This is a genomic window from Klebsiella sp. K-3, from assembly GCF_051207495.1.
In the GTDB taxonomy this organism is placed as follows: Bacteria; Pseudomonadota; Gammaproteobacteria; order Enterobacterales; family Enterobacteriaceae; genus Klebsiella; species Klebsiella aerogenes.
Genome location: NZ_JBPNXF010000003.1, coordinates 1 through 56805 on the forward strand (window position 1 = coordinate 1; position 56805 = coordinate 56805).

Genomic DNA, 56805 nt, shown 5'->3' on the forward strand with positions numbered 1-56805 from the left:
AAGAATCCATGTCACTTTGAGTGCCCACACAGATTGTCTGATAAATTGTTAAAGAGCAGTTGCAACGCGGCTTTCAGCTCACCGTTGCGAGGTCCCGTATAATACGTTTTCCTCATTCAGAGTCAAGCGCTTATTTCGCTTTTCCCTGTCGGTTTTAAGCGTCGTATTTCACTGCTGAAACCCTGCTGACCAGGCGGCTTGTTTGCCGTTGTTCCGTGTCAGTGGAGGCGCATTATAGGGAGTAATTCTGAAGTGACAAGCATAAATTCAAAAAAACAATTCAAGCGCTCACTTTTCAACCAAACCATCGCTTGGACTTTAATTCTTGCCTGGTTTTTAAACAAAAACGAGCCCTGAGGGCCCGTTTTTGTCGTTTTGTGACTTACTGCACTGCCACGATACGGTCGTCTTTCACCACCAGCTCGACGGTTTTACCCGGAACCAGCTCGCCAGACAAGATTTGCTGGGCTAACGGGTTCTCTATCTGTTGCTGGATGGCACGTTTCAATGGACGCGCGCCGTATACCGGGTCATAGCCATTTTCGCTGAGCAGCTTCAGCGCCTCATCGGACATATGCACTTCATAGCCGCGTTCTTCCAGACGTTTATACAAACGCTGCAGTTGGATCTGCGCAATAGAAGCAATGTGTTTTTCACCCAACGGATGGAAGACCACCACTTCATCAATACGGTTGATAAACTCCGGACGGAAGCGCTGGCTAACCACGCCAAGCACCAGATCCTTCATATGACCGTAGTCCAGCTCGCCGAAACGTTCCTGAATCAGATCGGAACCGAGGTTAGAGGTCATGATGACAACCGTATTACGGAAGTCGACCGTTCTCCCCTGCCCGTCGGTCAGGCGACCATCGTCAAGCACCTGCAGCAGAATGTTAAATACATCCGGATGCGCTTTTTCCACTTCATCCAGCAGGATGACGGAATAAGGACGACGACGGACCGCTTCGGTCAGATACCCGCCCTCTTCGTAACCCACGTATCCCGGAGGCGCACCGACCAGACGCGAGACGGAGTGTTTCTCCATAAACTCGGACATATCGATACGCACCATCGCGTCGTCGCTGTCGAACATGAAGTTAGCCAGCGTTTTGCAAAGCTCGGTTTTACCCACCCCGGTCGGGCCGAGGAACAGGAACGAACCAATTGGCCGGTTCGGGTCAGACAACCCGGCGCGGCTACGGCGAATGGCGTTGGATACCGCTTCAACCGCCTCATCCTGGCCAATGACGCGATGATGTAGATCCTGCTCCATACGCAGCAATTTCTCACGCTCGCTTTCCATCATGCGCGCCACCGGAATGCCGGTCCAGCGCGCCAGCACTTCGGCAATCTCGGCATCGGTTACTTTGTTACGTAACAGGCGCATCGTTTTGCCTTCAGACTGGGTGGCTGCCGCCAGCTGTTTTTCCAGCTCCGGAATTTTACCGTATTGCAGTTCGGACATCCGCGCGAGGTCGCCAAGACGTCGTGCTTGTTCGATGGCAATTTTGGCTTGTTCCAGCTCAGCTTTAATAGTCTGCGTACCGGACAGCGATGCTTTTTCCGCTTTCCACTCTTCTTCCAGCACCGAATACTGACTTTCTTTGTCCGCCAGCTCTTCATTAAGCATATCGAGACGCTTCAGGCTCGCTTCATCCGCCTCTTTCTTCAGCGCCTGCTGTTCCAGCTTCAACTGGATGATACGGCGATCGAGACGGTCCAGCTCTTCCGGCTTCGAGTCTATCTGCATACGGATGCTGGAGGCCGCTTCATCGATAAGGTCGATGGCTTTGTCCGGCAACTGACGGTCAGCAATATAGCGATGCGACAGGGTCGCCGCCGCCACGATGGCCGGGTCAGTGATCTGCACGTGGTGGTGCAGTTCATAACGTTCTTTCAGACCGCGCAGAATCGCGATGGTATCTTCTACCGTCGGCTCGGCAACGAACACTTTCTGGAAACGACGTTCCAGCGCGGCGTCTTTTTCAATGTACTGGCGGTATTCATCAAGGGTGGTGGCGCCGACGCAGTGCAGTTCACCGCGCGCCAGGGCCGGCTTCAGCATGTTGCCGGCATCCATCGCGCCGTCGGCTTTACCCGCGCCGACCATGGTGTGCAGCTCATCGATAAACAGGATAACGTTGCCTTCCTGTTTCGCCAGATCGTTCAGCACGCCTTTCAGACGCTCTTCGAATTCACCGCGATATTTCGCCCCGGCCACCAGCGCGCCCATATCCAGCGCCAATACCCGACGGCCTTTCAGCCCTTCTGGTACTTCGCCGTTGACGATACGCTGCGCCAGTCCTTCGACGATTGCTGTTTTACCCACCCCAGGCTCACCAATCAGAACCGGGTTGTTTTTAGTACGGCGCTGAAGTACCTGGATGGTACGACGGATCTCTTCATCACGGCCGATCACCGGGTCCAGCTTGCCTTGTTCGGCCCGTTCGGTCAGATCGACGGTAAATTTTTTCAATGCCTGACGTTGGTCTTCGGCACCCTGATCGTTCACGCTTTCACCTCCGCGCATTTGTTCAATCGCCTGAGTCACATTGGCGGTTGTTGCTCCGGCAGATTTCAGCAGGTCGGTCAGCGTACCGCGTGATTCAAGCGCCGCCAGAACGAACAGTTCTGACGAAATAAAGTTATCCTTTCTCTTTTGCGCCAGCTTGTCGCAAAGATTGAGAATACGCACCAGATCCTGAGACGGCTGCACGTCGCCGCCGGTACCTTCTACCTGCGGTAAACGGCTCAGCGCCTGTTCGATTTGGCTACGTAACGCCACGGCGTTAACACCCGCCGAGGTTAATAAAGGATGTACCGATCCCCCTTCCTGATTCAGTAAGGCGCTCATTAGATGAAGTGGTTCGATGAATTGGTTGTCGTGCCCGAGTGCTAGCGACTGGGCATCGGCAAGAGCAAGCTGGAATTTATTAGTAAGACGATCCAGACGCATAACTCCTCCCATAAACAGGTCAAATTTGCTACTGGAGATTAAATGAGGTCATCCCTCAATTATTCAAGGTTAAAGACCTGAACTATGTGAAAAATAAGTTTGCCTTCTGGATCGTCTTGATTCTCTAGGTTATATCAGCCAAATGAAACTTGCCATACGACCTGTGGTCTTGTCGCGACGATAAGAGAAAAAATCATCCTTTTCACTTAGAGTGCAACGATCGCCGCCGAAAATCTGCTCAACGCCGACGTTAGCCAGACGCTGACGAGCCAATTGATAGATATTAGCAAAATATTTTTCACCGGCAGGACGGAAGGCGCTCTCCGCCTGGGCATCTTTGGCGATGAAAGCCTCGCGTACTTCCGCACCGACTTCAAACGCCTCTGGGCCAATTGCCGGACCAAGCCAGGCCAGAATATTTTCCGGTTTATCTTTAAAGCAGGCGACCGTTTCTTCCAGTACGCCTTCACATAAGCCGCGCCATCCGGCGTGCGCCGCCGCTACCTCGGTTCCGGCGCGGTTACAGAACAGCACCGGCAGGCAGTCCGCGGTCATCACCGCACAAACGGTACCCGGCCTATTACAGTATGACGCATCGGCGCGTTTTGACACGTACGGCCCGCCATCCAATTTTAGTACCGTGGTGCCATGCACCTGCTCCAGCCACACCGGATAAGAGGGTAATCCGCCAGCGGCAAACATCCGCCGGCGGTTTTCTTCGACATGCAGGAGATCGTCGCCGCAATGGGCGCCAAGGTTCAACGAGTCATACGGAGGCAGGCTCACGCCGCCCAAACGAGTAGAACTACAGGCCGCTACGCCTTTCGGCATAGGCCACTGCGGAACAATCAGCTTTGTCATAGCCAGTCAATATCGTCCTTATGGGCTTCAAAATCGGCGCGCATGGCGTCGATCAGTTCCACCATATCCTGCGGGATCGGCGCGTGCCATTCCATCTCAATGCCGGTTATTGGGTGATACAAACGCAGCATGGTCGCGTGCAATGCCTGGCGATCGAATTTGCGCAGCGCGTTGATGAACTCGTCCGATGCCCCTTTCGGCGGACGCGGGCGGCCGCCGTAAACCTGATCGCCCACCAGAGGATGGGTGATATGCGCCATATGGACGCGAATCTGGTGGGTACGGCCGGTTTCCAGACGCAGGCGCAAACGGGTGTGGATACGGAAATGCTCCATAATGCGGTAATGGGTCACCGCCGGTTTACCCATCGGGTGAACCGCCATATGCGTACGCTTGGTTGGGTGACGGCTGATTGGTTCTTCAACCGTACCGCCAGCGGTCATATGGCCGATGGCCACCGCTTCATACTCGCGGGTAATTTCGCGCAGCTGCAGCGACTCGACCAGACGCGTTTGCGCCGGAATAGTCTTCGCCACGACCATCAGGCCGGTGGTGTCTTTATCCAGACGGTGAACAATACCCGCGCGAGGGACATCGGCAATGGGCGGATAGTAATGCAGCAGCGCATTCAGCACAGTACCGTCAGGGTTGCCCGCACCGGGGTGCACAACCAAATCACGTGGTTTGTTGATGACCAGGATGTCGTCATCTTCATAGACGATATTGAGCGGAATATCCTGCGGTTCAAAACGCACGTCTTCCTCGATCTCAACATCGATAGAGACGGCTTCGCCGCCAAAAACCTTTTCTTTCGGCTTGTCGATGACGTTGCCGTTTACCAGCACGCGCTGGTCAAGGATCCATTCTTTTATCCGCGAACGTGAATAATCCGGGAACAATTCGGCCAAAGCCTGATCTAAGCGTTGACCGAGTTGATTTTCGGACACCGTTGCGGTGAGTTGTACTCGTTGTGCCATATACAGCTTCTTCGTTTAACGTTGGGTTTTACGGCTTTGCCGTTTAATATAGTGTGCTATTGTAGCTGGTCTTAATCGGGAGCAGGAACAGAGATTCTCCCGCATAAACATTTTGAGGAAGTCAAAACGTCATGACGCGCATGAAATACCTGGTGGCAGCAGCCACACTGAGCCTGGCTTTGGTGGGTTGCTCTGGCTCAAAGGAGGAGGTGCCTGATAATCCGCCGAATGAAATTTACGCGACCGCCCAGCAAAAGTTGCAGGACGGTAACTGGAAACAGGCAATAACGCAACTGGAAGCGTTGGATAATCGCTATCCATTTGGTCCTTACTCCCAACAGGTACAGCTGGACCTGATTTATGCGTATTACAAAAATGCCGATTTGCCGCTGGCTCAGGCCGCAATCGATCGTTTCGCTCGTCTGAATCCTACGCATCCAAACATTGACTACGTCATCTATATGCGCGGCCTGACTAACATGGCCCTTGATGACAGCGCCCTGCAGGGCTTCTTCGGCGTCGATCGTTCCGACCGCGACCCGCAGCACGCTCGCGACGCATTCAATGATTTCTCGAAGCTGGTTCGCGGTTATCCGAACAGCCAGTACGCCACTGACGCCTACAAGCGTCTGGTGTTCCTGAAAGACCGTCTGGCGAAGTATGAGCTATCGGTGGTGGATTATTACACCGACCGCGGCGCCTGGGTTGCCGTCGTGAACCGCGTTGACGGTATGCTGCGTAACTACCCGGATACGCAGGCCACTCGCGATGCGCTGCCGAAGATGGAAAACGCCTATCGTCAGATGCAAATGAACGCGCAGGCTGACAAAGTCGCCAAAATCATCGCCGCCAACGGCAAAAACACCTGAGGGTGATAGCAGAAAGCAAAACGGCAGCCCCTGGCTGCCGTTTTTTTATTCAATGAACACCAGCGCTGAAGCGGTTTAGCGCCGAGTTAACTCATCAAATATGGCCCCCTTTCTTCATTTCGACAAGTAAAATCTCATCCGTTCCTGTCCTGTCTCACAAAATGAATTCGTTGACAAAAAGTGACATTTAAATGTGATTTAGATCACACATTTTGACATTGGGCGAGGTATGCTGGGTTCACCAAGACGGGAAAGACAAGAGGTAAAATTTATGACAATGAACATTACCAGTAAACAAATGGAAATTACTCCGGCAATCCGCCAGCATGTCGCAGACCGTCTCGCCAAACTGGATAAGTGGCAAACTCATTTAATCAACCCGCACATCATTCTCTCTAAGGAGCCGCAGGGTTTTATTGCTGACGCAACCATCAATACGCCGAACGGTCATCTGGTTGCCAGCGCGCGTCATGAAGACATGTACGCCGCCATTAACGAATTGATCAACAAGCTGGAACGGCAGCTGAATAAAGTGCAACACAAAGGGGAAGCCCGCCGCGCCGCCACATCGGTGAAAGAGGCAGGCTTTGTGGAAGAAGAAGAGTAATCCTTAACTTAAGTTGTGTCATGCCACGCGCCTTCGGGCGCGTTTTTCGTTTTTTAATTGACAGGATGAAAACAGTACAGGTACTGTAATCCACACTAACCTAAGGAATTCATCGTGAAACGACTCCCGTTCTTCTTCGCATTCTTTTTTACCTTCCCCTGACTGGGAGGCGGTTCGTCGTATAAGAAAGAATGCGAAGACGAATAACAAGGCCTCCCACGCGGGAGGCCTTTTTTATTGATAACAAGAAAGGCAACACAATCATGACCGAGGAAAACCCATTACTGGCCCTGCGCGACAAAATAAGCGCCCTGGATGAAAAACTGCTCGCGCTGCTGGCTGAACGCCGCGGCCTGGCGGTGGAGGTCGGGAAAGCGAAGCTGGAATCGCACCGTCCGGTACGCGATATCGACCGCGAACGCGACCTGCTGGAGCGTTTAATGACGCTTGGCAAAAAGCACCATCTGGACGCCCACTACATTACCCGCCTGTTCCAGCTGATTATTGAAGACTCCGTTCTTACCCAGCAGGCGCTTCTGCAGCAGCATCTTAATAAGATTAACCCCCACTCCGCGCGTATCGCCTTCCTGGGGCCTAAAGGCTCGTACTCACATCTTGCCGCGCGCCAGTACGCCGCGCGTCATTTTGAGCAATTTATCGAAAGCGGCTGCGCGAAATTCGCCGATATCTTTGAGCAGGTCGAAACCGGTCAGGCCGATTACGCCGTCGTGCCGATTGAAAACACCAGCTCCGGCGGGATCAACGATGTGTACGATCTGCTGCAGCATACCAGTCTGTCGATCGTCGGCGAACTGACGCTGCCAATCGATCACTGTGTGCTCGTTTCCTCCTCAACGGACGCCGATAAGATCAAGACCGTCTATAGCCATCCGCAGCCGTTCCAGCAGTGCAGCCAGTATTTAAGCCGCTATCCGCACTGGAAAATCGAGTACACCGAGAGCACCTCGGCGGCGATGGAAAAGGTCGCGCAGGCAAAATCCCCCACCGTTGCCGCGCTGGGTAGCGAGGCCGGCGGCGCGCTGTACGGGCTGCAGGTGCTGGAGCACTGCCAGGCTAACCAGACGCAAAACATCACTCGTTTCCTGGTACTGGCGCGTAAAGCGGTGAACGTATCCGATCAGGTGCCGGCGAAAACGACGCTGTTAATCGCCACCGGCCAACAGGCAGGCGCGCTGGTTGAAGCGCTACTGGTGCTGCGTAACCACAACCTGATCATGAGCAAGCTGGAATCGCGGCCAATCCACGGTAACCCGTGGGAAGAGATGTTTTATCTGGATATTCAGGCCAACCTGGAATCCCTTCCGCTACGTAAGGCTTTAAAAGAGCTGGCCGAAATTACCCGTTCGATGAAAGTACTGGGCTGTTACCCAAGCGAAAACGTCGTGCCGGTCGACCCGGCTTAACGTTCAATAAATTGCCGTTTCTTCATCCCTGCCACCGCAACCGGCAGGGTGAAGATGGCGCCGGAAAGCGGATATTTCGCCACTTCGTCGGCGTCCATATTTTCCCGGGTAGTAGTGATATAGAGCGTTTTCATATCCGCGCCGCCGAAACACACCATCGTGGGGCAACGCACCGGCACGCGATACTCTTCCAGTTGTTCTCCGTTCGGCGAAAAACGGGCAATCCGCCAGCCGTCAAACATCGCGCTCCAGTAACAGCCTTCTTCATCAACCGCCGCACCGTCAGGGATCCCTTCTCCCGGATGGAAACGACGAAGTACTTCCCGTTTGCCCGGCTCACCCTGTTCATCCAGCGGCGTGCGGTAAATCACCGCGTTCGGCGTATCGGAGGTATACATCCAGCGCTTATCGTCGCTAAACGCCAGACCATTAGCACCATGAATATCGCACTGCACCACCTTTGGCGTCAGGTCATTATCAATCCGTACCAGCAGCGCGCCGTTGTAATCCCCCGGCCCCCAGAAGGTGCCTGCGTAAAAACGGCCATCCCGGTCGGTGCCGCCGTCGTTAAAACGCGCCAGATCCGGGTTACTTGGGTTATCACAGATTTTGCGTTGCAGCAGACCACGGGCATCACAAAGCCAGATACCGCTACGTAATGCGACGATAAAACCGCCCTTCTCGCGCAGAGCAAAGCAGCCCACTTCTTCGGGAAATTGCAGAACCTGGTGTTCTTTACTGCGTGTATCGTAGCGGTGAATTTCGCACTCCAGAATATCCGCCCAGTACAGTGCCTGTTCGGCATCGCTCCAGGTTGGGCATTCCGGCAGGTGCCCGACGTAATCAAACAGCGGTTGCGGTTGAGCCATCTTTTCATCCCTATAAAAAAAGCCAGCGGGTTACCCCTCTGGCTTTATTGTATACACGTTTAGCGGACTTACTGTCGATTATCATTCGCCTGACGCAGCAGCGTGCGGCTTTCGCTCTGGAAGCGCTGGGCGTAATCGCCAAACCAGTGTTCGACTTTACGGAAGCTGTCGATAAACGCCTGTTTATCGCCCTGCTCCAGCAGGCCAATCGCTTCGCCGAAACGCTGGTAGTAGCGCTTAATCAACGCCAGATTATTTTCTGACGACATAATGATGTCGGCATACAGCTGCGGATCCTGGGCAAACAGACGCCCCACCATCGCCAGCTCCAGCCGATAAATCGGCGAAGAGAGCGCCAATAGTTGCTCAAGACGAACGTTCTCTTCGGCCAGATGCAGGCCATAGGCGAAAGTGGCAAAGTGACGCAACGCCTGAATAAACGCCATGTTCTGATCGTGCTCAACGGCGCTGATGCGGTGCAGTCGCGCGCCCCAGACCTGAATCTGTTCAAGGAACCACTGATACGCTTCCGGCTGACGCCCGTCGCAGTACACCACCACCTGTTTCGCCAGGCTGCCGCTATCCGGACCGAACATCGGGTGTAATCCCAATACCGGGCCGTTATGCGCCGCCAGCATCGCCTGCAGCGGCTCGGCTTTGATGGAAGCCAGATCGACCAGAATGCAATCCGCCGGCAGCGGCGGCAGACGCGAAATCGTCTCTGCTGTGGTATGGATCGGAACGCTGACGATAACCATCCCGGCATCGGCGACAATCTCTGTCGCCCGCGGCCAGTCTTCTTTTTCCAGCACCCGCACCTGATAACCTGACAGCGTCAGCATCTTCTCAAACAGACGCCCCATCTGCCCGCCGCCGCCAACAATAACCACCGGGCGCAGATTCGGATGCAGCGTTTTGAAGCCTTTGTCGTTTTCACTTGAATACGATTCGCGCATCACCCGGCGCAGGACATCCTCGATAAGATCCGGCGGCACGCCGAGCGCCGCCGCCTCTTCCCGGCGGGAAGCCAGCATCGCGGCTTCGCGTTCCGGTACGTAAATGGGCAGGCCATATTTACTCTTAACCTCGCCAACTTCCGCCACCAGCTCCAGGCGTTTTGCCAGCAAATCAAGCAGCGCCTTATCAACTTCATCAATTTGATCGCGCAATGCGGTCAGTTCAGCAACCATACAATCCTCTTAACCCAGACGTGCCGCCAGATGTCCGCGCAGATCGCAATCAAGCTCGCGCAGCAGTGCATCGGTAGTTTCCCAGCTGATGCAGGCATCGGTGACGGATACGCCGTACTTCATATCGCAACGGGGCTGCTCAGAAGACTGATTGCCTTCGTGGATATTGCTCTCAATCATCAGGCCAATGATGGAACGGTTGCCATCTTTGATCTGCGCGACGACGGATTCCGCAACCGCCGGCTGACGACGGTAGTCTTTATTGGAATTACCATGACTGCAATCTATCATCAGCGACGGTTTCAGTCCCGCCTGCGCCATCTCTTTTTCGCACTTCTCAACGTCTTCCGGGCCGTAGTTAGGCGCTTTGCCGCCGCGCAGAATGACGTGACCATCCGGATTCCCCTGGGTCTGCAGCAGACAAACCTGGCCGGCCTGGTTGATACCGACGAAGCGGTGCGGCATCGCGGCGGCGCGCATGGCGTTGATCGCCGTCGCCAGGCTGCCATCGGTACCGTTTTTAAAACCAACCGGCATTGACAGACCGGATGCCATTTCACGGTGAGTCTGCGATTCGGTGGTACGCGCGCCGATGGCGGACCAGCTGAACAGATCGCCAAGGTACTGCGGGCTATTAGGATCGAGCGCTTCTGTCGCCAGCGGCAGGCCCATATTGACCAAATCAACCAGCAGGCGACGCGCGATCTTGAGACCGCCTTCAACATCAAACGAGCCATCCATGTGTGGATCGTTAATCAGCCCTTTCCAGCCAACGGTGGTACGTGGCTTTTCAAAATAGACGCGCATCACCAGGTAGAGGCTATCGCTGACCTCTGCGGCAAGGGCTTTAAATCGACGAGCATATTCGATAGCAGCTTCCGGATCGTGGATTGAGCAAGGACCGCAGACCACCAACAGACGCGGATCGCGGCCGGCAATAATGTTGGAAATAGTCTGGCGGGAATGCGCGATCTGCGCTTCCTGCTCCACGGTTAACGGGAATTCGGCTTTCAGCTGATCCGGGGTAATCAGAACTTGTTCATCGGTAATATGTACGTTATTCAGCGCGTCTTTTTGCATGATGGCGATCCTGTATAGCTCGTTTGCGATAGTTGTTGCCTCAGCGGGCATGACGTAACCATACCATATAAAGTAAAGATATCAATCCATATTACGTAAACATTAATTTACACCAGCAAAATAATTGACATTGGATTAGCAGAAAAGTGTTCACATAAATGTACACGTAACGAAAGACTCTTTTTGCCGCCGCGCTTTATGCATTCCTTTACTAAAATTCCTGGTAAGGATTATCTCAAAGCGGCCGGGGCAGCTAATGACGCTTTTTGCCAATAATGCTATTCTCCGCTCAGGCAACTGCGAACTGCGTTTCCCGTGCAATAACGATTTGACGGACCCGTTAATGAAAGAGTTTTACCGTCTATTTTTGCTTTTCTTTTTGCTCATCGCGGGAGTTCCCGCTTTTGCCGCTGAGACATCTGAGAACGTTCGCGCCATAGTTTCGGGGATTGTGACTTATACGCGCTGGCCAAATTTATCCGGCCCGCCGAAGTTATGCGTTTTTTCCACCTCCCGATATATCCGCAGTTTGGCTCAGGAAGCGCCGGAAAATTTACCTTATCAACCGGTGATAGTTCGAAATTCACAGGAAGCCCTAAAGGCCAGCTGCGACGGTTTGTATTTCGGCAGCGAAACCCCGGATCAGCAGTCTGCATTAACAAAAAAATATGGCTCCCGTCCTCTATTACTCATAGCGGAACAAAATACCGATTGCTCTTTTGGCAGCGCTTTTTGCTTGCTCATAAATGACGATAGGGTGAGGTTTTCCGTTAATCTGGATGTCCTGACGCATAGCGGTGTACGGGTCAATCCGGACGTACTGATGCTTGCCCGGAAGAAATCACATGAATAAGGATTTTTCTCAGGCCCCGCGCCCCACTTTCAAAAACGCGTTACGCCGAATCAGTATGATAAGCGTAGTGATTTCGATGACGCTGGTCTGGCTTTTGCTCAGTGCCGCCTCTGTCATCACGTTAAAACAGTACGCGCAAAAAAATCTTGAGCTCACCGCGGCAACCATGGGCCGCAGTCTCGAAGCGGCGCTGGTTTTTGGCGATGCTACCGCCGCAGAAGATACGCTGGCGACGCTTGGAAGACAGGGACAATTTTCCGAAGCTATGCTGCTGGACAGCCGTCAGCGCCATTTCGCCGATTGGCGTAATGACGCCTTAGTTAAAAACGAAAAATTCAGTGGTTATATTAGTAAATGGCTGTTTCCTGAACCGACCGTCCAGCCAATCTGGCATCAGGGGAAAATAATCGGTGAGCTTCGTCTGAAGGCGCTCGATCGGTTAATCAGTCATTTTCTTGGTACTTCGCTGATCGTGTTGACCGGTAGTATTCTGCTGGCGTCCGTTATCGCCCTGATGCTCACCCATTCTCTGCACCGCGGTATTGTCGCCGCGCTGCAAAGTATTACCGAAGTGGTACATGATATCCGCGAAAACCGCCATTTCTCGCGCCGTGTACCGGAAGAGCGTATTGAGGAATTCCATCTCTTCGCCCAGGACTTCAATAGCCTGCTCGGAGAAATGGAGGATTGGCAGCGTCAACTACAGGCGAAAAATGCGCAACTGCTGCGCAGCTCGTTGCATGATCCACTAACGGGATTGGCGAATCGCGCGGCGTTTCGCAACGTCATCGGGAAGCTGATGGACGATGACGCGGCACGTCATAGTTCGGCGCTGCTGTTTCTTGACGGCGATAATTTCAAACTCATTAACGATAACTGGGGACACGCCGCCGGCGATAAAGTCCTTATTGAGGTCGCCAGCCGCCTGATGGCATTCGTTGGCGACCAACACCAGGCATGGCGCCTGGGCGGCGATGAATTCGCCATTTTATTGCACGATGTGCATACAGAAACCGAAGTCCAGGCGCTTTGCGCAACGCTGTCCGAACAGTTTCTTCAGCCATTCAACCTCCACAATGGCCACACGGCAACGCTCTCTCTAAGTATTGGCTATGCTTTGACCTGGGAACACACCTCGGTGGAGGAGCTGCAGGAACTGGCCGATCAGAATATGTATCGGATGAAAAACCAGCGTTTTCATCACACACAAAAATAAGAAGGAATTACTATGCTCAGGCAATTTATTGCGCCCACTCTTCTGGCTGCATTTCTCCTCACTGGGTGCCAGGCGCCAGGTAAGTTCTCGAAAGAACAGGTCGCGGCAATGAAGTCTTACGGCTTTACCGAAGCCGCCGGTGATTGGTCTTTAGGTTTGTCTGACAGCATTCTGTTTGACAAAAACGACTATCGCCTGCGTCCCGACAGCCAGCAGCAAATCCACAGTATGGCCGCACGGTTAGCTGAAACCGGTATTACCCATAGCCGTCTTGAAGGTCATACCGATAACTACGGCGAAGACAGCTACAACGAAGCGCTGTCATTAAAGCGCGCCAACAGCGTGGCGGATGCCTGGGCTGAAGGCGCGAAGATCCCGCGCAGTAATTTAACCACCCGCGGGTTAGGTAAAAAGTACCCCATCGCCAGCAACGATACCGCGGCAGGCCGTGCTGAAAACCGCCGCGTTACCGTGGTGATCAGCACGCCTTAAGTACGTTAGTCTACCGACTTTGCCAGCCTCATCGCTGAAGCCGCGCGCCAGCGCAGGTAATCAACCACGAGGCACGCCGCGAGGCTGACGCCCATCAGCGGCACCGCCAGCCCGAGCAGGAGCGCTATTAACAGCGCAAGCGCCCGGGCGGCGACACTTAACCCCAGCCACGCTTGCACCAACGTTTGTGCAGGATTAAACGCACTCTGCGCCGGACGGCGGATCCACCACAGGCGATAGCCGACGACGATCATGACGCACAGGGCCAACCCGAATGCCACCAACAGCAACTGGTTCGCCACCCCGAACAGTAAACCCATATGAAAATCGACGCCCCAACGGGTCAGCTTAGCCATTAACGGGAAATCGCTAAAGCGGGTACGATCCACGACTTGTAACGTCTCGCCATCGATGGCCACCGCATCGACCCGCGTCGGCCAGCTACGGTCAATTTCATTCACCGTCCACGCCATCCCCGCGCTTTTTGGCGGCCGGATCTCCAGCTTGCTGGCCGTCAACCCTGCGGCCTGCGCCACCTGTAATACGCTATCGAACCGATCCGCAGTCACTTTCACCTGTGGCTCATCCATTGCCATATGCGCCATGTGGTGCCCGGCGTGCGGATCGGGCGGCATCGCCTCCCCGCCATGAAGTTGCGTATTGACCTGCGGCGTTAGCCAGCCAAACGCGTCGCGCATCTTATCGACGTTACCGCCCGCCCACTGCGACCAGGTTAAGCCGGTGGCGGAAAACAGTAACATCCCAACCAGTAACATCCAGCCCAGCATCACGTGCAGACGGCGGGTATTTTGCAGCCGATTATTTATCCGCCGTTTCGGACGGGTCATCGCCCATAGCGCAATACCGCCCAACGCCGCGACCCACATCCAGGAGGCCGCCAGTTCGCTGTACAGTCTGCCGCCGTCGCCCAGCAGCAATGATTTATGCGCGTAATCAATCCACTGGCGCAGCGGTAAAATACCGCTGGTACCGTAAACCGTCAGATCGCCTTTGACCCGTAGCGTCACCGGGTCAACAAAAATAGCCCGGTTTTCTGATTCCCCCAGCCGCGGGTCGGCAAACATCACCCGCGTCGTTTCGCCGGCGGTAATACCCGGGCGCACGGCCTGCAGTCGGAGATTGTTTTGCGTGGCCTCTTTGGCGACGGCAATTTGCGCGCTAAGAGGCTGTTTTTCGCCGTTGAGCGAGCCCTGTAAGGCCTCATGGTACAGCCAGTTTTCCAGCTGCGGCGTGGCGACATACAGCGTGCCGGTCAAGGCCGCGACAAAGATAAATGGTCCGATAAACAGACCAATATAGAAATGGAGGCGCCGCAGCAGGTTTAACCATGCCGCGCGCGAGGTGCAGGTTGTCATACTCTTCCTTTTTTAAAGCAAAAGAGGTCGTTGCGCAGTACGCAGATTCATTTTTATTAAAGGGAAAAAGCAGACAGCCGCGGCGGCGCGCGGGTTTCAGGGTAGAGCCAGGGGAAGTAGCGCCAGTGTTTTAATACCGGGCGAGAAGCCGGCAGGCGAATGCGCCGCAGGATCATGGCGAAGAACAGCGCCAGCGCGAACAGCAGCCCCGGTACGTGCGCTAATAGCACGCAATAGCCGCAGGCTTCGGCGTGATCAACCGGCATGCTATGCGCCGGCTGTGACGCGCTGTCAGCGCCGTGCATCATGGCCATCTCATGCCCGGACATCCCATCATGAGACTCGCCCATCGGCATAGCATGATACATGCCCGGCATTGCGCTCATGGGATCTTTCTGTAGCGATATGGAGATCAGCGGCGCCACCACGATCAGCAGGATCGCAAACAGCGCCAGCCAGCCGGCCCGCCGTTGAAATGCTGATTGTGAGAAAATAGTGCCGTTCACCGCCCCTCCGAAATCCGGGCGATATTGTAATTGATTTACATCAAAATAGTTAAAATTCAGATAAAAAAAGGGCCAGCCATCTGGCCAGCCCTTTCTATCAGGATGTCGCGAAAGCGAATTTTAGTTAAGACGCTCTTTGATACGAGCAGACTTACCGGTACGCTCACGCAGGTAGTACAGTTTAGCTTTACGTACAGCACCACGACGTTTAACAGCAATGCTGTCAACTACCGGAGAGTGAGTCTGGAAGACACGCTCAACGCCTTCGCCGTTGGAAATTTTACGAACAGTGAATGCAGAGTGCAGACCGCGGTTACGAATAGCGATAACCACGCCCTCGAATGCCTGCAGACGTTTTTTGGAACCTTCAACAACCCATACTTTCACTTCCACGGTATCACCCGGACGGAAGGAAGGTACGTCCTGCTTCATCTGTTCTTGTTCAAGTTGCTTAATAATGTTGCTCATAATTTAATCTCTTATCCTGGGTAAACTGATATTGGGGGCTCACGCCTGCCCATCATGTTTATGCTGCTGTTGCGCGTGTTCGCTTTTGAACTGCGCCAGCAACTTTGCTTGCTCTTCAGTCAGAGCCAGGTTTTCCAGAAGTTCAGGTCTTCTAAGCCAGGTGCGGCCCAGCGACTGCTTCAGACGCCAGCGACGTATCTCAGCATGGTTTCCCGACAGCAATACTGGCGGTACTTCCATCTCTTCTAACACTTCAGGACGGGTATAGTGCGGGCAATCCAGCAACCCATCAGCAAAGGAATCTTCCGTTGCTGATGCTTCATGTCCCAGTACTCCCGGAATGAACCGGGAAACGGAGTCAATCAGCGTCATTGCCGGTAACTCACCACCGCTGAGAACGTAATCGCCGATTGACCATTCTTCGTCAATTTCGGTTTGGATTACGCGCTCGTCTATCCCTTCGTAGCGACCACACACCAGAATCAGTTTCTGATTCGTTGCCAGTTCGCTGACGCCCGCTTGATCAAGCTTGCGTCCCTGAGGTGACAGATAAATCACCTTTGCGCCTTCACCTGCCGCGGCTTTTGCTGCATGAATGGCATCCCGTAAGGGTTGAACCATCATTAGCATCCCCGGTCCGCCGCCGTAAGGACGATCGTCCACGGTACGGTGCCGGTCATGAGCGAAGTCGCGAGGACTCCAGCTTTCGATGCTCAGCAGGCCATTTTTTACTGCCCGGCCAGTTACCCCGTAATCGGTAATTGCGCGGAACATTTCAGGAAACAGGCTAATTATGCCAATCCACATAGCGCCGTCTTTTACCGTTTATCCGGAGAATTTAAAAACCAGGATCCCAATCTACTTCGATAGTACGAGTAGCGAGATCGACTTTCTTGATAACCTGCCCATCGAGGAACGGAACCAACCGCTCCTTGATGCCAAATGCATCTTTCAGGTTTGCCTTAATGACGAGAACGTCATTCGACCCGGTTTCCATCATATCAATGACTTTACCCAGGCTATAGCCTTCGGTGGTAACTACCTGGCAGCCCATCAGGTCTTTCCAGTAATAGTCGCCCTCTTCCAGCGCCGGCAGCTGCGATGAATCCACGATAATTTCGCAATTAGTCAGGAGATTCGCCGCATCACGATCGTCAATGCCTTTCAGCTTGATGATGATGTCCTGATTGTGGTGGCGCCAGCTTTCCAGCTCAACAACCTGCCACTGACCCGCCTTCTGGATTAACCAGGGCTGATAGTCAAAAATGCTTTCAGCGTCTTCGGTGGAGGAAAACACTCTGAGCCAACCACGGATACCGTAGGAAGAACCCATTTTGCCCAATACAATCGGATCAACAGGTGCTTGTGCGGTGTGTTGCTTGCTCATCATGACCACCGTGACAGATTAAGCTGCTTTGTTAGCGGCTTTGATCAGCGCGGCAACGCGATCGGAAACAGTAGCGCCCTGGCCAACCCAGTGAGCGATACGATCCAGATCCAGGCGGGTGCCTTCTTCTTTCTCGGTAGCGATCGGGTTGAAGAAGCCAACGCGCTCGATGAAGCGACCGTTGCGTGCATTACGGCTGTCGGTGACAACAACCTGGTAGAACGGACGCTTTTTAGCGCCGTGACGTGCTAAACGAATAGTTACCATAACATCCTCTTGTGTGAATAAAACAACCGGGCTCCATCGAGGAACGGAGCCCGGTGTCATATTAAAAGCCCGAAAATTTTACTGATTTCTGTGCAAAAATCAATTCAAAACTACATACGCTAAATAATTCGAGTTGCAGGAAGGCGGCAAGTGAGTAAATCCCCGGGAGCGTACACAAGTACGTGACCGGGGTGAACGAACGCAGCCAACGCATCTGCGGCTTGAATTATGACGCGTATTAGCGGCCAGGAAAACCTGGCGGCATCATCCCTTTCATCCCGCGCATCATCTTCATCATGCCGCCTTTCGACTTCATCTTCTTCATCATGCGCTGCATGTCGTCGAACTGCTTCAGCAAGCGGTTCACGTCCTGCACCTGCATCCCGCAACCGGCGGCGATACGGCGTTTACGCGAACCTTTGATGATTTCCGGCTTGGCGCGCTCTTTCATCGTCATCGAGTTGATGATCGCTTCCATACGCACCAGCACTTTGTCGTCCATCTGCGCTTTCACGTTATCGGGAATTTGCCCCATGCCAGGCAGTTTGCCCATCAGGCTGGCCATGCCGCCCATGTTTTTCATCTGGCGCAGTTGCTCAAGGAAGTCGGTCAGGTCGAAACCGTCGCCTTTCTTCAGCTTGGATGCCAGCTTCTCGGCCTGCGCGCGGTCAACTTTGCTCTCGATATCTTCGATAAGCGACAGCACGTCGCCCATGCCGAGAATACGGGAAGCGATACGGTCCGGGTGGAACGGCTCCAGCGCTTCGGTTTTCTCGCCGACGCCGAGGAATTTAATCGGCTTGCCGGTGATATGACGAATCGACAGCGCCGCACCGCCGCGGGCGTCGCCGTCCACTTTGGTCAGCACTACGCCGGTCAAAGGCAGCGCTTCGTTAAAGGCCTTCGCGGTATTCGCCGCATCCTGACCGGTCATCGCATCGACGACAAACAGCGTCTCAACCGGATTAATCGCGGCGTGGACCTGTTTGATTTCGTCCATCATCGCTTCATCGACGTGCAGACGGCCGGCGGTATCCACCAGCAGCACGTCGTAGAATTTCAGCTTCGCCTCTTTCAGCGCCGCGTTGACGATATCAACCGGCTTCTGGCCAACGTCGGACGGGAAGAAATCCACACCGACCTGCTCTGCCAGCGTTTCCAGCTGTTTAATCGCCGCCGGGCGGTATACGTCCGCGGAAACGACCAGCACTTTTTTCTTGTGCTTCTCGCGCAGAAATTTACCCAGCTTACCGACGCTGGTCGTTTTACCCGCACCTTGCAGGCCCGCCATCAGGACGACGGCCGGCGGCTGCGCGGCTAAATCCAGCGTCTGGTTTTCTTCGCCCATCGCCGCAACCAGCTCGTTGCGGACAATCTTGACGAACTCCTGACCTGGCGTCAGGCTTTTATTGACTTCATGTCCTACCGCGCTCTCTTTGACGCGGCTGATGAAATCACGCACCACCGGAAGCGCGACGTCGGCCTCCAGCAGCGCCATGCGCACTTCGCGCAGGGTGTCTTTAATGTTGTCTTCGGTAAGGCGTCCGCGGCCGCTAATGTTGCGCAGCGTACGCGACAAACGATCGGTTAAATTATCAAACATTGTCTCTCGCCTGAGGTGGAAACGGTCGGTCGCCGCAGCGACACAAAAATACGAATTTGGCGCAGTATAACACGACATAAACCTGAATGTGCTGCAACGGTTGGAGCAGACGTCGCGTGACGCTATACTGCTTCTCTTTCTTATTTAGTCAACAGTCGACGCTCCTATGCCTGTGTTTGCTCTACTTGCCCTTGTCGCCTACTCCATCAGCCTTGCGCTGATCATCCCTGGCTTGCTGCAAAAAAACAGCAGCTGGCGGCGGATGGCGATTCTCTCCGCGACGATAGCGCTGATTTGCCACGCCTTCGCGCTGGAGTCACGTATTTTCCCCGGCGGCGAAGGTGGGCAAAATCTCAGCTTACTTAACGTCGGCTCACTGGTCAGCCTGATGATCTGTACGGTGATGACCATCGTCGCCTCGCGTAATCGCGGCTGGCTATTGCTACCGATCGTATACGCGTTTGCGCTAATAAACCTCGCCTTCGCCACCTTCGTGCCTAACGAGTACATCACCCACCTCGAAACCACTCCGGGGATGTTGGTGCATATCGGCCTGTCGCTCTTTGCCTACGCCACGCTTATCATCGCCGCGCTATACGCGCTGCAGCTGGCGTGGATTGACTATCAGCTTAAAAATAAAAAGCTGGCTTTCAGCAGCGAAATGCCGCCGCTGATGAGTATTGAGCGTAAAATGTTTCATATCACCCAGGTTGGCGTAGTGCTGCTGACCCTGACGCTGTGCACCGGGTTGTTCTATATGCACAACCTGTTCAATACCGAAAATATTGATAAAGCGGTGCTGTCTATCGTGGCCTGGTTTGTCTATATCGTACTGCTGTGGGGGCACTACCACGAAGGCTGGCGCGGCCGCCGGGTGGTCTGGTTTAACGTCGCCGGAGCCGGGTTGCTAACCCTGGCTTATTTTGGCAGCCGCGTCCTGCAGCAGTTTGTTAGTTAAAGACTAAGGAGTCTCTCCTGGAACACATTTCTACCACCACGCTGATCGTCACGCTGATCATCATGGTGATTATCTCCGCCTATTTCTCCGGTTCCGAAACCGGCATGATGACGCTGAACCGCTATCGGCTGCGCCATATGGCGAAACAAGGCAACCGCCCGGCTAAGCGGGTGGAAAAGCTGCTGCGTAAACCGGATCGCCTCATTAGCCTGGTGCTCATCGGCAACAACCTCGTCAATATCCTGGCCTCGGCGCTGGGAACCATCGTCGGCATGCGTCTGTACGGCGACGCCGGCGTGGCTATTGCCACCGGCGTGCTCACCTTTGTCGTGCTGGTGTTTGCCGAAGTCTTACCTAAAACCATTGCCGCCCTGTATCCGGAAAAGGTCGCCTACCCCAGCAGTTTCCTGTTGGCGCCGCTACAGGTATTGATGATGCCGCTGGTATGGCTGTTGAACACCATTACCCGCGTACTGATGCGCATGATGGGCATTAAAACCGATCACGTCATTAGCGGCGCATTAAGCAAAGATGAACTACGAACGATTGTGAATGAATCCCGTTCACAAATCTCACGGCGGAATCAGGACATGCTGCTGTCGGTCCTGGATCTGGAAAAGGTCAGCGTTAATGACATCATGGTGCCGCGCAATGAGATCGTCGGTATCGATATCAACGATGACTGGAAATCTATCGTCCGTCAGCTAACCCACTCGCCGCATGGCCGTATCGTGCTGTATCGTGATTCGCTGGACGATGCCATCAGCATGCTGCGCGTCCGTGAAGCCTATCGGCTGATGACGGAAAAGAAAGAGTTCACAAAAGAGATCATGTTGCGAGCGGCAGATGAGATTTACTTTGTGCCGGAAGGTACGCCGCTCAGCACGCAATTGGTGAAATTCCAGCGTAATAAAAAGAAAGTCGGCCTGGTAGTTGATGAATATGGTGATATTCAGGGGCTGGTCACCGTTGAAGATATTCTTGAAGAGATCGTGGGAGACTTCACCACCTCAATGTCGCCGACCCTTGCCGAAGAAGTGACGCCGCTTAATGACGGCTCGGTGATTATTGACGGCGGCGCCAACGTACGGGAAATCAACAAAGCGTTCAACTGGCACCTGCCGGAAGACGACGCGCGTACCGTAAACGGCATTATTCTGGAAGCGCTGGAGGAGATCCCGGTCCCTGGAACCCGCGTACGTATCGAACAGTATGATATCGATATTCTCGACGTACAGGACAATATGATTAAGCAGGTGAAGGTGATGCCGGTGAAATCATTACGCGAAAGCGTGGCGGAATAGCGCAGCCAGCAAAGAACAACGGTGAACTTCGGTTCGCCGTTTTTTATTTAAAGCCAATAAAAACGGCCACCCGCAGGCAGCCGTTACTGGCAAACTAACGAATTACTTCGCTTTCGCGACGGTTACCATCGCGGCGCGAATAGTACGACCGTTCAGGGTATAACCCTTCTGCATCACGCCCAGCACGTTGCCGGCAGCCACATCGTCAGACTCGACCATCGCGATGGCCTGATGCACGTTAGGATCCAGCGGTACGTTGGTATCGGCAACCACTTCCACGCCAAACTTACGCACGACGTCCAGCATCGATTTCAGGGTCAGTTCGATCCCTTCAACCATCGGCGCCATATCCGGGTTAGCTTTATCAGCCACTTCCAGCGCGCGATCCAGGCTATCGATAACCGGCAGCAGTTCGTTAACGAACTTCTCCAGGGCGAATTTATGCGCTTTCTCGATATCCTGTTCGGTGCGACGACGCAGGTTGTCTTCTTCCGCTTTTGCGCGCAGCATCACATCACGTTCACGCTTTTGCGCTTCGGCCAGCTGTGCTTCCAGATTCGCAATTTTTTCATCGCGCGGATCCACCTGCTCAGCAGAAACCTCAGGCTCTACCGCCTCTACGTTGTCGTGCTGCTCCGTGATAATTTCTTCCGGGGCTTGCCCCTCAGGCGTTTTCTGTTCTTTACTACTCATGAATTTCTCCGCGTTTTTTTCGCATTCATCTCGCTAACTTCGCTTATTATGGGGATCAGTTTCCGGGATTCAAGGGAAGCAGACAGATTGTCATCATTCATTTAACCCAAGGACATCCAGATCATGAAGAACCATTTCAAGTGTATCGGCATTGTGGGACACCCTCGTCACCCAACCGCCCTGACCACACATGAAATGCTCTGGCGCTGGCTATGCGGCAAAGGCTATGAGGTGCTGGTCGAGCAGCAAATCGCCCATGAACTCCAGCTTAGCAATGTTAAAACCGGCACGCTGGCGGAAATCGGCCAGCAGGCGGATCTGGCGGTGGTGGTCGGCGGCGACGGCAATATGCTCGGCGCGGCGCGTACCCTGGCGCGCTATGACATCAACGTCATCGGCATTAACCGCGGCAATCTTGGTTTTCTTACCGACCTTGACCCGGATAACGCGCTCCAGCAGTTGGCCGACGTACTTGAAGGCCACTATATCGCAGAAAAACGTTTTCTGCTGGAAGCCCAGGTGTGCCAGCATGACTGCCAGAAGCGGATCAGCACGGCTATCAATGAAGTGGTGCTGCACCCGGGTAAAGTCGCGCACATGATTGAGTTCGAGGTCTATATCGATGAAGTGTTCGCCTTCTCCCAGCGCTCCGACGGCCTGATTATCTCCACGCCTACCGGTTCGACGGCCTATTCGCTCTCGGCCGGCGGCCCTATTCTCACGCCTTCTCTGGACGCCATCACCCTGGTACCGATGTTCCCGCATACGCTATCAGCGCGGCCGCTGGTGATTAACGGCGATAGCACCATTCGCCTGCGCTTCTCGCAGCGCTGCAACGATCTGGAAATCAGCTGCGACAGCCAGATTGCGCTACCCATCCAGGACGGCGAAGATGTGCTCATCCGCCGCTGTGATTATCACCTCAATCTGATTCACCCGAAAGACTACAGCTATTTCAATACATTAAGCACTAAGTTGGGCTGGTCGAAAAAATTGTTCTGATTTTACAAGCTGCCTCTTTACTGGATAAAAAACCAGTCTATACTGTACGAAAACACAGTAATGGTTTTTCATACAGGAAGGCAGCTATGTTGGCGCAACTCACCATCAGCAATTTCGCTATCGTTCGTGAACTGGAAATTGATTTTCACAGCGGCATGACCGCCATCACCGGGGAAACCGGCGCCGGGAAATCCATTGCCATCGACGCGCTGGGGCTGTGCCTCGGCGGCCGAGCCGAAGCTGACATGGTGCGCCGCGGCGCCAGCCGTGCCGACCTGTGCGCGCGCTTCGCGCTGAAAGATACCCCTGCCGCCCAGCGCTGGCTGGAAGAAAACCAACTGGAGAGCGGGCGTGAGTGTTTACTTCGCCGCGTGATCAGCGCTGACGGTCGCTCCCGCGGTTTTATCAACGGTACTGCCGTGCCCCTTTCTCAGCTTCGCGAGCTGGGCCAGTTGCTTATCCAGATCCACGGCCAGCATGCCCATCAGTTACTCACCAAAGCCGAACATCAGAAAACCCTGCTTGATGGTTATACCGGTGAGTATGCGCTTACTCAGCGCATGGCGGAACGCTACCGCCAGTGGCACCAGAGCTGCCGGGAGCTGGCGCAGCATCAGCAGCAGAGCCAGGAACGCGCCGCCCGCGCAGACCTGCTGCAATACCAGCTCAAAGAGCTGAACGAATTTAATCCTCTGCCGGGCGAGTTCGAACAGATTGACGAAGAGTACAAACGTCTGGCCAACAGCGGCCAGTTGCTCAGTACCTGTCAGCATGCGTTAACGGTACTGGCCGACGGCGAAGAGGCCAATTTGCAAAGCCAGCTTTATACCGCTAAACAGCTGGTTAGCGAGCTGGTCGGTATGGATAGCAAACTCTCCAGCGTGCTCGATATGCTGGAAGAAGCCTCTATTCAGCTCAGCGAGGCGACCGATGAGCTGCGCCACTACAATGACCGTCTCGATCTCGACCCTAACCGCCTGTTCGAACTGGAGCAACGCATTTCCCGGCAGATCGCGCTGGCGCGTAAGCATCAGATTGCGCCGGAAGAGCTGCCGGCGTTCTATCAGGCCATGCTGGATGAGCAGCGTCTGCTGGACGACAGCGCCGGCTCGCTGGAATCACTGAGCCAGTTGGTCGTTGAGCATCACCGCCTGGCGCTGGAAACGGCGCAAGAACTGCACGCCCTGCGCCAGCGCAGCGCCGACGAACTCACCCAGTTGATTACTGAAAGTATGCACTCACTTTCTATGCCTCACGGCGTGTTTGCCATTGATGTCGCCTTTGATGAACGCCATCTGACCGCCGAAGGCGCCGACCATATTGAGTTCCGCGTCACCACCAACCCGGGGCAACCGCTGCAGCCGATCGCTAAAGTGGCCTCCGGCGGCGAGCTGTCGCGTATCGCACTGGCTATTCAGGTTATTACCGCCCGTAAAATGGAAACCCCGGCGCTGATTTTCGATGAGGTCGATGTCGGCATCAGCGGCCCGACGGCGGCGGTTGTCGGCAAACTGCTCCGCCAGTTGGGAGAATCCACGCAGGTCATGTGCGTGACTCACCTGCCGCAGGTTGCTGGCTGTGGTCATCATCATTTCTTTGTCTGCAAAGAGACCGATGGCGAGATGACCGAGACGCACATGCATGCGCTGGATAAACGCGCCAGACTGCAGGAACTGGCCCGTCTACTGGGTGGTAGCGAGGTGACCCGCAACACCCTGGCGAACGCGAAAGAGTTGCTTGCGGCGTAAACTTTTTGATTTTCACAGAGTCATAGTGAACAGCAAATTGCCAATAGACCTGCAGTCGAAGGTTCCCAACCGGGCAAAGGTCTATTATTATCGGCATATTACAGATGAGCCACGTATTGCTCGGGCCCAAAAAGGAATCAAATCACTATGCGCTGTAAAACGCTGACTGCTGCCGCAGCGGTTCTCCTTATGTTGACCGCAGGCTGTTCCACTCTGGAACGAGTGGTTTACCGTCCTGATATCAACCAGGGTAACTATCTGGCACCAACCGATGTCGCAAAAATTCGTGTCGGCATGACACAACAGCAGGTTGCTTATGCGCTGGGTACGCCGATGATGTCAGATCCATTTGGTAGCAACACCTGGTTCTACGTTTTCCGCCAGCAGCCGGGCCATGAGAAAGTGACCCAGCAGACCCTGACCTTGACCTTCGACAGCAGCGGTGTGTTAACCAACATTGATAACAAACCGGCGCTGACCAAGTAATCTCAGGCCAGTAGAAATGCAAAAAGCGCTCAATGAGCGCTTTTTTTAATTGTGCATTCCCGCTTATTTCTCAGCGTGCTTTTCAGCCCGCTGCCGACGCAGCTCTTTCGGGTCAGCAATCAGCGGGCGATAAATCTCTACGCGGTCGCCATCATGGACTTCGTCGTGCAGCTTGACCGGACGGCTGTAGATGCCGACTTTATTTTTCGCCAGATCGATATCTTCGCGCAGCGCCAGAATGCCGCTTGAGATAATCGCCTGCTCGACCGTTGCCCCAGCCTGCAGCTTCACGCGTTGCAGGTACTGTTTTTCCGGCAGCGCATACGCGACTTCAACCACAATATTAGCCGACACGATACACCTCTTTGGCGCGCGTGGTGAACGCCTGCACCATATTGGCGGCCAGCTCTTTAAAGATGCGACCAAAAGCCATTTCAATCAGCTTGTTGGTGAACTCAAAATCGAGATGAAACTCAATTTTGCACGCATCCGGGCTGAGCGGAATAAACTTCCAGCCGCCAATCAGCTTTTTGAACGGCCCATCGACCAGGCTCATCAGGATACTCTGGTTATCGGTCAGCGTATTACGCGTCGTGAAAGTCTTGCTGATGCCGGCCTTGGACACATCAACCGCCGCCGTCATTTGCGTCGGCCCGGCCTCCAGCACTCGGCTACCGGTGCAGCCAGGCAGGAAATCGGGATAGGACTTCACATCATTTACGAGTTGATACATCTGTTCCACGCTGAAAGGCACCAGCGCAGTACGGCTAATCTGAGGCATAGCAGGTTCCACATTTAAACACGGGACAAATAATATCATTTATCTGCTGCTAAAAAAAACGCTGTACCATAACTCGTGCTAAGATAGCCCATTACGCCTCGCAGGAAGGATTGAGGTAACAATGTTTAGAACTAGCGATGACTTCAGGACATTATGACTAAGAAAAAAGCCCACAAACCTGGATCAGCCACCATTGCGCTGAATAAACGCGCCCGTCACGAATACTTTATCGAAGATGAATACGAGGCAGGCCTCGCGCTGCAGGGTTGGGAAGTGAAATCTCTGCGTGCCGGCAAAGCCAACATCGGCGATAGCTATGTCATTCTGAAAGATGGCGAAGCCTATCTTTTCGGCGCCAACTTTACGCCAATGGCGGTCGCCTCCACGCATTACGTTTGCGATCCGACCCGTACCCGCAAGCTGCTGCTCAATCAGCGCGAGCTCGATGCGCTATACGGCCGCATCAACCGCGAAGGTTATACCGTCGTCGCCCTGTCGTTGTACTGGAAGAACGCCTGGTGCAAAGTGAAAATCGGCGTGGCGAAAGGTAAGAAACAACACGATAAGCGCACCGACGTGAAAGATCGTGAATGGGCGGTCGATAAGGCGCGCATCATGAAGAACGCCGGGCGGTAATACCCTCCTCTCTGCGGGCCAGCTCCCCCTGGCCCCACGCTATATTGCTGTTGTCGCTGCTTTTTCATTCGATATGCCGCCAGAATCCTCGCTTCAGGGGCTGGTAACCACCTTCACAAATCTGTTATACTTCAAGTACACATTGGGGCTGATTCTGGATTCGACGGGATTCGCGAAACCCAAGGTGCATGCCGAGGGGCGGTTGGCCTCGTAAAAAGCCGCAAAAAAATAGTCGCAAACGACGAAAACTACGCTTTAGCAGCTTAATAACCTGCTTAGAGCCCTCTCTCCCTAGCCTCCGCTCTTAGGACGGGGATCAAGAGAGGTCAAACCCAAAAGAGATCGCGCGGATGCCCTGCCTGGGGTTGAAGTGCTAAAACTAATCAGGCTAGTTCGTTAGTGGCGTGTCTGTCCGCAGCTGGCGTGCGAATGTAAAGACAAACTAAGCATGTAGTACCGAGGATGTAGGAATTTCGGACGCGGGTTCAACTCCCGCCAGCTCCACCAAATATTGATGTACTGAAGTTCAGTAAAGTCTACTAAGCCCGCACAGCACAAGCTCTGCGGGCTTTTTTACGTCTATTGTAGTCTAGCGAGAATTGCTGAGAACTACGAGTTATGGCACCCTGAATGGGACCCACTAAGAAGGGTCCAAAAACCGAGGGTCCCAAAATGGCAAAAATCGCTAAGAAGCTCACTGACACTGAAATCAAAAGCACCAAGCCAGCCGACAAAGAAATCAACTTGTTTGACGGTGATGGTTTGATCCTGCGAATCGCTCCTCTCGCAAAAGGAGGGAAGAAGAATTGGTATTTCAGATATGCGGTGCCAGTGAGTAAGAAAAGAACCAAAATGAGCCTTGGGACCTACCCTCACCTCACTCTGGCAAGAGCAAGAGCCTTGCGAGATGAATACCTTTCCTTGCTTGCCAATCGCATTGATCCTCAAGTCCATAACAACAATAAAGCTAATGCCTTAAAGAATGCTACTGAACACACTCTCCAAACCGTGGCAAGGAAATGGTTAGATGAGAAGGTAAAGACCTCAGGTATCTCACAAGACCATGCAGAAGACATCTGGCGAAGCCTGGAGAGAAATATCTTTCCCGGCTTGGGTAATGTTCCTATCAATGAGATCCGCCCCAAACTCTTAAAGCAACATCTCGATCCTATTGAGCAAAGAGGAGTCCTCGAAACTTTACGGCGAATCATTTCCCGATTAAATGAAATTTTTCGTTATGCTGCAACTGAGGAACTTATCGAGTTCAATCCTGCTGATAACCTTGGGCAACGGTTCAGTAAGCCGAAGAAACAGAACATGCCAGCATTACCCCCTTCCGAACTCCCCCGCTTCCTGGTTGCTCTAAACAATGCTTCTATCCGTTTAGAAACAAGGCTACTGATTGAGTGGCAACTTCTCACATGGGTTCGCCCTGGTGAAGCTGTTCGCACAAGATGGTCAGATATTGATATAGAAACCGGCATGTGGAACATACCATCCGATTTTATGAAAATGAAGAAGCCACATAAGGTCCCATTAAGTAAAGAAGCTTTGCGAATATTGGATTCAATGAAAGCCATCAGTGGGCACAGAGAGTGGGTTTTCCCCAGTATCAAAGCTCCACTCAATCATATGCATGAACAAACAGCGAATGCGGCCATAATCCGTATGGGCTTTGGTGGAGAGCTTGTAGCCCATGGAATGAGATCTATTGCACGAACGGCCGCAGAGGAGTCGGGTAAGTTCAGGACAGATGTCTTAGAAGCGGCCCTTGCTCACTCGAAGAAAGATGAAATAATTGCCGCATATAATCGCGCAGATTATCTCGCAGAACGAGTGGTTCTCATGCAATGGTGGAGCGGCTATGTGCAAGCTCAAAGGTTAAAAGCTTATGCTGCCTAAACAATTGACAAAGCAGAAAAGAAAATAAGTACTATATTTCCCCGTAGCAATAATACCAAAGTTATTGCTACCAAAGGGTACTTAAAGCTGTGGAGTGACCTGATATGGATAACCTTTTTGTGTCTTATGACCGCTTTCAGATATCAAATATAAATGTTTTTTTGCACGAGACCCTATGACATATAAGAGCCTGCGAGCCACATAATTTTGATGTGCAGGGCTACAATCTATAATGTCATTCCAATTTGGTATTTTTCCATTTAATAGCCCGGTGCAAATAATGACATCGTACTCATCTCCTTTTGTCGAATGACAAGTCGTAATTTTAACTCCGCTTTTAAAATTAAAAAAAGAATGAAGATCATTTGCCCTATAGTTCATACTATATTTAGCCATTCGTTTTTTAGTAGCATCTATCAAGCAGATCATTTCTTTATAAGCATAGCTTTGATTATTAACATCCAATCCTAATGAACTACAGAAGTTAGTTATAAGATTTTTTATCCAAATATCTATTTCACAATTATAATCCAATGCAAATTCTATTTTATTTATTTCTTTTATGATTTGCTTTGGAGAAAAGAATTTTGTATATGACTCTAAATCATTTAATTCTTTGAGTAAATCTCGCAAAAGTTTCTGCCTAACAAGATAATTAGATGGATTCTTTTCAATTAAAGCAAGCTTTACAAGATTGAGCCACAAGTTTTCATTATTTTTAGGTATGGGAGAAACCATGATACCATCGATATCCAGATCAGAATTTAGTGATATAATTTCATTGGATAATTTTATTACATCAAACCAACTTGGGCATAGAACAGCAATTTCACCAGGAGAAATACCTTGTTCTAAGTGAGTTCTTATTATTCCTGAAACATAAACAGACAACTGGGTGATATCAACACTATTTTCCTTGAGTATCACAGAAGGAAATGTCTTCAGTTCTGACAATGAATTAATATAATAGGCATCATCTTTATATTTGCTATAAAAATCTATGATCGATTGACTACTACGGAAACAACCGGTTAACCTCATTTCTTCTAATTCTTCAAGGTTGAAGTAATCGAACAACTCTTCTCTATTCTTAACAACCGCTCCCAATCCAGTATATATTGCTTGTTCTTTATCACCAATAAAAGTAATCAAGGAATTTCTTTTACTTACTATCAGCCTTAGTATTTCATATTGAATATGAGAGGTATCTTGATATTCATCGACTAAAATATATCGCATAATTAAAGATAGTCTTTCACATAGCACATCATTCTTCAATAATAAATTGCACGTTAAATTCAAAATCAAATCAAAATCGATTAATCGATTCTCATACAAATAGGAGTGATAGGCTTTTACCACTGAATATTCAGCAGTATTTCGAGAATATACCGGAGTAAAACTTAAGTCTAAAAGCGTATCTATTTTATCGTAAGGAGATAAGTTATAACGTTCTCTCAGATCATTTAATATAAATTCTTTTTCATACTCATCAATTACATTAAAACCTTTGCTGAGCCTTGGAATTCTATCAATGTTAGGCTTTATAATCCAATTTAAACAAAAACTATGTATTGTTCCAATCCACAATGAATCGCTATTTATACCATATGAAATAATTCTTTCGAGAATAGTATCTGCTGCAACATTAGTGTATGTCAATGCCACAATTTTTTTCTTACCTATATCAAACAACTCCTTATTTTCAAGGATAAAACAAAGTTTGGAAACCAATGTTTTTGTTTTTCCTGAACCTGGACAAGCTGTAAGTAATAGATTGCCATCAAATTTTACAGCATCTAGTTGTTCAGATGTCAAATTTCTATATGGCATAATTACAACTCCCAAAATCTAGAAAAGCTATCATTGAAATGTTTCCTATACTCTTGCATCTTTTTATCAAAATCAGGTTCAGAATTAATCTTGTTGCATACATCATCCCAGTGAGTTCCCATTAAAGACATATTATAGGCAAGCATTTTAGTAAGCACAGCATTCAGTTCTCTATCTTTAAGTGCAAAATGAATCGCTTTTAATATATAGTCAGGAACACGATTCTCATTATGGAGATACTCTACCATTTCAGTAGCTAACCACCCTTTACCTATTTTATTGGCGAAAAAAAGAGCAGTTCTAAATCTTACCCGTAAATCATCGGAATTAATACCTGCAACAACTCGCTCAATATCACCTGATCTTTTATATGTTGTCCTAATGACACTGTTGAAAAGATCGGAATTTTCATCATACCGAACAAGCTCTGTTTCAAACGTATTCTCTGCATAAAAAACGGAGACAAATTGATTGCCTTCTACATACTCTGCCAACTCTCGTTCTCTGCGTAAACCGTCAGTCTCAGCGTTTTTCAAAGATTCAACGAAATCAGCATCAAATAGTTCATCCGGTTCTTGCACATATGCCAAATCTTTATCAGTTAAAATTGCGCAATAGCGTTTTAATCTATTACTATGAAAAAGATTTGAAATATGCTTAAATACAGTCCCATCCAATTTTATTAAGCTAATACCTAATTCATCCAAGCTAATACCTAAAGTGACCTTTATAAGTTCTGGGATTATTATTAATTCAGCATCACCCTCTACGAGAATTACACTTTTAGCAAACAACACATCACTACGGATTGCATCAAGATATCTTTCAATTGACGAAATTTCTTTTGGCTGTAGTCCGTTGGAAGGCTGATAGATATCTGTATATCCTCGTTGCCTAGCCAAAATATTCATCGACGAGATTTTAGAAACAGAGCTTATTTGGGTTGAATGAGTCGAAACGAAGACTTGAGTATTTTGAAAATTAAAATTGTCAAATAAAGTTTTCTGAATATGATTATGTATATGAGCCTCTGGTTCTTCAATCAATAGGAAATGAGTTATATGCTCTTCAGCATCTCTAATTTCTTCATACTCATATAATTTTAAAGCCAAATATATTAAATTTGCCCCCCCAAGACTTAAATCATCAATTCTTCCTGAACCGTCATAATCTAAAGAATCCTCGACTACTAATCCAAGTGATTGGATTAATTCAGTAAAATCTTCGGGTAGTTGTGATGAAACCAATATTTTTGGCGAATATGTTGAGCCAACCGTATTAAGTAAAGATGTTGATATTTTATTACTTAGTCGAGCAATTTCAGGAATTGCTGAAATTTGTTCATTAATGTTCTTAACATTCTCAGAAATATCTTTTCTATCATCAATTTGTTTGCTTTTCAAAGTGAGCAATTTATACAGTGGATTAGTTTTATAATACTTTAAATCAGCTACCACGTTGCGAAGAGCCTTGACATAAGTACAAGCAACTTCACTACCTAAGGCGAAGTATGGCGGTTTTTTTACACCAATGACTGTAGCATCATCTTCATTGGGATTTGAAAAAATGTAATTTTCAAAATCCCCAACTACTTGCTTATAAACTTCGTCATTATTAAAATCAACTTTTGTTCTAACAAAAGCGACAGCCTCGTAAGTCTCTTTGGATATTATACAAGTTGATTTCAACTCTGTAAAAGCCTCTAATCTTGATTCTAAATCTTTATTATCTACAGTTAACTCGTATAGCTTTTGCCTAATATGAAATCTTGGGCGATATATAAATGTATAATTTCCTTCTTTTAATGCCTCTTCGTTACCATTATTTATTGTATAGTTCGCAATAACCTGTTCTTCTTCAGATTCACTTAAATCATCAAAATACATTGTGATAATAATCCAGTGCCCGAAGGGGTCATTTAAGCCACGATAAAAATCTTCACCTGATAGAACTCTTGAATTCATTGGAAGTGAGTCATCAAGAATCAATCGCATAGCATTAAACAAATTTGTTTTACCTGAAGCATTCTCACCGATAATTGTATTCACTGAGTTTTTAACAAAGCAGAAATTTGAGCTTCGAAAGTTTTTATAATTTCTAATAGCTAATTTATTGATATACATAGTAATCGATTGGACCCTTAGCATAGTTTTATTACACATTAGATTACTCCATAGCCACAAGAAGCACAAAGCTATCGAGTACAAAAGTCTGACTAAGTCAAGTAAAAGCAAGGTAATTTACAAGAAAGACTAAAAGAAATGATATAATATCATATGTAAATTACATTATGAAAACCAATGCGGTGATTAAACTACTTTTAAATCAATGCCTTATATTCAATAAAAATTAATATTGACGATGAAACATAACTATCGGATATTAAGTAAACAAAAAAATTCAGATACATCCTAACAATGATCTTGATACTTACTGACAGTAACGATGTTCATGCAGACATAGTTTCGATGAAACTCGGTGATAACTATTTCCGTTTGAATTTAGATATAGAAGCCCTTAAAGATACAAAAATTAGCTTTGATGGCTCTGAATGGACTATCTCCCAGAACGGAAAAACAATCAAAAATTCATCCGTAAAATGTGTTTGGCCAAGGCGGGTATCTGTTCAAGTCAATTCTGAACAACAGCAAGATCAAAGTAATGGTTTCAGATTATGGCGATCTGAATGGAATAAAAGCCTTTTTGGTCTATATAATGCATTATCTGAAAGTTGCTGGTTTAATCATGTAAGAGATGCAACTCTCGCTGATAACAAGTATTTTCAACACAAAATAGCTAATGAAGTTGGGCTAAATAATCCACTATTTATAACTTCAAACTCCAAAGAAGACCTCAAAAATTTCTTAACTACTTACCCTGATTCGGTTCTTAAATTCATGTCTCAAGATATGTATATCTCTGAATCAGGTGAGTTATTAGGTCTATATGTAAACAAAATAACTTTAGAACAATTAGAAAGTTTTGCAAACTATTCAGAAAATCCAATTACTCTTCAAAAATATGTTAATAAAAAATTTGAAGTTAGATACACAGTAATTGAAGATGAACATTTTGCTTGTGCTATAGACTCTCAGCATTCAAACAAGGCAAAAATAGATTGGCGTAGATACGATATACCTAATACACCGCACTGGAAAATTGATGCCCCCACTTCGGTGAAGGAAAAAATAAATTCCTTAATGTCTAAGTTAAACCTTCGATATGGGGCTTTAGATTTCATCGTTGATGAAAATAATGACTGGTGGTTCTTAGAGGTGAATTCTGCTGGTCAATGGTTGTGGATCGAAGATTTATCCGGCATGGATATTTCCGGGTCCATTGCAAATTGGTTAACTTCAAATAGCAGGTGAACTATGAATGTATTTGGTTTAAATTTTCTTGAAAAAATGGAATCGGAACAAAAAGTAGATGTTTCAAACTGGGCTTGGAAACCAGAAAATAGTGAAGCTCAGAAGATCTACGGCTCAGGGATGTCTACTAAGTCACGTGAATCTACTTATGCTGCTGAAAAAGATAGCAGAGAAGATTCAGATCGCCCCAATGAAGGTCTGGCAGCCTAACCACTAGAGCCAGCCACTGCTGGCTCAATTAAAAATGAATAAAATTATGAAAAAAATTCCAAAACCGCTGATAGACACGTACAAAAAAAGCATAAAATTATTATTTGTTCTCATAATATTATTTTTTTTCTTTGACCTTAGCTCACCATATTTATTAGTTTTTCCAATTTGTATTGTTATCCCTTTCTTTTATCGTTTGGTAGAATTAAAAAATAAAACTGAACGTGATCTGATTAAATCAGCAAATGATACTGTTTTATTTTCAGTAAGTGCTCTAACAACTGCCTTACTAACTTTAAAAACATTACCCAATACGTCTATAGACTTTTTTGATAAATTCATGATAAATAACATTGGTTATCTTGTCATTTGCCTCTATACCATATTACTAATAGTAAAAGCTATCGTTGCACGATTTGAATATAAAGAAAATATGTTAAAATATAAATCTGAAAAATGAAGAATTCTATTTTTCACTGTTAATAGCATCCGATATCATAAATAATAATGGTGAAAAAAACAATGAAACCGCTACATAGGTAGTGATGACTTTTTCTTTTAAACCGGACAATTCGAAATACCTCATCGAAAAAGTGTCCGATAAGTTTAAATAAATTAAGGATGCTAAAATTGAGGCGATATAAATTATCACAATATACGTCATTATTTTTTTATTCATAAAACCCTCCTACAATTAATATATATTAACTAACATCCTTTTATGTTTTGTCAACTCAAGCAAGAGCTAACCAAAGGAAGCGGAGCTTCTTTTGGTCGCCTTGCTTTTCCTGCCCTTTGGTTGTAAAAGACTGACTATACAAAAGCCTACAAGTAATGTTATTTTAATGCACAGTACTAAGCATATAACGAAAGAGGTGACAAATATAATGAAAATCAGAGCAGCAAATGGTTCATATTCCCCATCGAACTTTTATATGCATATCGAATCCAACGAACAAATTGAGGAGTGTGTTCGGAATAACGAACAAACATTTGTTCATGAATATATACATTTTTTACAGGATCTAATCCTCCCATATTCCATACGAAACACACTAACCTCAAAAAGACGATTTCTTAGTGTCCTCCTTCATGCAAATAAAGTAAAAAAAATTATACGACCATTTTCTGAGTGGGATGACGATACCCAACTGACTGACAGACAATTCTCTTCAACATGGGGATGCGACGATTTCATCGATGAAAATGTTAAAATCAAATCTTTGAAGAATGAATTTTTCACAATTGATACTGGTGCTAGGGTTTTTAAATATATCTTAGTCTTAGAAAACAACTCGGAATACCATGTTGGGGCAAGAGATTTCCTTGAATATATTGCACATAAAATTGAAACTAAGCACTGGGAAACTTCTCATCCTCACTTTCCATATATGACTGTTGATTCGCTATTTGATTTTTTAGGCTTTGATTATGTTGCTGATGAAGTTAGAGTATGTTTCGTTGAATATTGTCTATATAATGACAACCCATTAAATATGTTTTTCAATATTATTGAAGAATTAAAAATCAATAATATGATTTCTGTTCTTGATACTTTCGATTCATGTAGTCACTACCTCATTAATCGCCCATGGGAAGCAAAGGGAGGCTTTAATGAAACTATATTTACCAAGACTCAGAGAAGACTATTTGATTTCAAAGAATCATTATCATTAACTTATTCTGGAAACAATTTCCCCAACATCCAAAGATGGATACAACTTGTTATTGATTTTGCAAAAACCGAATTATCTAATAAATTTATATTTGCCGAACTTTTCAGGTTAAATGGTGATGATTTTTTCATAAAAATAAACGGTTTCATTCAAGAAATAGGTATCCCCCTTGTTATGAATAATAATGGGGAATGTATTTCCTTACTTCCAGAAGACTTTAACCAGAATGAATTTATGCAACTTCTAACAGTTCTCGCCCTTATGATTTATGTCTCAGGCAGTGACAGAAATTGCGCACTGATAGATTTATGTAGAGTTTCAAATCCTAATGTCACTAATAGTCTCTGCACAACAAACCCTATATTAAGAGCTCATGATGATGAGTTGTGTCCTTTTGGACTACTCATAAAGAACTATGGTCTACATAAAATTGATTGGGAATATCATTCTTAATACATATTTATAAGTATTATATTAAATATTGCTCCTGCAAATATTGACTTATTTCAGGAGCATGTATAATAGTTAAAGACATCAACATTAAAAAAGGAGTTTATATGGAAATAAACCCATCAATGCCTCGCATTTCAAAAAGCATCGCACCTTTAATAAAGCAATCTTCAAATCTGCAAGAATTAATACCGCAAACTCTCAGAACTCATTGTGTCAGCGTTCGTCTGAATAACGCAGAACTTCAACAACTCAATACGAAACGCGGTTCTACGAGTAAAGGCGAATGGTTACGTATGGCTTTGTTACAGAAGCTGCCAACAATTGTGCCTCCTGTAAACATCGATACATGGAAAACTTTGGGTGAGATCAATCAGAAGTTAAACCGTATTGCTCTCCATATCGACAGTAAGAGTAAAGATAGCCAGCTTACTCACACCGAGCTTTTCGCTGTGAAGCGACAACTGAAAGAGCTTCGTCACAGCTTGTTAAGAACAGATTTTTGGAGTACCGCTCGTGAAGGGTATGCGGAAGATCAAGAGGGGTAAGAGCTTCGCAGGTGTTGTTCAATATGCATTGAAGCTGGGAGCACACCACAAAAGTGATCCAGTCGTCATTGGCGGGAACATGTTAGGTGATTCAGCCCTTGAACTGGTCGCTGAATTCGACAGCACCAAGCATCTTCGCCAGGATGTCGCAAAACCCGTTTGGCACAACTCTCTACGATTGCCTGACGGAGAAGCATTATCGAATGACCAATGGGTAAACATAGCTGACGGCTACATGAAGATGATGGGGTTCAGTGATACCCATCTCCGTTGCTATGTCTTACATGACGACGAAGGTCAGCACATACACATTATCGCAAGCAGAATCGACATGGCCGGTGGAAAGCTTTACTTAGGTAGGAATGAAAACCTCATCAGCACCCGGATTATCAGTGAACTTGAAATCGCTCATAACCTGACAATTACCAAGACAGCTTCTGCGATTACACCAAGGCAACCGAAGCGAAAAAGAATCTCTCGCAACGAACAAATGCTATCGGCCCGGACTGGTGTTCCCTCCCCTAAGGAAGCTCTCCAACAGATACTTGATAAAAGTTTGGCAGATACACCTGATCTTTTAACTTTCATAAAACGACTGGAAGAAGCCGAAGTCGGCTGGACGGCTAACATTGCTTCTACCGGTAAGATGAACGGCTTCTCATTCTCTTACCGCGATATAGCTTTCAAAGCTTCGCAGTTAGGCAAGGGTTACTCTTGGGCAAATCTTCAAAAGCAACTTAGCTACAACCCTGACCACTTAGAAGCGATACGAACCAACACACCAACAAAAGACCATCCCGCTGCTCCTGCTCCTGCTCCTGCTCCTGCTCCTGCTCCTGCTCCTGCTCCTGCTCCTGCTCCTGCTCCTGCTCCTGCTCCTGCTCCTGCTCCTGCTCCTGCTCCTGCTCCTGCTCCTGCTCCTGCTAAAGATGTTGCAGCAACCGATATACCAAGGGAAAGCATAAGTGAAAAAATTGCCGAACTGGAACTACGGCTCAGAGAAGACAAACGACACGAAATCGTACAAAAAATTCTTCAAAAGAATGCAGTCAAACAGCAAAAGCATCTCAGGCTCAGTAGCTGGTTTCCCTTTTTACAACGGCTCATAGAGCTTCTCCGAAGCTACGGTAAGAGCATTCTTCATAAGACTCCCACAAACATCTCAGAAATCTATTCAACACATCATCTTAAACCTGTAAGAAAAATTCGTTTATAGACAGCCATTTACAAATAGCTTCCGTAACTACACTCTATCCCCTAGTAATCAATTTGCATTTAGTCAATAAAATATTGATCGTTAATACAGATCGATAACTCAGTTATGATAGCTACAAACTATCAAGTGGCAATCATCGATCGGTACAAGTGATTTTACTTTAGCCAGCCAGCCATCGAAAATCCCTGAAAAGAGCCTGATAATTTTTAAACAATTTGCAGTCTCAGGAACCTGTTTTATAAACGGAGTTTGTATGAATAACGAAACAATAAAGTGTCCATTTTGCTTCAAAGAGAGTCCTTTTGGAGTTCGTATCTGTACAGGGTGTCATTCATCTATTGCATATGGAGCCATTTCAGCTTGGTTAGCTGTACTGATAGGAATTGTGCTGTTAGCAATTGCTTTCTTCATATTTGCTATTAGTCAAAATTTTATATTAACCGTCGTAATCTATTTTGCATTAGCAATTTCTTTAAGATTGTATTTACGCAAGAAATTTGCACACAGAGCAGTTTTCACACACCAACATTAATTTAGTATAAAAGGGATTAAACATGAAAGCATATGCTATGCTTACAATCATTCTTTCTACTTTCCTATTAACCGCATGTAATAGCGAACCCAGTCAAGATGATATCTACAATGCATTTAAGAGTGTTGTAGATAAAACAAATGCCAGTATGAAAGATTTTGATTCAAGAGTGTCAGAAAAAGACCTTTTAAAAATCGATTATGTTAAAAAAGTTAGCTGTTCCGAAGAAGCCAATAATGTTTACAACTGTATAGTAGATGCTTCTATTAGCAATATGAAACAAACAAAACCAGTTAAATTGGTGAAATCTGATGGTGTCTGGAAAGAGATACAACAATAAAAATTAAAAACTATCTGTTTTTAAAGCCCCTACCGTTAGGGGCTTTTTATTGTCTACAATCTAACACGATTAACACAAACGATCTCATGAATTATTTCTTTCTCTATGGCTCTCATTTCATATTGAGCTTTAAATGTTGCGTAGATCTCTTCCGCTCTTTCTTGATTGCTATCTATGTAGTTAACAAGAGAGTTTAGTTCACGAAGAACAGCTTCTTTATTGTATAACTGTCGCAACAGATTACTTGTAAGGGATTTATACACAGAACTAAACATCGTCATGATGTTGTCTATGTTTCTATTAGAACGTGTATATAACTGCCTGGGGTAGAAATACTTTAAGTGATAGCCAACGAACACCAAGTAGAGTTGATTAGAGAAACTTTTATCTCCGGGCTGGTATCGTTTCGAGATATACTTATCTACGATGACAACAAGCTGTTCTTCAAGTGTCGTTACTGAATTAAAATTGTTTTTGTCCATAAATTGCATCCTTGCAAAGTTTTTGTCTTCCTGACTGCATATACAAATACCATATTAATACCACCTGTCAATAGGTAAAACCTTTCAATTGGTTATTTTCTTCCTCTATGCGTTATTTCTTCTTCGAGAATTGAGACAAGTATATTATGCCGGTAAGCATTCTCATGCATTTTCTTTATCATTAACAATAAATTATTATTCTCATGTTTTAATGCATTATTTTCATTTTCGAGCCTTTCAATTCTACTTGCAGCAAGACTTAAACTTCCTGGCAATTTTCTGTTTTGAGGTTTTACAGAACCAGCCCTCTTTCTTGTTTTGTATGCTACGACAATCTCAGTATGTTGACTCAGTGCTTGTCTGGTTGGAACTTTACCTAATATTTTTTTACAAGCCAAACATACAGCATCCCATGTAAAATTTGGCCTTTCCCAGTTTTCAATAATTTTAACAATAGATTTTATTTCTTTATCATAAAACTTCTTTGCCATTTTGCTTCTCCTTTTTGATTATATTTTCTAACATTAATCTAAATGTTTTTATTTTTTCAGATATTTTTTCTTGCCCTGAAAAGTCTAAATCTAAAATCTTCTTTTCAAGTTCTTTAAATTTACTTTCAAGATTTATTCTAAAATCAGAATCAATACTTTTTTTCTGATTCGAGATTGAACTGCCTTTATTAACATGAGTATTCAAAACCTTTCTTGATAGTTCAGTTAATTCATCGTGAGACATATGATCATACACAACATTATCCTTAACATTTCTTCTCCCTGACCAGTGAGCTATTTGCACCTGAGACAATGCACTCCGTTGAGCCATAGTGTTAAGCAAATGCCTTATTTGATGACTGTGAAAACGGAGATTGGCACTATCAATGTTAGAGTTGGCATGTCTTCTGAATATATTATTAACATTGCGAATGCTAAAATCAGATCTGAAATCATTGGAAATGGCATTCAGTGAAGTGAAAATGTCAGTTCCTTTTATTGAATTTAGTTGATCTTTATTTATTGCTAATAAATTTCTATGTGTAATGCGGTTGTCTCGTTCGCTCGTAGCTTTCAATTCAGATTTTTTCCGCAACAGATAAACCCAGAATGCTTTGATGCTAATAACACCACTTTCAACACTTGACAGGAATATTTTATTCTCCTTTGAAATATCTTCTTTATTTATAACAAAACCAAGCTTATTGAGATCCTTAATTGTCAAAATTTCAAATGCACTTTTATTTAACCAACTATACAGATAGTCCTCCCCACTCTGTAAGAGATTAGATACAACCCTTGCATTATTAGTAAGTTTTCGTAATCGCACGATAGCTTCCTTTGCTATCGGAACCATTGATTCTGGTATCCATTTTGTGTTATACCCATAACCTTTTAATGAATAAAATCGCAGCCCATATCTGGGTATGCCCTTCATATCTTTGACTACAACTTCGCAATCATCTTCTAAAAGCATAATTTCAGTTATTCTTGATGGAGCACATAAGAGCAAGGCAAAAATTGAAGATATAAAGATATCTCTTGTGTTGATAGGTTCTGAAGTAAAAATTCCCCCTACAAAATCTATAACCCTTTCGTCTGGTAGTTTTATTTGCTCTTGTTCTGATAACGAGTCGATTGAGCCTATTTGTTTACTTTTATTTATCTCATTTCTTTTAAATGGATAAGACCAGCGAACGATCCATGGAGGTAACATATTCCTTTTTGACATAAATGAACAAAATGATATTAAGTCAGAGTAAATTCTATAAACAGTTGACTCTGCAAAATTTTCATATGCAATAATTATGGCTTCATCTAAAATTTTATGATTTATATCATAAATATTAGCCTCTTTATTCACTCGTAAAAGAGCGACTTCTAATACTCTCAGTAATCTTATGTTCCTTAGAGCCTTAGGCAAATCATAAAAAAAATTATTCCATATATAAGCTTTGGCAAATTCTATAATATTTTTATTCATAAGCCTCTTTTTTTCATTACTCTTATTAGCTTTTATTTCACTATAAAAAGTTATCCCCCTCCCCCAACTTGGATTTTCCCATTTGAAATCTTTATTGTTAGAATTTTTTTTATTTTCAGAAATAAATTTATAAACGTTATCTTCATAATTATTATTCATTTATCACCTCGTAATTTATCAAGTCATTGAAGAGACTATCAATGCCATCTTTTATTAGTAAGTTTATTGCACTATCAAAAGATATCGATTCACATTCAGATGCAAAAAAGTACTTATCTATAAGATCTTTTAAAACAACCAACTCTCTTTCTGCCGAGTTTTTTTCTGTAAATTTTTTTGCTATTGGTTTTATAAACTCATTCATTGCTTCATTAATTTTTCTGCTGTTTTCAGCAGTGTTGTGTACATAACTCATTACAGAACTGGTTGAGCTATGATCAAGAATATTAGCTATCAATGATGGGCTATAACCCATCTGGGCTGCTTTTGTCCCTAATGTGTATCTAAATCTTCTTGAGTTAATCTCTCCAAAATCAATTTGGAGTTTCCCGATTGAACGATTTATTGTTCTTCTGATTTTTGTAGTTACCTGATATGAAGACAGTTTTAACTCTCCATTTTCAATCATGTCCAAACTTACTGTGTTGTTTTTGAAATGATATGTATTCAAAAAAATAGGGAGCTTGTTTTTTTGTTTTTCATTTAATTTAGTATTTAGTGTTTCACTTACAATAGATTTCACTGCATTAATGAGATAAGTTAGGTTTTCAAAAAGGTTTTGGGGGATTTGTACTTTACTAAACTGCTTTCTATAAGCTCCTCTTTGTTTAACTTTTGGAATATTGATATAAAAAACCCCATCGAGTTTGAAAAGATCCCCTGTCTCAAGTTGAGCAATCTGCATCGGTCTCCGACCTGTATATATCAAAAGGAGCAGCATAAGATAGTTAGATAAACTAATCCTCTCAACCTGATAAGCTCTTGCTGTTAACTCTAATATCTTTTTTATTTGAGTATCATTAAATGGACCTTTTTGATAATTATGTGTTTTTAAATACTTTCCTGATAATTTTTTGCTAATTTCAATTTCAGTAATAAATTCAACAGAGTTAGAAGATAACAACGAGGGGAAAAGAGTATGCATTTTCAAAAGTAAATATTTCATAGATTCAGTATGGGTATAGTCTAATGGGCTAACCTTGCCAAAATAAAATCTTATATTGTTAAATGCAAATAGACTCTCCACATTATCTGATAATTTTAGAAAATGCTTCATGGCATAAAACATTTTCTTTGTATAGCTTGCACTATAATTCATAGCAAAATAAGCCAAGGTCGTTTTAACATGTATAAAATTCTCACCCATAATTTTCAGAGAATCTAAATTCAACATTATACTTTCATTAATCTTCCACTTCGGGTTTGAAAATGTTATTTTGAAACCACCGTATTTAGTTTCAAAAACCGAATATTGATTTTCTTGTAGATTTCTGATAATTGGTAACATTCATAGACTCCTCATTCAAATGTTTTATTGGATTAATGATCGCCATTATTTTTTGACTTTCTTGAATTATAAATCTTCTATTATAAATATCTGAAGTATCACTTTCATTTTTCCAGCCCATTAGATAATTTCTTACCTTCTCATAAAATGCATAATTATCAGGATTGCAGTTTAAGATCATCATTTCTGAAAATTTAACATTCCATGTGTGCCGCAATGCATGACCTACGAGATTTCTTAACTCATTACTGTTTTTCCTTATTTGCTCAAAAATTTTTTGATAACCTGAAATGGTCAATGGATACCCTAAATTACCATTAGAACTATGGGTAACGAGTAGATAGTCATGCTCAACTGCTTTAGATTGCTTTCTCCTAAAAGTGCTAATGTATTCATGTACCAATTCAGTTAATTCAAAGCTTAAAGGGATTTGCCTTTCTAAAGTCTTGACAAGAGGCTGTCGCAGCCTTGGCTCATCTTTATTGTCAGGCCTTCTTACTATGCATAAATTTTTCTTCTTATAATTAAAATCAGCTATCTTCAGATTGAGTAATTCTCCTCCTCTCATACCAGTTTCAAGTAGAATCTTAATTATAAGATTATTGCGAAACCGTACATGTGGAGCATAAGGATTCGTCGCTGATTCTATACCCACTATGTTAAGCAAAGTATTTTCCTGGTCTTTACTTAATGCTTTTTCTTCGTTTTCAATGTTGTAGTTCTTCGCGTTTTCAATTCTTGGCTTTATAAAATCAAATGCTCTACAGATCGATTCATAGTTATTAGACTCATTGAAAGTTATTTTATCTATAAACCATTTAATATAATTCTCTATAGTTACTATCTTAAAGTATAAAGATTTTTCTGTGATATGCCTTTTCTTATTTACATCAATAACATTCCCTTGGCTCTTTTTGTATGACAGGTAATTCATTAAATCGTACAGATAACCATTCTCAGAGACAAGAACTTCCCAGTTTAAATGTAAAGAATTAAACAAAGATACCTTTTTTTCTGTATTGTATCTTTCAAACAATAGCAAAGAATTTGCTATTGACTCCATTGTTGAAAATGAATAGTTCTTTATGCGAAATACTACACTCATATATAGATTTGGATAAACCAATGGGATACCTGTATCAGCATTCACTATCATGCAGTTACGAACTCCATTTCCATCTTTTACTCTTTTTATTTTGTAATTCATAGCCTCTCCTATTTACAATTAATAATAAGTGAAACTAAATAAAGCATAATGATTATGCAATTTACAAATTTATTTTACATAAGTCTGAATCAATCTCTTTTGTATCAGTATATGTGAGAGAAATGCTCTAATATCCCTCTTGAGGGATATTAGACTCCACTCTTTCCACTTTAAATACATAAGTAATTAATTAAAAAGAATTTGTACTCAATATGTAAATTGAATTGTAAATGGCAGATTTGCTTTTTTAGTTTTATATGCAAATACAGATTAAATTTTGCTTTTACATAAAGTAGTTTCTTTATGTTAAGAAACTTTTATTCTGCTTCCTTCGATTGCTGATTGAATCCATTCTTCTATCTCATTTTCAACAAAAGCCACTGCCCGTAAACCAATTTTTATAGGAGTAGGAAAACGCTTTTCGCTGATAAGTCTATAAATCCATGCTTTGCTGAATCCAGTACGTTTTTGCACTTCTGGCAGACGGATAAGACGGGTTGTTTGATTATTCATTATAAGTTCCTCATGCTTCGTCGTTTCGATGGAGTCACTATACAAACGGTTGTTGAGAAAAAGGAGAGAGATTCCAGAGTCGAAAATTATTGATGTTCGTATCCACTGAAACAGAGGAAATTCAGGCACCATGAATCTCCTCCTTTTTTTGACATGAGGACACTCTTGGCTATAACCCTATGTTTTACATATGATATTTATAATGTAACATTATAAAAAAAGGCACCATCACTGATGCCTTTTGCGGTATCTTAATCTAATCTACAAGTTTTATTACGTCAGATACTTTCACATCTTTTAGATGGCTATTCTTGTTCATGAAAAAATGCAATTGCCTGATAAAATCAATAGTAGAAGCTTTTAGAGCGAGAGGTCTGTCAGTATCTTTGATTTGCTGTGGCAACCTCATTTCAGTTTCTTCGTCTTCATCGGTGTAGAGCAGTCTTGATAATCTGTCATCGGAAATACGAACCTTTTTTATCTTTGCCCATATGAGAATGTCCAGCATAGGTATGATCCGATAATTGATTAGTTTCTTGATGGTACCATAACCAAAACGAACAGATTCAAGCGGGTTTTCTTCTATTCCTTTAAACTTTCGCCACTGGGGAAGTGCAGATTTGAGAGACTCTGCGATTTCTTCATCTGTACCACTTGCCAGGTCAATTTCGAACATGACCGTTCGTGTGAATTCATCAGGCATACTCTCAGAGACAGGCTTTTCTTCAAACTCCTTATTTACTACATATCCGTAATCACCATCCCAGTAGAACATACCTCTTTTCATGGAGAGAATGCTCAAACGGGCAATTTCATCTGTAGTAGTCAGCAAGAAGTGTGGAGGTTGAAAAAGATTGTCCTTCTGAGTCATGTAACCCAACCTTTCTTCTTCAATCAAGAAAGGGTTACCGCTGAAAATTTTTTCGAAATATTCCATTGCAGCTTGGTTTTCATAATCCCTGCGATATGATTTGAAAAAGATAGTTCTGGCCCACAACTCATGATAGAACCTTATCAAGGTTAGCTCTTCAAAACCCCAGTAAGTCTCAATGTTAAACCAGCACTTGATGTCCTTCGTATGTTCTGGTGTCCAATTTTTCAAATTTCATTCTCCTACCTTTGCCTTATGCGGGAACTTCCTGCGGATAGAATCGAACTATTGAGAAAAGTTACCGCATTCACCCAAACATGAAAAGCGCAACGGACCTTAACTATGAGTTCAGTTACTGACAGGGAGTTGAACAGAAGATTTTTTATCTTTTTGATACAATCTGCTCATCGCGAGGACTCATACTAATAGCATTAAGATTTATGGTTCCTTTTTAGAACCATACGTAAAATTAATAGTTAAAAGAACCATATAAATCAATTTAATAAATGGTTAATTACAGGGACGCCAGCCCAAAATTCTCCATCAGTGATTACCAGAGTCATCCGATGAAGTCCTAAGAGCCCGCACGGCGCAAGCCCTGCGGGCTTTTTTGCACCCTCAATTTGTCTCTCGAAATCTGATGCCAAATAATTAAACCCGAACCTTTTAGGCACCTCATAAAGCTTTATTGTTTTTGAGGTGCCTAAAACTATGGAAACCCGGCAATCGCAAGACAAACCAAACCTTTAGCCGTTAAAGAAATCGAATCAGCCAACTCCAAAGAAGCGGACTACGTTATCTATGATAGTGATGCTGTAAGTATCCCATCCAGGCAGGTTACGTTTTTTAGATAGCTGACCTTACTCTTGACACCTGAATCTGGCTTTATCATGGATTGTACTAACTAAACTACGACAGCCAATCTGGTATTTAGATCGCTGGTACTTTTACTCCGGCCGTGTAAGCGACCGGAGTACAGATTTAAACCCTGTCAGAATACGCTTTCAGCATCGCAAGAACCGCCCAACGAGCCGCATCATCTGCGATATTCTCAGGCAGAGCATCAGCTCGCAGATTGATATAAGCGTCAACAGCCATTCTGATGGCCATGCTGACGGAGTCACGATCGTGCGTTGCCAACGTGGAAGTCAGCAGGCCATCAGGGTCAATGCCGTGGAATTCAATGCGGCGAACCCCACGTTGCGGAAGATTGGCACGACGGTACAGCATTGGCCCCAGCACCTGCTCGCGGAAGAATGACAGCATACCAATCGCTTCAAAGAGTTCGCCCCTTCCCAACTTAACCACTGCATAATGCAGCCAGATCCAGGCTCGGGACTCAAACCACTCCGGCGTCATATCAGGCCAGTGAGCACTAAATTTTGCCAGTTGTCGCTGCAGAGCAGTGTTATCACGGGTAAATAACACTGCTGGCTCCTCAACGCGTTGAGTGAGCATTTCCAGAGTGACGAATTTCAGATCGACATGAAGTAGTTCTGGGCCATACAGGCATATTAGCAGGCGAGGCTCTCCGACATGTTCCCCGGTAAAAGCATGGAGCAGATGGCCTAATGTTCCGGCAAGCTCCCTACGCTGCGTCATGATTTCGTCATAGTGGAGAGTGTCTACGACAACGACAAAATCGAGATCGGAGTATTTATCAAACCCGCCATGAACAATCGAGCCGCCAGCGAGAAGGGAGTGAATTCGCGAATCAGACTGAAATTTAAGTTTGAGTTGCTCTGCAAAACTTCTGTGTAAATCGGGTAATGTACTCAGCATACTTTTTCCTGTTCACAAAAAATACAAAGCATTTCAGAATATCGAGTTGTTTATATTCAGGCCAGATATTTTTGCAGGAACAGTAATATCCCTGGAGAGATAACGCCCTTTTGGCTGATCCCACAATCACCACAGCGGTTATCGGCGGAGGTCGCTACTATGCTCAGATTCAGCTTATGACATCAGCCGATAGTGCGACTGCACCAGACCCGAAGGGAAGCTGCGGCTGGATAATAGCGTCAAATCGATATCATTGGTCAGTACTCCGAACAGCGGTTTTCCCGAACCGAGCAGGACAGGAACGATGGTGACAACGATATCGGCAACCAAACCTTCGCGCAGGAACGACTGTATTAACTGCCCGCCATCGATATATACCCTGTGCACGTTTTTCTCCTTGAGGTGAGCAAGAGCCTCTCTCGGCGTGAAGCATGAAAACTGCACCTTACCCTTCAGCGCTTCGGGCACTGGAGTATCAGTTAGCTGCCGGGAAAGTACCAGCACGGGTCGGTCATAAGGCCATTCGTCAAAAGTCAGCACCTTCTCATAGCTGCCTCGCCCCATAATGATCCAATCTTTGTCTGCGATAAATGCGGCATAGCCATGATCTTCTGTCGGGTCATCGCGCTTCAACAGCCAGTCGATATCGCCATCCTGTCGAGCGATATAACCATCAAGACTGACCGCGATGAAAACATGTGTGGTGACCATCAAGAGCTCCGTATTCAGGTTGCATATATCTCGTTGAGTTTAGCAATGTCAGCACCAGGCACGAAGCGAGCAAGTTACCTAAGCTGAAGGTCCTCTGTGAGCGAGTAGCGGACATTGCTAATAGCCTTCTGTGTGAATTATCAGGGAGCAGGTCACAACGAATGGGTTCTTCTGAAATGTTTCGCATGTTATAAATCTGCATAGCATCACGTTAAGGCTGTTACTCCACTTGTTCACACCAACCCTAACTCCACAGGCTGATTCATAAATTAGTAATCTGCGTGTTTCACACTTTTCAAAAATGCTTTCATATTTTCATTAGGTTGCTCAATTTCGAAGTTACTTCCATATCGCTCTTGTAATTTTGGCCATAATTTTCTTAATAACCCTCCCCTGCGATAAAATGGATGTATCCAAACGGTAGATAGGTACGGCGAATTTGCATTTGAATTGTTTATTGTGACTAGGCCAACTAAACATTGTCGATTACCGCTATTATCAATTGATGGTATTTCGTCGATGAATGGATACGCGATTACATTAATCCAACCGTGATAGGTTGTATCCCATGACATTCCGTCATGGCATTCCTTTGACTGATAGCGGCGTAAAGCTACACACGCGAGTTTCTGCCAATCTGGAGATTTAATTGTGATCTCTTCATCATATGACGCGCCTACTGGAGCGGGTATTGGTCTGATTAATCTAGCTTGGCATTCATCATAGAACTTCATGTCTGCCTCAGAAATGTTGTCTACGTTGGTTTTCTCCATATTGGCGCCATTCAAAAATAGCTCTGATAGTAGTGTATCTACGCTGTACTCTTTATTGATTATTGTCGGCTTAGAATTTTTCTTATTAAGGCCGCGAGTAACGGTTTTTTGATCAATGTTAACAACATGGAATAATCCGTCGGGGAGGCTAGCGAACCACGATGGAGTATCTGACCAGAATAGTATGCATTTTGTACTTCTTAAGAGTTTAATTAAGTTAATACAGGCTTCTTCACTAGTCCTCCCATTAATGTTAAGTATGCTAGGATTAAAGTAGTCTTTCTCAATGTCGGGGAATGCAGCTTCGCAAAATTCCTGTACATAATCTAGTACCTGGCACCTACAGAGGTCATCATAGCTGGTAACAACTAAGGGGGTATCCTCATTATTATTAAGATTATCAATCATGCAATCTATAGCGAGACTTACTGCTTTGCATATGGTTTCAGTTGAATCTAACGACTCTAAGAAATTTGTCTTTCGTGTGCGAATATCCATGTATGACCTGCGCTATTAAAAATCATGAATGAACGGTTTGTCATCTGGTTGTAACATAGATAACTTCACCCCCTTAAACTAGCGTACCATGTGTCAGCAATGTCCGCACCTGGCACTATGCAGACGGCTAGCAGGATCACTTAAGACGTTATAAGCAAAGAGAGAATATAGTTTTCATCTCTACTGTTTATAGTGACGCTGACTGGATGCAGGATATCGCAGGAGAGATGCTTCGGGGCGTATTGGACGTCGCACCAGTTCCCCTCCGCAGTTCGGGCACAGGCCACTAAGTCGTTGGGTCACGCAATCAATACAAAATGTGCATTCAAATGAACAGATGAATGCCTCTTTTGATTCAGGGGGCAGATCTTTATCACAGCATTCGCAATTAGGACGGAGTTCAAGCATGGTTCTCTCTTATTGTTAAAGGGGCATCATTAGATATACCAAAAGCCAACTATCCCTATCTCCTTCTAACGATAGATGACGTCATTGTTTTTCACATATATTAGATAAGGATGGTCTACAGGCGGGAAAAATCAAGAGAGTGAATTACCCGACAGAAACGCTCACTACTTTAAACGAACGACAAGCATGCAACTTCCCCTTCGCGAAAAAAAAAACAAAATCCCCAAAAAACTCAACCACCTACCCCACCAATTACAAGGACGCTAGCCCAAAATTCTCCATCGGTGATTATTAGAGTCATCCGATGAAGTCCTGAGAGCCCGCACGGCGCAAGCCTTGCGGGCTTTTTTGTGCCCTCAATTTGTCCCGCGAAGTCCGAAGAGAACTAATTAAATCCGAACCTTTTAGGCACCTCATAAAGCTTTATTGTTTTTGAGGTGCCTAAAACTATGGAAACCCGGCAAAAGTGGACTGAACACCCCCCGGTAGACGATCCTGCCAGTCTTATACTAAGAATAAAACCCAGCACCATATATAAAACTCATAAAAATATTTTCTAACAACTTAAAGTGAATCAATCGCTATAGTTTTAAATATAGAAAGACACTATGTAAAAAATTTACTGACACCTCACTCGATCATATTAAACATAGTTTTAATATAAGCCAAAATTATAGGTTCCGCCGACAAAACCCACCCATAAAAAAACCAAAAGCCAAGAAACAAAAAATTACTTGTAGAGATTCATTTGCGAATCACGATAATGTTTTTTACTATCGCCAGATAGATATCAGGGGGCACTATGAATAATGGATTATATATTGTAATGTCGCCAGTTCAGTTGGCGGCAGTAATGTCTGATAAAACAGTAACAGAAGCGGAGACACTACAAAACAGATTGCTAGGTGGGCTCGATGTAGCAATGAGTACTGTTGAATTAGCCGGAGCTACGATTTTATGCGCGGCTCCTGACCCAACTATGTTGACCAAAGCGGCCTGTGTCGTCGTTGGCGCCCATGGACTCGATAGCCTTCAGCATCAATTGACCAAATCATCACAGGCCGTGATACCCGTACAGCGGCTTACCAGTTAGCTGTTGAAACTGCGCGTCAGTTCGGCGCCGACGAAAAGACAGCAATGAGCATTGGCCTGACCGTAGATATTGCTGCCCCGGCTGCATTTGGCCTCGCTTTAGGCGCTGCTCGTGTTGCTTATGTCCGCGCAGGAAATTTTAGAATCATAGAGCATGAAGCCGTACGCCCAGTAAAAATTGGCGGTCACACGCTATCCAAACACGTATCGATTTCAGAAAAAGAGTTACTGGAACGTCTGGCGCGAAGCCCTCAGATGAGGTCTGTATCATCATTTTATTCTGTACAACATGCGGAAAAGGCTATCAGTAGCGCATTAAAAGCCAATAAACTCAAAGTAGTATATTGGGCAAATTCAGGCGCAGGTTCTCGTCCACTTGAATTGACCTATAAAACCGGTAGTGCAATTGGATACGGGTTCCGGCAAGGACTAAATGTCAAAGAAACCAGTTATACTGTCCGTGTAGTGTTACTGAAACAAGTTTATCAGGGGAAACCGTACTATGTTCTCACGTCTTACCCGTATATGGGATAAAAACCCGGGCCGTAAGTACCCTGCCATACAGGATATGCTCACTATTTATTTTAGTAACGAGCACGATGATTTTGGCAATTCAATTAATGAGATTATCGGCAGCTATCGTGACTACAGTATCTCATCAATTGAAAATGCTAAATTAGAAATTTCCTCTTTATTAGAAATCGAAGATGAGGAAGTGCTTACCTCCATTATGGAGAAAATTGCGAATGACAGGTTCCATCCCGAACCGTGGGGTGAAACATGGCGTAGCTTCCTGGAGAAAACTCTTTTTTTATTAAAACATTAGTATCAAAAATATCTTATTCAGTAAGTTCTAATCCACATTAAGAAGATCGTTTACTGTTAATATGAATACGCAGGTAACCATAGCAAACCTGCGCCGCGGCAATCTCTCTTACCGGAAAGAGCACAACAATAAAACGGACACTCCCTCACGGAAGTGTCCGTTTTGTCTTTCAAACGTCAGCTGCGGGTTACGCGCCTACCGGCACATCGTGCGCGGTGTTTTTCAGCGCCGGTCCGGTGTACTTCTCGATCTGCAGCTGCGACATCTGGCCACAGTTCCCCTGCGCCAGGCTGGAGGAGCCGACGTCAAAGGTCAGACAGTTGACGTTACCGTTTTTACACAGCGATCCCGGCTGTGACGGATCGGCCGGATCAAACCATGCCCCTTCGCTGATGCGCACCACACCTTCGCGAACGTTATCGGTAATCACCGCCCCGACCAGAATCTGCCCGCGATCGTTAAAGGCGCGAACCAGATCGCCTTCGCTGATGCCGCGCGCGCTAGCATCTTTCGGATGGATCCAGATGGCTTCGCGATCGGCCACCGCGTATTTCTTGCGCAGCGGCGTATTATCGAGCTGAGAGTGCAGACGGTTAATCGGGTGACCGGTATTGAGCGACAGCGGATATTTCTCGGCTTCCGGCCCGCGATACCACTCGTGCGGCGGCATCCAGGTTGGAATCGCTTTGCAGTCCTCGTAGCCCATTTTGGCGATGGCGTCAGAGTAGATCTCGATTTTCCCTGACGGCGTTCCCAGCGGGTTGAGCAGCGGGTTCTCGCGGAAATCGGCGAAACGCACCCACTGGGTGTTCTCTTGCGGGATCGGGAAGCGAATGTAGTTGTTGGAAGCCCAGAACATATCAAACGGCGGCAGCGCCACGCGAGCGTTGCGCGCCTGGGCTTTCATCTCGTCATACATGCCCTTCAACCACAGCATCTCATCTTTGCCTTCGGTAAAGGCCTCGTGCACCCCAAGGATCTCGGAAATCCCCGCAAAGACATCAAAATCGTTTTTCGCTTCGTTCTGCGGCGGCACGCACTGGCGCAGCGGGAAGACATAAAGCTGCGAATAGTCACCGCCCATGTCCATGTCGTTGCGCTCGTAGGTGGTGGTCACCGGCAGTACGATGTCCGCGTGTTTCGCCGTCGCCGTCCAGTACGGTTCGTTCACCACCACGGTTTCCGGATGCTGCCAAGCTTTCACCAGGTTGTTGGTATCCTGATGCTGGTGGAAGGTGTTACCGCCCGCCACGTACACCATTTTAATATCCGGATAGGTGACTTTCGTGCCGTTATAGTCGATGGTCTTGCCTGGGTTCGCCAGCGCATCGGCGATGCGCGCCACCGGGAACGGCGTAATATCTTTCGCCGCCGGCGACGTTGGGCTACCGGCGGAAATCCCCGCCAGAATACCGCCGCGCGCGGTTGGGCTACCGCCGGAAGAGTAGTGATAGCTAAAGCCGAAACCGCCGCCGGGCAGGCCAATCTGCCCCAGCATGGCCGCCAGCGTCACCATCATCCAGTGGGCCTGTTCGCCATGATGCTGACGCTGGATGCCCCAGCCGCCCATGATCATGGTGCGATGCTTCGCCATATCTCGCGCCAGCTGCTTGATAGTCTCAGCATCAACGCCGCTGATATCCGCAGCCCAGTTGGCATCCTTGACGACGCCATCCTCTTTACCGTTCAGGTAAGCTTCAAATTTATCGAACCCTACGGTGTAGGTTTTCAGGAAATCTGGGTTATGCAGATTTTCTGCCAGCAGCGTATGGGCCACCCCCGCCATCAGCGCGCAGTCGGTGTAGCTGCGCGGGGCGATCCACTCGGCACCTAACTCACGCGCGCTGTCGCTGCGCACCGGGTCGATACAGATCATCCGGGTGCCCTTTTTCTTCAGCGCTTCAAAGCCCGTCTGGCCGACGTGATCCGGCAGGTTCCAGCTGTTTTTCAGCGTGATCATGGGGTTACAACCGATCATCACCACCAGCTCGCTGTTATCAATTACGTTTGGCCACGCGGTCTGCTGTTCGTAAACTTCAACAGAGCCGACCACGTGCGGCATAATCACCTGCGCCGCGCCGGTGGAGTAGTCACCGGAATAGCCGACAAAGCCGCCTGCCAGGTTCATCATGCGCTGCAGCAGCGTTCTTGGGTTGTGGAACATCCCGACGCTTTTCCAGCCGTAAGAACCGGCATAAATAGATGATGGGCCATGCTCTTTTTGCAGACGGCTGATTTCACCCGCCACCAGATGCAGGGCTTTATCCCAGCTGACGCGGACCCACTCATCGCGGCCGCGCAGTTCTGGCTTACTGTTTTTCGCCCCGCCTTCTAACCAGCTTTTACGCACCATCGGATATTTAATCCGGTTTTGGGCGTGAACCTGATACGGCGCCATAGTAATCAGTTCGTTGGGATACGGATCGTCTTTTATCGGGCGAACGTCAACCATTTTGCCGTCGCGAACGATGGCTTCAAACGCGCCCCAATGGGCGCCGGTGAGAATCCCGCTTTGCGCCTGGCGCAATGCGATAAACTGCGGCATCGCCTGGCTGATGGCCTCCGCCAGCGCCGAACGCGGCCACAGCCCCGCCAGCAGCGGCGCTGCCATCAGGGCGCTGGCGCCAGCCAGAAAACGGCGACGCGTCAGATTCATACCGGGTTCCTGGCTCTGATCCGCCATGTCATAATCGTTATTCTTTTTCATCATGGCTCCTTATTGTTTGTCCTGATTGGCCGCTGCTGGCATGTCGCTCGCATGTTTTTGTACGTACTGGGTCAGGAGACGAACCTGTTCCTGAGTCAGTGAAGTACGGCCGGACATACCTTTAACCACCCCAATCCACTGGTTGGCGTTAAAGCGATTCAACTCGGTCAGGCCATGACAGCCGGTACAGTTGTTAGCCATTAATTCAGAAGCGTAACTCCAGATTTTTTGCTGATCGCCAATCAGATTTTTCGCCGGCAGCCAGACCTGCAGATCGACTTCATGCCAGACCTGTTTGGTCTCTTCATCGGTAACGGAGCCAGACACTTTTAACGCTTTGCGGGCCTCTTCGCCCAGCAGCGCGCTCATGATGCGTTTGCCGCGCGCGGCGTAGAAGGCTTCGGTGACGCCATCCTGTTGCCAGCCATGAACATCCGCCAGCACCATGTCGCCTTCACGTTTCACCACTTTCACTTCAGTGGAGGCCATCAGGTTACCGTCGTTATGGTCGCCCGCTTTCTCGCTCAGCCAGAACGGCTGGGTCTGAATGGTGTAAAGGGTGGTCGCGGTCGCCGGGGTTTTCGCCGCCGCGTTAGCGAGCTCGCTCGCCCCTGCCGCCGCCAGGCCGCTCATGTTCGGCAGAATATGCGCCACGCCTTTATGGCAGTCGATACAGGTTTCACCCTCTTTGATCGCCACTGGGTGCTGCTTACGGGCTTCAGGGGTTTGCGCCAGAATATCCATCGCTTTATAGTCGTGGCAGGAACGGCAGGTCGCCGAATCGCTTTTCTTCAACCCATCCCAGACGCTCTGGGCCATCGCCAGTTTATGCGCCTCGTATTTTTCCGGGGTGTCGATTTTGCCGGTCATTTCACCCCAGACATCTTTCAAGGCGCCAATTTTGGTCAGCATATAATCGATCGGCTGATGAGGAACGTGGCAATCGGCGCACTCGGCGCGAATACCTTTATCGTTCTGAAAATGCACGCTGCCCTGATATTCCGCCAGAGGCTGCTGCATGGTATGACATGACACACAAAATTCGGTATCGCTGGTTTTATGCATAATAGTCGCGGTACCAGCCAGCAATACCACGCCAATAATGATCCCAACCAGCAAGGCGATAAATATAATTTTTCGCCTACCAGAGCGTTCCAGTGAAAGTTTACTCATCTTATTATTTAACCCTTTTCCTAAATGAAAGACGCAAAAGTCCCTGCCAGATGGCAATCGTTATATAAATAAATCTATAACGATTGCACTCACCTTCTAATCCAACTGTATTTATGGAGATTTTCGGAGCCAGGATAATCAGCCGGGGGTGATTATCCTGTGATTTCAGAGCGATAACCCATTGCAAATCCAATATGCCTTCGAGCAATACTCACGTTATTTTAATTATTTCAGTGTAGCGGCTTGTTCTTTTTTCGCGCGGTCAATACTACGAATGATAATTTCTCGCTGAGTATCATCCGCCGGTAACAGTTGCAGCATCAGCTGCCACGCCGCGATCGCTTTGTCATACTGCTGGTGCTCAAAGGCGTTAAACGCCGCCAGGCTAAGCACCCGTACATCGTTATGGTTATTCTTCAGCAACGTATCGAGCAGTTGCTGGGCTTCACGGCTATCGTTGGGATCCGTAGAGTGAAGTAACGCTTCGGTATATCCCAGCTGCGCATCGGCGTTGCCTGGCGCCAGCTGTCGTGCCTTATCAAACGCCTGTAACGCGGCGCCTGGATTATTGAGCACCAGCTGCAGCCTGCCGAGCATCGTCCAGCTCAGCTGGTCGGCCGGGTATTGCTGCAGGCGGGTGCGTAACCCCAGCGCCAGTCGAAACAGCTCTTCTTCCGACAACGGTTTACCCTGTGGATCCATCACCCGCTGCATCAGCTGCGGCGTTTGCTGGACAACTTGCTGCCACTCAACCACGCGGGTCATGTAACTCGTTCGGATAAAAACCCCTACGCATAAAGAGGTTAGTATAATAACCCCAAGAATATACACCCAATAACTACTATTTTTGTGATTCGTTTCGGCAGATTCGGGCAAATCTTCCAATAAATTCAAGCGTAAATCGTCAACCAGCTGCTGTTGCTGCGCCGCGTTCACCGCTGAAATGTCCTCATCAAGCTCCTGCAGGCGCGCTCGATAAATCATATGGTTCATGGTATTGCGGTCAACGCGCTGTCTGCCGCTCCACGGGATAAACAGCAGCGCCGCGGTTCCCAGCAGTAAAACCAACATGATGAGCAAAGCGACAATCATTTCAGGGTCCTTTTATTGTCATCAAGCAGCGCCTTTAGGCGTTCCTGTTCCTGCGCGCTCAGCTCGCTGATGCGTTCAGCCCGTGAGCGACGGCTTAAACGAAAAATCACCAGCGCGCCGCCCACAACAAAACAAGCCGGCAGCAGCCAGAGGATAATCGTCGCGGGGGTCACCGGCGGTTCGTAGGTCACGAAGTTGCCGTAGCGCGCCACCATGTAATCGGTGATTTGCTGATTGCTTTGTCCCTGCTCCATCAATTGCCAGACCTTTTTACGCATGTCGGCGGCAATCATCGAGTTCGAATCGGCAATACTGTTGTTCTGGCATTTCGGGCAGCGTAGCTGTTCGGTCAACTGGCGGAACTGCTGCTCCTGGGCTTCATCTTTAAATGGATAGGTATCAATCGCCGCCAGCGCCTGAAACGAGAGCAGCGCCGTCAGTAAAGTGATGAGAAGATATTTCACGCGCCCCCCTGCTGGCTGTATTTATTCCACAGCGGCAG

The 56805-nt window shown here is 46.8% G+C and carries 59 protein-coding genes, 1 other RNA gene, 1 pseudogene and 1 other annotated feature (1 of these 62 only partly in view); of the genes and pseudogenes, 27 read left to right on the plus strand and 34 right to left on the minus strand.

The genetic code is table 11. The features are described 5' to 3' along the window. Positions 1-382 precede the first annotated feature (382 nt). The 3 genes from clpB to rluD all read right to left on the minus strand — a co-directional run bounded on the left by clpB (position 383) and on the right by rluD (position 4794). On the minus strand, positions 383-2956 hold the full coding sequence (clpB, locus tag ACSEMK_RS04985) for an ATP-dependent chaperone ClpB (RefSeq protein WP_015703191.1): 2574 nt from the start codon (positions 2954-2956) through the stop codon (positions 383-385). 129 nt (positions 2957-3085) lie between these two features. Beyond that, positions 3086-3817: a purine nucleoside phosphorylase YfiH gene (gene yfiH / locus ACSEMK_RS04990; RefSeq protein WP_113374582.1), complete on the minus strand. Its 732-nt coding sequence runs from the start codon at positions 3815-3817 to the stop codon at positions 3086-3088. Further along, positions 3814-4794 (minus strand): 23S rRNA pseudouridine(1911/1915/1917) synthase RluD, encoded by a 981-nt coding sequence (rluD, locus tag ACSEMK_RS04995; protein ID WP_047077159.1) that lies wholly within the window; start codon positions 4792-4794, stop codon positions 3814-3816. Before rluD ends, yfiH begins: the two co-directional genes overlap by 4 nt. A 131-nt stretch (positions 4795-4925) precedes the next feature. On the opposite strand from rluD, the gene bamD reads away from it, so the two are divergent. The 4 genes from bamD (at position 4926) to pheA (ending at position 7694) form a co-directional block, all read left to right on the plus strand. Then, positions 4926-5663 (plus strand): outer membrane protein assembly factor BamD, encoded by a 738-nt coding sequence (gene bamD / locus ACSEMK_RS05000; protein WP_015370268.1) that lies wholly within the window; start codon positions 4926-4928, stop codon positions 5661-5663. 271 nt (positions 5664-5934) lie between these two features. After that, positions 5935-6270: a ribosome-associated translation inhibitor RaiA gene (raiA, locus tag ACSEMK_RS05005; RefSeq protein ID WP_002914111.1), complete on the plus strand. Its 336-nt coding sequence runs from the start codon at positions 5935-5937 to the stop codon at positions 6268-6270. Between the two features lie 113 nt (positions 6271-6383). Then, positions 6384-6508, plus strand: a sequence feature (Phe leader region). Continuing rightward, on the plus strand, positions 6385-6432 hold the full coding sequence (gene pheL / locus ACSEMK_RS05010) for a pheA operon leader peptide PheL (protein WP_100279143.1): 48 nt from the start codon (positions 6385-6387) through the stop codon (positions 6430-6432). (Overlaps the previous feature by 48 nt.) A gap of 25 nt (positions 6509-6533) precedes the next feature. After that, positions 6534-7694 carry a bifunctional chorismate mutase/prephenate dehydratase gene (gene pheA, locus ACSEMK_RS05015; RefSeq protein ID WP_045378394.1) on the plus strand — a complete coding sequence of 387 codons (1161 nt, stop codon included), beginning with the start codon at positions 6534-6536 and terminating at the stop codon, positions 7692-7694. Here the strand turns inward: pheA and ACSEMK_RS05020 are convergent. From ACSEMK_RS05020 to aroF, 3 genes are all read right to left on the minus strand, one after another. Continuing rightward, the gene (locus ACSEMK_RS05020) at positions 7691-8563 is read right to left on the minus strand and encodes an SMP-30/gluconolactonase/LRE family protein (RefSeq protein WP_430914589.1); all 873 of its coding nucleotides are present in this window, start codon (positions 8561-8563) and stop codon (positions 7691-7693) included. The two genes, pheA and ACSEMK_RS05020, sit on opposite strands and share 4 nt — an antisense overlap. 68 nt (positions 8564-8631) lie before the next feature. Next, on the minus strand, positions 8632-9753 hold the full coding sequence (tyrA, locus tag ACSEMK_RS05025; protein WP_015703194.1) for a bifunctional chorismate mutase/prephenate dehydrogenase: 1122 nt from the start codon (positions 9751-9753) through the stop codon (positions 8632-8634). A gap of 9 nt (positions 9754-9762) precedes the next feature. Then, positions 9763-10833: a 3-deoxy-7-phosphoheptulonate synthase AroF gene (gene aroF, locus ACSEMK_RS05030; protein ID WP_213793409.1), complete on the minus strand. Its 1071-nt coding sequence runs from the start codon at positions 10831-10833 to the stop codon at positions 9763-9765. Between the two features lie 343 nt (positions 10834-11176). On the opposite strand from aroF, the gene ACSEMK_RS05035 reads away from it, so the two are divergent. The 3 genes from ACSEMK_RS05035 to ACSEMK_RS05045 are packed head-to-tail and all read left to right on the plus strand — an operon-like array spanning position 11177 to position 13394. Then, positions 11177-11686: a YfiR family protein gene (locus tag ACSEMK_RS05035; protein ID WP_026612240.1), complete on the plus strand. Its 510-nt coding sequence runs from the start codon at positions 11177-11179 to the stop codon at positions 11684-11686. After that, on the plus strand, positions 11679-12902 hold the full coding sequence (gene dgcN, locus ACSEMK_RS05040) for a diguanylate cyclase DgcN (protein ID WP_087858625.1): 1224 nt from the start codon (positions 11679-11681) through the stop codon (positions 12900-12902). Before ACSEMK_RS05035 ends, dgcN begins: the two co-directional genes overlap by 8 nt. Positions 12903-12914: 12 nt before the next feature. Then, a complete protein-coding gene (locus ACSEMK_RS05045; protein WP_047066771.1) occupies positions 12915-13394 on the plus strand; it encodes an OmpA family protein in 480 nt (159 codons plus the stop codon). Between the two features lie 5 nt (positions 13395-13399). Here the strand turns inward: ACSEMK_RS05045 and ACSEMK_RS05050 are convergent, their stop codons facing one another. The 7 genes from ACSEMK_RS05050 to ffh form a co-directional block, all read right to left on the minus strand. Further along, complete coding sequence (locus tag ACSEMK_RS05050; protein WP_430914590.1) at positions 13400-14770, minus strand: PepSY-associated TM helix domain-containing protein; 1371 nt, start codon at positions 14768-14770, stop codon at positions 13400-13402. 56 nt (positions 14771-14826) lie between these two features. After that, positions 14827-15276, minus strand: a complete 450-nt coding sequence (locus ACSEMK_RS05055; protein WP_430914591.1) for a DUF2946 domain-containing protein — start codon at positions 15274-15276, stop codon at positions 14827-14829. Between the two features lie 120 nt (positions 15277-15396). Continuing rightward, positions 15397-15744, minus strand: coding sequence for a 50S ribosomal protein L19 (gene rplS, locus ACSEMK_RS05060; RefSeq protein ID WP_002914145.1), 348 nt, complete (start codon positions 15742-15744; stop codon positions 15397-15399). 39 nt (positions 15745-15783) lie between these two features. Continuing rightward, positions 15784-16551 carry a tRNA (guanosine(37)-N1)-methyltransferase TrmD gene (trmD, locus tag ACSEMK_RS05065; RefSeq protein ID WP_008806092.1) on the minus strand — a complete coding sequence of 256 codons (768 nt, stop codon included), beginning with the start codon at positions 16549-16551 and terminating at the stop codon, positions 15784-15786. 31 nt (positions 16552-16582) lie between these two features. Further along, entirely contained in the window at positions 16583-17131 is a 549-nt protein-coding gene (gene rimM, locus ACSEMK_RS05070) for a ribosome maturation factor RimM (RefSeq protein WP_015703198.1), read from the minus strand. Positions 17132-17149: 18 nt separating this feature from the next. Further along, on the minus strand, positions 17150-17398 hold the full coding sequence (rpsP, locus tag ACSEMK_RS05075; RefSeq protein ID WP_015370257.1) for a 30S ribosomal protein S16: 249 nt from the start codon (positions 17396-17398) through the stop codon (positions 17150-17152). Positions 17399-17636: 238 nt separating this feature from the next. Next, the gene (ffh, locus tag ACSEMK_RS05080) at positions 17637-19001 is read right to left on the minus strand and encodes a signal recognition particle protein (RefSeq protein ID WP_020078159.1); all 1365 of its coding nucleotides are present in this window, start codon (positions 18999-19001) and stop codon (positions 17637-17639) included. A gap of 166 nt (positions 19002-19167) precedes the next feature. Between ffh and ACSEMK_RS05085 the strand changes: the two genes are divergently transcribed. Together ACSEMK_RS05085 and ACSEMK_RS05090 are read left to right on the plus strand one after the other, a co-directional pair. After that, positions 19168-19959, plus strand: a complete 792-nt coding sequence (locus ACSEMK_RS05085; RefSeq protein WP_015703199.1) for a cytochrome C assembly family protein — start codon at positions 19168-19170, stop codon at positions 19957-19959. 17 nt (positions 19960-19976) lie between these two features. Beyond that, entirely contained in the window at positions 19977-21263 is a 1287-nt protein-coding gene (locus ACSEMK_RS05090; RefSeq protein WP_026612238.1) for an HlyC/CorC family transporter, read from the plus strand. Positions 21264-21365: 102 nt separating this feature from the next. Here ACSEMK_RS05090 and grpE read toward each other — a convergent pair whose 3' ends face one another. Then, on the minus strand, positions 21366-21956 hold the full coding sequence (gene grpE, locus ACSEMK_RS05095) for a nucleotide exchange factor GrpE (protein ID WP_015370253.1): 591 nt from the start codon (positions 21954-21956) through the stop codon (positions 21366-21368). A 123-nt stretch (positions 21957-22079) separates the two neighbouring features. Between grpE and nadK the strand changes: the two genes are divergently transcribed. The 3 genes from nadK to bamE all read left to right on the plus strand — a co-directional run bounded on the left by nadK (position 22080) and on the right by bamE (position 25192). Beyond that, the gene (gene nadK, locus ACSEMK_RS05100; protein WP_015370252.1) at positions 22080-22958 is read left to right on the plus strand and encodes an NAD(+) kinase; all 879 of its coding nucleotides are present in this window, start codon (positions 22080-22082) and stop codon (positions 22956-22958) included. Between the two features lie 86 nt (positions 22959-23044). Continuing rightward, entirely contained in the window at positions 23045-24706 is a 1662-nt protein-coding gene (recN, locus tag ACSEMK_RS05105; RefSeq protein WP_045366812.1) for a DNA repair protein RecN, read from the plus strand. Positions 24707-24853: 147 nt separating this feature from the next. Beyond that, positions 24854-25192, plus strand: coding sequence for an outer membrane protein assembly factor BamE (gene bamE / locus ACSEMK_RS05110; RefSeq protein ID WP_047044418.1), 339 nt, complete (start codon positions 24854-24856; stop codon positions 25190-25192). A gap of 63 nt (positions 25193-25255) precedes the next feature. Here bamE and ACSEMK_RS05115 read toward each other — a convergent pair whose 3' ends face one another. Both ACSEMK_RS05115 and ACSEMK_RS05120 read right to left on the minus strand, forming a co-directional pair. Continuing rightward, complete coding sequence (locus tag ACSEMK_RS05115; RefSeq protein ID WP_015370249.1) at positions 25256-25546, minus strand: RnfH family protein; 291 nt, start codon at positions 25544-25546, stop codon at positions 25256-25258. After that, positions 25536-25973, minus strand: a complete 438-nt coding sequence (locus ACSEMK_RS05120; RefSeq protein ID WP_015370248.1) for a type II toxin-antitoxin system RatA family toxin — start codon at positions 25971-25973, stop codon at positions 25536-25538. The genes ACSEMK_RS05115 and ACSEMK_RS05120 overlap by 11 nt, the downstream gene beginning before the upstream one ends. A gap of 153 nt (positions 25974-26126) precedes the next feature. Here ACSEMK_RS05120 and smpB point away from each other — a divergent pair, with 153 nt between their 5' ends. From smpB to ACSEMK_RS05135, 3 genes are all read left to right on the plus strand, one after another. Continuing rightward, positions 26127-26609, plus strand: coding sequence for an SsrA-binding protein SmpB (gene smpB, locus ACSEMK_RS05125; protein ID WP_020078156.1), 483 nt, complete (start codon positions 26127-26129; stop codon positions 26607-26609). Positions 26610-26753: 144 nt separating this feature from the next. Further along, positions 26754-27116, plus strand: a transfer-messenger RNA (tmRNA) gene (gene ssrA / locus ACSEMK_RS05130). A 165-nt stretch (positions 27117-27281) separates the two neighbouring features. Beyond that, positions 27282-28511 carry an integrase domain-containing protein gene (locus tag ACSEMK_RS05135; protein ID WP_077948849.1) on the plus strand — a complete coding sequence of 410 codons (1230 nt, stop codon included), beginning with the start codon at positions 27282-27284 and terminating at the stop codon, positions 28509-28511. An 81-nt stretch (positions 28512-28592) separates the two neighbouring features. Here the strand turns inward: ACSEMK_RS05135 and ACSEMK_RS05140 are convergent, their stop codons facing one another. Both ACSEMK_RS05140 and ACSEMK_RS05145 read right to left on the minus strand, forming a co-directional pair. Beyond that, positions 28593-30344, minus strand: a complete 1752-nt coding sequence (locus ACSEMK_RS05140; protein WP_430914592.1) for a UvrD-helicase domain-containing protein — start codon at positions 30342-30344, stop codon at positions 28593-28595. Between the two features lie 2 nt (positions 30345-30346). Beyond that, positions 30347-32506, minus strand: coding sequence for an ATP-dependent nuclease (locus ACSEMK_RS05145; RefSeq protein ID WP_227659664.1), 2160 nt, complete (start codon positions 32504-32506; stop codon positions 30347-30349). A gap of 306 nt (positions 32507-32812) precedes the next feature. Here ACSEMK_RS05145 and ACSEMK_RS05150 point away from each other — a divergent pair, with 306 nt between their 5' ends. The 8 genes from ACSEMK_RS05150 to ACSEMK_RS05185 all read left to right on the plus strand — a co-directional run bounded on the left by ACSEMK_RS05150 (position 32813) and on the right by ACSEMK_RS05185 (position 38687). Next, positions 32813-33715: a hypothetical protein gene (locus tag ACSEMK_RS05150; protein ID WP_124302410.1), complete on the plus strand. Its 903-nt coding sequence runs from the start codon at positions 32813-32815 to the stop codon at positions 33713-33715. Between the two features lie 3 nt (positions 33716-33718). Continuing rightward, entirely contained in the window at positions 33719-33925 is a 207-nt protein-coding gene (locus tag ACSEMK_RS05155; RefSeq protein ID WP_071698745.1) for a hypothetical protein, read from the plus strand. A gap of 46 nt (positions 33926-33971) precedes the next feature. Beyond that, complete coding sequence (locus tag ACSEMK_RS05160; protein WP_045889046.1) at positions 33972-34385, plus strand: hypothetical protein; 414 nt, start codon at positions 33972-33974, stop codon at positions 34383-34385. 427 nt (positions 34386-34812) lie between these two features. Beyond that, complete coding sequence (locus tag ACSEMK_RS05165; RefSeq protein WP_435336323.1) at positions 34813-36054, plus strand: hypothetical protein; 1242 nt, start codon at positions 34813-34815, stop codon at positions 36052-36054. Between the two features lie 104 nt (positions 36055-36158). Continuing rightward, positions 36159-36599: a hypothetical protein gene (locus ACSEMK_RS05170; protein WP_144290822.1), complete on the plus strand. Its 441-nt coding sequence runs from the start codon at positions 36159-36161 to the stop codon at positions 36597-36599. Further along, positions 36568-37815 (plus strand): relaxase/mobilization nuclease domain-containing protein, encoded by a 1248-nt coding sequence (locus tag ACSEMK_RS05175; protein WP_435336324.1) that lies wholly within the window; start codon positions 36568-36570, stop codon positions 37813-37815. Before ACSEMK_RS05170 ends, ACSEMK_RS05175 begins: the two co-directional genes overlap by 32 nt. 253 nt (positions 37816-38068) lie before the next feature. Beyond that, positions 38069-38347, plus strand: a complete 279-nt coding sequence (locus ACSEMK_RS05180) for a hypothetical protein (protein WP_430914594.1) — start codon at positions 38069-38071, stop codon at positions 38345-38347. A 22-nt stretch (positions 38348-38369) separates the two neighbouring features. Beyond that, entirely contained in the window at positions 38370-38687 is a 318-nt protein-coding gene (locus ACSEMK_RS05185) for a cell wall-binding protein (protein ID WP_134710084.1), read from the plus strand. 53 nt (positions 38688-38740) lie between these two features. Here the strand turns inward: ACSEMK_RS05185 and ACSEMK_RS05190 are convergent, their stop codons facing one another. The 7 genes from ACSEMK_RS05190 to ACSEMK_RS05220 form a co-directional block, all read right to left on the minus strand. Then, on the minus strand, positions 38741-39169 hold the full coding sequence (locus tag ACSEMK_RS05190; RefSeq protein ID WP_071055692.1) for a hypothetical protein: 429 nt from the start codon (positions 39167-39169) through the stop codon (positions 38741-38743). Positions 39170-39261: 92 nt separating this feature from the next. Further along, entirely contained in the window at positions 39262-39660 is a 399-nt protein-coding gene (locus ACSEMK_RS05195) for a hypothetical protein (RefSeq protein ID WP_059327691.1), read from the minus strand. Beyond that, on the minus strand, positions 39641-41302 hold the full coding sequence (locus ACSEMK_RS05200) for a hypothetical protein (protein WP_430914595.1): 1662 nt from the start codon (positions 41300-41302) through the stop codon (positions 39641-39643). Before ACSEMK_RS05200 ends, ACSEMK_RS05195 begins: the two co-directional genes overlap by 20 nt. Beyond that, on the minus strand, positions 41295-42650 hold the full coding sequence (locus tag ACSEMK_RS05205; protein ID WP_059327689.1) for a tyrosine-type recombinase/integrase: 1356 nt from the start codon (positions 42648-42650) through the stop codon (positions 41295-41297). Before ACSEMK_RS05205 ends, ACSEMK_RS05200 begins: the two co-directional genes overlap by 8 nt. Beyond that, a complete protein-coding gene (locus ACSEMK_RS05210) occupies positions 42601-43857 on the minus strand; it encodes a tyrosine-type recombinase/integrase (protein ID WP_430914596.1) in 1257 nt (418 codons plus the stop codon). The genes ACSEMK_RS05205 and ACSEMK_RS05210 overlap by 50 nt, the downstream gene beginning before the upstream one ends. Positions 43858-44163: 306 nt before the next feature. Next, entirely contained in the window at positions 44164-44370 is a 207-nt protein-coding gene (locus ACSEMK_RS05215) for a helix-turn-helix transcriptional regulator (RefSeq protein WP_048295858.1), read from the minus strand. A 256-nt stretch (positions 44371-44626) separates the two neighbouring features. Then, positions 44627-45472, minus strand: a complete 846-nt coding sequence (locus tag ACSEMK_RS05220) for a DUF6387 family protein (RefSeq protein WP_048295361.1) — start codon at positions 45470-45472, stop codon at positions 44627-44629. 494 nt (positions 45473-45966) lie between these two features. Here ACSEMK_RS05220 and ACSEMK_RS05225 point away from each other — a divergent pair. Then, positions 45967-46065: pseudogene (locus ACSEMK_RS05225) on the plus strand (integrase arm-type DNA-binding domain-containing protein); the annotation flags it as partial. Positions 46066-46222: 157 nt separating this feature from the next. On the opposite strand, the gene ACSEMK_RS05230 reads toward ACSEMK_RS05225, so the two are convergent. From ACSEMK_RS05230 to ACSEMK_RS05245, 4 genes are all read right to left on the minus strand, one after another. Next, positions 46223-47023 (minus strand): nucleotidyltransferase domain-containing protein, encoded by an 801-nt coding sequence (locus ACSEMK_RS05230; RefSeq protein WP_042893193.1) that lies wholly within the window; start codon positions 47021-47023, stop codon positions 46223-46225. Between the two features lie 174 nt (positions 47024-47197). Next, positions 47198-47734, minus strand: coding sequence for a dihydrofolate reductase family protein (locus ACSEMK_RS05235; RefSeq protein ID WP_430914597.1), 537 nt, complete (start codon positions 47732-47734; stop codon positions 47198-47200). 269 nt (positions 47735-48003) lie between these two features. Continuing rightward, a complete protein-coding gene (locus ACSEMK_RS05240) occupies positions 48004-49005 on the minus strand; it encodes a hypothetical protein (protein ID WP_430914598.1) in 1002 nt (333 codons plus the stop codon). Positions 49006-49185: 180 nt separating this feature from the next. Beyond that, positions 49186-49413 carry a DUF1272 domain-containing protein gene (locus ACSEMK_RS05245; RefSeq protein WP_072001133.1) on the minus strand — a complete coding sequence of 76 codons (228 nt, stop codon included), beginning with the start codon at positions 49411-49413 and terminating at the stop codon, positions 49186-49188. A gap of 802 nt (positions 49414-50215) precedes the next feature. Here ACSEMK_RS05245 and ACSEMK_RS05250 point away from each other — a divergent pair. Genes ACSEMK_RS05250 through ACSEMK_RS05260 form a run of 3 tightly spaced genes read left to right on the plus strand, consistent with a single transcriptional unit; the run spans position 50216 to position 51331 of the window. Continuing rightward, positions 50216-50506 carry a hypothetical protein gene (locus ACSEMK_RS05250; RefSeq protein ID WP_430914599.1) on the plus strand — a complete coding sequence of 97 codons (291 nt, stop codon included), beginning with the start codon at positions 50216-50218 and terminating at the stop codon, positions 50504-50506. A gap of 44 nt (positions 50507-50550) precedes the next feature. Then, the gene (locus tag ACSEMK_RS05255; RefSeq protein WP_430914600.1) at positions 50551-51039 is read left to right on the plus strand and encodes an RNase A-like domain-containing protein; all 489 of its coding nucleotides are present in this window, start codon (positions 50551-50553) and stop codon (positions 51037-51039) included. After that, entirely contained in the window at positions 51008-51331 is a 324-nt protein-coding gene (locus ACSEMK_RS05260; protein ID WP_430914601.1) for a contact-dependent growth inhibition system immunity protein, read from the plus strand. Before ACSEMK_RS05255 ends, ACSEMK_RS05260 begins: the two co-directional genes overlap by 32 nt. A 187-nt stretch (positions 51332-51518) precedes the next feature. Here the strand turns inward: ACSEMK_RS05260 and torA are convergent, their stop codons facing one another. The 5 genes from torA to ACSEMK_RS05285 form a co-directional block, all read right to left on the minus strand. Next, the gene (gene torA, locus ACSEMK_RS05265) at positions 51519-54038 is read right to left on the minus strand and encodes a trimethylamine-N-oxide reductase TorA (protein ID WP_430914602.1); all 2520 of its coding nucleotides are present in this window, start codon (positions 54036-54038) and stop codon (positions 51519-51521) included. Positions 54039-54047: 9 nt separating this feature from the next. Then, positions 54048-55211 carry a NapC/NirT family cytochrome c gene (locus ACSEMK_RS05270; RefSeq protein WP_006798114.1) on the minus strand — a complete coding sequence of 388 codons (1164 nt, stop codon included), beginning with the start codon at positions 55209-55211 and terminating at the stop codon, positions 54048-54050. 225 nt (positions 55212-55436) lie between these two features. Continuing rightward, complete coding sequence (ccmI, locus tag ACSEMK_RS05275) at positions 55437-56303, minus strand: c-type cytochrome biogenesis protein CcmI (RefSeq protein WP_316423517.1); 867 nt, start codon at positions 56301-56303, stop codon at positions 55437-55439. After that, positions 56300-56767: a cytochrome c-type biogenesis protein gene (locus tag ACSEMK_RS05280; protein ID WP_015370116.1), complete on the minus strand. Its 468-nt coding sequence runs from the start codon at positions 56765-56767 to the stop codon at positions 56300-56302. Before ACSEMK_RS05280 ends, ccmI begins: the two co-directional genes overlap by 4 nt. Beyond that, positions 56764-56805 carry the 3' portion of a DsbE family thiol:disulfide interchange protein gene (locus ACSEMK_RS05285; RefSeq protein WP_015370115.1) on the minus strand. Its footprint extends 516 nt past the window's final position, so only the last 42 of its 558 coding nucleotides appear in the window; its start codon lies off the right edge, out of view; its stop codon occupies positions 56764-56766. Before ACSEMK_RS05285 ends, ACSEMK_RS05280 begins: the two co-directional genes overlap by 4 nt.

Coding starts and splice junctions, on each gene's coding strand:
- clpB (WP_015703191.1), bottom strand. CDS start 2,956: ATGCGTCTGGATCGTCTTACTAATAAATTCCAGCTTGCTCTTGCCGAT.
- yfiH (WP_113374582.1), bottom strand. CDS start 3,817: ATGACAAAGCTGATTGTTCCGCAGTGGCCTATGCCGAAAGGCGTAGCG.
- rluD (WP_047077159.1), bottom strand. CDS start 4,794: ATGGCACAACGAGTACAACTCACCGCAACGGTGTCCGAAAATCAACTC.
- bamD (WP_015370268.1), top strand. CDS start 4,926: ATGACGCGCATGAAATACCTGGTGGCAGCAGCCACACTGAGCCTGGCT.
- raiA (WP_002914111.1), top strand. CDS start 5,935: ATGACAATGAACATTACCAGTAAACAAATGGAAATTACTCCGGCAATC.
- pheA (WP_045378394.1), top strand. CDS start 6,534: ATGACCGAGGAAAACCCATTACTGGCCCTGCGCGACAAAATAAGCGCC.
- ACSEMK_RS05020 (WP_430914589.1), bottom strand. CDS start 8,563: ATGGCTCAACCGCAACCGCTGTTTGATTACGTCGGGCACCTGCCGGAA.
- tyrA (WP_015703194.1), bottom strand. CDS start 9,753: ATGGTTGCTGAACTGACCGCATTGCGCGATCAAATTGATGAAGTTGAT.
- aroF (WP_213793409.1), bottom strand. CDS start 10,833: ATGCAAAAAGACGCGCTGAATAACGTACATATTACCGATGAACAAGTT.
- ACSEMK_RS05035 (WP_026612240.1), top strand. CDS start 11,177: ATGAAAGAGTTTTACCGTCTATTTTTGCTTTTCTTTTTGCTCATCGCG.
- dgcN (WP_087858625.1), top strand. CDS start 11,679: ATGAATAAGGATTTTTCTCAGGCCCCGCGCCCCACTTTCAAAAACGCG.
- ACSEMK_RS05045 (WP_047066771.1), top strand. CDS start 12,915: ATGCTCAGGCAATTTATTGCGCCCACTCTTCTGGCTGCATTTCTCCTC.
- ACSEMK_RS05050 (WP_430914590.1), bottom strand. CDS start 14,770: ATGACAACCTGCACCTCGCGCGCGGCATGGTTAAACCTGCTGCGGCGC.
- rplS (WP_002914145.1), bottom strand. CDS start 15,744: ATGAGCAACATTATTAAGCAACTTGAACAAGAACAGATGAAGCAGGAC.
- trmD (WP_008806092.1), bottom strand. CDS start 16,551: ATGTGGATTGGCATAATTAGCCTGTTTCCTGAAATGTTCCGCGCAATT.
- rimM (WP_015703198.1), bottom strand. CDS start 17,131: ATGAGCAAGCAACACACCGCACAAGCACCTGTTGATCCGATTGTATTG.
- rpsP (WP_015370257.1), bottom strand. CDS start 17,398: ATGGTAACTATTCGTTTAGCACGTCACGGCGCTAAAAAGCGTCCGTTC.
- ffh (WP_020078159.1), bottom strand. CDS start 19,001: ATGTTTGATAATTTAACCGATCGTTTGTCGCGTACGCTGCGCAACATT.
- ACSEMK_RS05085 (WP_015703199.1), top strand. CDS start 19,168: ATGCCTGTGTTTGCTCTACTTGCCCTTGTCGCCTACTCCATCAGCCTT.
- grpE (WP_015370253.1), bottom strand. CDS start 21,956: ATGAGTAGTAAAGAACAGAAAACGCCTGAGGGGCAAGCCCCGGAAGAA.
- nadK (WP_015370252.1), top strand. CDS start 22,080: ATGAAGAACCATTTCAAGTGTATCGGCATTGTGGGACACCCTCGTCAC.
- recN (WP_045366812.1), top strand. CDS start 23,045: ATGTTGGCGCAACTCACCATCAGCAATTTCGCTATCGTTCGTGAACTG.
- bamE (WP_047044418.1), top strand. CDS start 24,854: ATGCGCTGTAAAACGCTGACTGCTGCCGCAGCGGTTCTCCTTATGTTG.
- ACSEMK_RS05120 (WP_015370248.1), bottom strand. CDS start 25,973: ATGCCTCAGATTAGCCGTACTGCGCTGGTGCCTTTCAGCGTGGAACAG.
- smpB (WP_020078156.1), top strand. CDS start 26,127: ATGACTAAGAAAAAAGCCCACAAACCTGGATCAGCCACCATTGCGCTG.
- ACSEMK_RS05135 (WP_077948849.1), top strand. CDS start 27,282: ATGGCAAAAATCGCTAAGAAGCTCACTGACACTGAAATCAAAAGCACC.
- ACSEMK_RS05140 (WP_430914592.1), bottom strand. CDS start 30,344: ATGCCATATAGAAATTTGACATCTGAACAACTAGATGCTGTAAAATTT.
- ACSEMK_RS05145 (WP_227659664.1), bottom strand. CDS start 32,506: ATGTGTAATAAAACTATGCTAAGGGTCCAATCGATTACTATGTATATC.
- ACSEMK_RS05150 (WP_124302410.1), top strand. CDS start 32,813: ATGAAACTCGGTGATAACTATTTCCGTTTGAATTTAGATATAGAAGCC.
- ACSEMK_RS05155 (WP_071698745.1), top strand. CDS start 33,719: ATGAATGTATTTGGTTTAAATTTTCTTGAAAAAATGGAATCGGAACAA.
- ACSEMK_RS05160 (WP_045889046.1), top strand. CDS start 33,972: ATGAAAAAAATTCCAAAACCGCTGATAGACACGTACAAAAAAAGCATA.
- ACSEMK_RS05165 (WP_435336323.1), top strand. CDS start 34,813: ATGAAAATCAGAGCAGCAAATGGTTCATATTCCCCATCGAACTTTTAT.
- ACSEMK_RS05170 (WP_144290822.1), top strand. CDS start 36,159: ATGGAAATAAACCCATCAATGCCTCGCATTTCAAAAAGCATCGCACCT.
- ACSEMK_RS05180 (WP_430914594.1), top strand. CDS start 38,069: ATGAATAACGAAACAATAAAGTGTCCATTTTGCTTCAAAGAGAGTCCT.
- ACSEMK_RS05185 (WP_134710084.1), top strand. CDS start 38,370: ATGAAAGCATATGCTATGCTTACAATCATTCTTTCTACTTTCCTATTA.
- ACSEMK_RS05190 (WP_071055692.1), bottom strand. CDS start 39,169: ATGGACAAAAACAATTTTAATTCAGTAACGACACTTGAAGAACAGCTT.
- ACSEMK_RS05195 (WP_059327691.1), bottom strand. CDS start 39,660: ATGGCAAAGAAGTTTTATGATAAAGAAATAAAATCTATTGTTAAAATT.
- ACSEMK_RS05200 (WP_430914595.1), bottom strand. CDS start 41,302: ATGAATAATAATTATGAAGATAACGTTTATAAATTTATTTCTGAAAAT.
- ACSEMK_RS05205 (WP_059327689.1), bottom strand. CDS start 42,650: ATGTTACCAATTATCAGAAATCTACAAGAAAATCAATATTCGGTTTTT.
- ACSEMK_RS05210 (WP_430914596.1), bottom strand. CDS start 43,857: ATGAATTACAAAATAAAAAGAGTAAAAGATGGAAATGGAGTTCGTAAC.
- ACSEMK_RS05215 (WP_048295858.1), bottom strand. CDS start 44,370: ATGAATAATCAAACAACCCGTCTTATCCGTCTGCCAGAAGTGCAAAAA.
- ACSEMK_RS05230 (WP_042893193.1), bottom strand. CDS start 47,023: ATGCTGAGTACATTACCCGATTTACACAGAAGTTTTGCAGAGCAACTC.
- ACSEMK_RS05235 (WP_430914597.1), bottom strand. CDS start 47,734: ATGGTCACCACACATGTTTTCATCGCGGTCAGTCTTGATGGTTATATC.
- ACSEMK_RS05240 (WP_430914598.1), bottom strand. CDS start 49,005: ATGGATATTCGCACACGAAAGACAAATTTCTTAGAGTCGTTAGATTCA.
- ACSEMK_RS05245 (WP_072001133.1), bottom strand. CDS start 49,413: ATGCTTGAACTCCGTCCTAATTGCGAATGCTGTGATAAAGATCTGCCC.
- ACSEMK_RS05250 (WP_430914599.1), top strand. CDS start 50,216: ATGAATAATGGATTATATATTGTAATGTCGCCAGTTCAGTTGGCGGCA.
- ACSEMK_RS05255 (WP_430914600.1), top strand. CDS start 50,551: ATGAGCATTGGCCTGACCGTAGATATTGCTGCCCCGGCTGCATTTGGC.
- ACSEMK_RS05260 (WP_430914601.1), top strand. CDS start 51,008: ATGTTCTCACGTCTTACCCGTATATGGGATAAAAACCCGGGCCGTAAG.
- torA (WP_430914602.1), bottom strand. CDS start 54,038: ATGAAAAAGAATAACGATTATGACATGGCGGATCAGAGCCAGGAACCC.
- ACSEMK_RS05270 (WP_006798114.1), bottom strand. CDS start 55,211: ATGAGTAAACTTTCACTGGAACGCTCTGGTAGGCGAAAAATTATATTT.
- ccmI (WP_316423517.1), bottom strand. CDS start 56,303: ATGATTGTCGCTTTGCTCATCATGTTGGTTTTACTGCTGGGAACCGCG.